This window comes from Erwinia sp. PME.40.26/001, assembly GCF_055556675.1.
This window is the reverse complement of record NZ_JBVHNP010000006.1, coordinates 1-57,671: the sequence shown is the minus strand read 5'-3', so window position 1 is coordinate 57,671 and position 57,671 is coordinate 1. Positions and strand designations below refer to the sequence as shown.

The window sequence follows — 57,671 nt, the reverse complement described above, 5'->3', positions numbered from 1 at the left end:
ACTGCGTTCCGTGATTGCCGAAGACGGCAGCGTGCTGTATCAGAGCTTCCCACAGGCCGAGCGTGCGGTTCCGGCGCAGGCAGCTTATCTGACGCTGTATACCATGCAGCAGGTCGCCGACCACGGCACCGCCCGTGCTCTGGGCGCGAAGTTCCCGAAAGCGCACCTGGCGGGTAAAACCGGGACCACTAACAACCTGGTGGACAGCTGGTTTGCCGGTATTGATGGCAAAGAGGTGGCGATCACCTGGATTGGTCGTGATAACAACCAGCCTACCAAGCTGTACGGTGCCAGCGGTGCGATGCAGCTCTATCGCCGCTATCTGGAGAATCAGGCCCCGATGCCGCTGATGCTCACGCCGCCGGAAGATATCTCGCCAATGAACGTGGACTCAGCTGGTAACTTTGTTTGCGGCAGCGCCAGCAGCAGCTGGCGCAGTCTGCCGGTCTGGACCACCGATGCGAATGCGCTATGCCAGCAGCAGCAACAGCAGGTTCAGCAGCAGCAGCAGATGTTGCAGCAGCAGAATCAGCAAAATCCGCAGACTCAGCAGGGACAGCCAGGCCAGCAAAATGAGCAGAAGGATGCTGACGGTGTGGCCGGTTGGATCAAGGACATGTTCGGCCAGTAAGGGCAGTGCTGAATGAAAAAGCCGGGAAACCGGCTTTTTTTTCGTCTGAATCATGGGGATTTATTAACTATTACAGTTAAAGTTCACGCGTTAAAGCTTTTGATTTTACATGCTAAATTTCCATAAAATTCCAGATGGCACCATAAAATAAGATCCGGCTCTCTTTTTTACCGGCGGCTCTCAGCAAGGATAAGGGCGCTGATTAATTTAAAAGGATCTTAAAAATGAAACACACCATTCTGTTCTCCAGCCTCCTGTTCGGTGGCGTACTGCTGGCTAACACCCCGGCTCAGGCCAAAACTGTCGACGGGTTCACACCGTTTCATTCTGCCGCCGGTGCGGTAAACAGCCAGTATTATCTGCCGCCGCCGCCGGCCAAAAATGATCCCGCCTTTGCGCTTGATAAAGCGGCCTACCAGGCGGGATATGCGATGAAAGGAACGCCGCGATGGCAGCAGGCAACGGAGGATGCGCGGCTGGATGCGGCCAGTATCGCCAAAACCTTTTCCCCCGCGCTGGGCATCACGCTGAGTGAGGCGCAGACTCCCGCCACCTGGACAATGCTAAAGAACCTGCTGCTGATGGGGGGGACCTACGCGCCTGACGGCGCGAAAGAATATTATATGCGCACACGACCTTTTGTCGTTTTCGGTCACCATACCTGCCAGCCCGGTGACGAGGCGGTGCTGCGTAAAAACGGCTCATACCCCTCCGGCCACACCAGCTACGGAACACTGCTGGGACTGGTGCTGGCAGAGGCGAAGCCGGAACGAGCACAGGAACTGGCAAAGCGAGCCTGGGAGTTTGGTCAGAGCCGGGTCATCTGTGGTGCGCACTGGCAGAGTGATGTCAATGCGGGACGCTACGTCGGAGCCGTAGAGTTTGCACGCCTGCAAACCCTGCCTGCCTTTATGACGGCATTAAAAGAAGTAAAACAGGAGCTTAATCGCTAATTTTTTCTGCCAGACCAAAATCCATCCTCTTTTTTGCCGGGAAATGACGTTTCCCGGCAGTCAAAAATTACGCATATTTTAGCGACCAGGCCAATGCCCGTGCGGGTTGTGTAGCCAGTTGTGCGGGGCATTTTTCCTTGCAGAGCAGGCTTTGTTTCGCATATTATCCGGCCGTTATAATAATAATTATCGTTTCGTTTCACATTCAACAATCTTTTTTCAGAGAAATGCTAAATGGCCAATCTGCGCGATTTATCCACTGATTTTAACCACGCGAAAACAGCAAAACGACAGCTGGCGGTGTTTGTCGCCCTGTCTCTTACCAGCGGTACCGCCTTTGCTGCCGCCGAACAGACCCTCAATGTGACGGCCACCGCCGGCAGCGAACCGCAGGAAAGTGCCTGGGGCCCGTCCCCGACGATTGCGGCAAAACACAGCGCCACTGGCACCAAGACCGACACGCCGATCGAGAAAAATCCGCAGTCAGTGTCAGTCATTACCAGTCAGGAAATGCAGACGCATCAGCCTTTATCGGTAAAGGAAGCGCTGGGTTATACCACCGGGGTGATGGTGGGTAACCGCGGTGCGTCGAACGTGATTGATGCCTTATCCATCCGCGGTTTTAGTGAGACAAATACCAATCAGTATCTCAATGGGCTGAAACTACAGGGTGACAATTACTCAGAGTTTGCCGTTGACCCCTATTTCCTGGAGCGCGTTGAACTGATGCGCGGCCCGACATCCGTGCTGTATGGGAAAAGTAATCCCGGCGGCATCGTGTCCATGGTGAGTAAGCGCCCGACCACAGAATCTTTACGTGAAGTTCAGTTCCAGATGGGCACCGACAACCTGTTTTCCACGGGATTTGACTTTGGTGGTGCCCTGGATGATAACGACGAATTCTCTTATCGCCTGACAGGCCTGGCCCGCAGTGCCGATGCGCAGCAGCAGATGAATAAAGAGAAGCGTTATACCATTGCTCCCTCTTTCAGCTGGCAGCCCGATGAGAACACGAACTTTACCTTCCTCAGCTACTTCCAGAATGAACCGGAAACCGGCTATTACGGGTGGTTGCCGCGTGAAGGCACGGTCGTACCGATTACCGACGCCAACGGCAATCAGCACAAGCTGCCAACGGACTTTGATGAAGGCGAAGACAGCAACAAGATTTCGCGAAACACCAAAATGGTCGGCTACAGTTTTGACCATGCCTTTAATGATACCTGGACCGTGCGTCAGAACCTGCGTTACGCCCAGATGCGCACCAACTACCTGAGCATTTATGGCAACGGCCTGAATACCGTCAATAACACCATCGATCGTGGCTATGCGCATTCTCAGGAAAAGCTGAATCAGTTCGCCGTCGATACTCAGGCGCAGGCTACGTTTGCTACGGGGCAGGTGGATCACACGCTGCTGATGGGTGTGGATTATCAGCGTTCACGCAACGATATCGATGCTATTTTTGGCGCAGCCGCGCCGCTGGATGCCTTGACTCCGGTGTACGGCAACGATCAGCCAACCGTGTTGTATAACCCGTATCAGTACCTGAACAAACAGGAACAGACCGGTCTTTACGCGCAGGATCAGATGGAGTGGGACCGCTGGGTGTTAACCCTGGGCGGGCGCTATGACTATCTGACCATGTCAGCATTCGATCGCAACGCCAGTGAGAATAAAACCCACGATCAGGCCTTTACCTGGCGCGGTGGGGTGAACTATGTATTCGATAACGGTATCGCCCCTTATTTCAGCTACAGTGAGTCGTTTATACCTAACAGCGGCACCACTCTGGGTGGAGAGACCTTTACGCCCTCGCGCGCCAAACAGTATGAAGCCGGCGTGAAATATGTGCCGAAAGATCGCCCGATCGTGCTGACCGGGGCGATTTACCAGTTGACCAAAAACAATAACCTGATGGGTGACCCGGCGGCACCGCTGTTCAGCGTGCAGGGCGGGGAAATTCGCTCACGTGGATTCGAGTTTGAAGCTAAAGCTGCGGTGAATGCCAACATTAACATCACGGCGTCCTACAGCTATACCGATGCGGAATACACCGAAGACAACTATCTGCGCGGCAAAACGCCGGTGCAGGTGCCTAAGCATATGGCGTCCCTGTGGGGTGATTACACCTTCAATGAGACGGCACTCTCCGGCCTGACGCTGGGGAGCGGGCTGCGCTATGTGGGTGAAAGCAAGGGGTTGTATCGCCATCAGGACAGCAACGGCGACAAGCAGGACCAAAACTTTGACGTCGCAGGCTATACGCTGGTTGATGCCGCAGTGAAATATGATCTGGGGCGGTTCGGCCTGCCAGGTTCTTCCATCGGCATCAATGTGAATAACCTGTTTGACCGTAATTATGTTGCCAGCTGCTACCGTGAGCATGCCTGCTATTGGGGCGCGGAGCGCCAGATTGTCGGTACGGCGACCTTCCGTTTCTAAATGTCTAACCGGGCGCGGTCCGCCGCGCCCGCCAATCAGAAGATCACCATGCAACAGCACTCCACCGAAACGACCTTCACCCTGGACCGTGTCAGCTTTAGCGTGCCAGGCCGTACCCTGTTACAGCCGCTGTCGCTGGCTTTCCCCGCCGGGAAAGTCTGTGGCCTGATCGGCCATAATGGTTCCGGAAAATCGACCCTGCTGAAAATGCTGGGTCGCCATCATGCGGCATCGGCAGGGCAGGTCTTACTCAACGATCGGCCCGTGGCCAGCTGGCAGAGCAAGGCGTTTGCGCGGGAAGTCGCCTATCTGCCCCAACAGCTGCCTGCGGCGGAAGGCATGACGGTACGTGAGCTGGTGGCGGTGGGGCGCTATCCCTGGCACGGGGCGCTGGGCCGTTTCGGCGTGGACGATCGGGAACGGGTCGAAGAGGCTATCGCCCTGGTCGGGCTGAAACCTTTTGCACAACGTCTGGTGGATAGCCTGTCCGGGGGAGAACGTCAGCGTGCGTGGATCGCCATGCTGGTGGCACAAAACAGCCGCTGCCTGCTGCTTGATGAACCCACCTCCGCGCTGGATATCGCCCATCAGGTAGACGTGCTGGCGCTGATCCAGCGTCTGAGCCGTGAACGCGGCCTGACGGTGATTGCGGTGCTGCACGATATCAATATGGCGGCGCGCTACTGCGACCATCTGGTCGCGCTGCGCGGCGGCGAAATGATTGCCCAGGGAGGGCCGGAGGCGATCATGACCGGGAGCGTGCTGGAACAGATTTATGGTATTCCGATGGGGATTTTGCCGCACCCGCAGGGTGGCGCGCCGGTGAGTTTTGTTTATTAAATATGGGATGTTGTGATGCCGGATATTGTGCGTCGCCGTCTGCTGACGGCACTGGCCTTTTCCCCGCTGCTGGCCCAGTTTCCTCTCAGGGCTCAGGCCTTGGGCGAACAGCGCATTATTGCGCTGGAGTGGCTGCCGCTTGAGCTGCTGATGGCCCTTGGCGTGATCCCTGCAGGGGCCGCCGAACTGACTGGTTATCGGCAGTGGGTGGGCGAGCCTGTTCTGCCCGCATCGGTGGTGGATGTCGGGCTGCGTACCGAACCCAATCTTGAACTGATTACCCAGATGAAACCGACGTTGATCCTCTATTCCCAGGGGTATGGTCCGGATCCGTCACGCTTTATGCGTATAGCACCGGGTCTGGGCTTCACCTTTAACGAGGGGGGAACGGGCAAGCCGCTGACCAGCGCGCGTCATTCGCTGATGGTACTGGCGAAGCACATCGGCCGGGTTCCCCAGGCGGTGGCGCACCTGGCCGATCTGGATGGTCAGATGGCCGGTCTGAAAAATAAACTGGCCCATCGTCCGCCGCGCCCGCTGCTGCTGCTGTCCATTGTTGACCCGCGCCATGTGATTGTTTTCACCGCCAACGGGCTGTTCCAGGAAGTGCTGGATAATCTGGGGCTGGAAAATGCCTGGAAAGCAGAAAGTAGCTTCTGGGGGAGTGTGATCGTGGGTATAGAAAGGCTGGCGGATTTGGGTGATGTCGATGCCATCGGCTTTGAGCACGATAATCAGGCGATTGTTGACCAGGTGACGTCGACGGCGCTCTGGCAATCCCTGCCGTTTGTCCGTAGCGGCCGCTTTAAAGCGATGCCCCGCGTGTGGTTCTACGGTGCCACACTGTCAGCCATGCAGCTGATCGCCAGCCTTGACCATGCACTGGAGGTGAAATGATGCGTCATTCTCGTTTGCCGCTCCTGCTGCCCGCCGCGCTGTTTGCCGCGGCACTGGCCCTGACGCTGGTCAATCTGCAGCAGCGCCTGCCGCATCAGCTCTGGCTGACGGCGCTCCTGACCCCGGATAACAACCGTATTGAACAGATGGTGTTTCACTACAGCCTGATGCCGCGCCTGACGCTGTCACTGCTGGCAGGGGCGGGACTGGGGCTGGTCGGCCTGCTGTTTCAACAGGTGCTGCGCAATCCGCTGGCTGAACCGGCGACCCTGGGCGTGGCCAGCGGGGCCCAGCTGGGGCTGACCGTGGTTACGCTGTGGGGCGTCACGGGTGGAATGGTTACGCAGCAACTGGCAGCCATGACGGGAGCGGTGCTGGTGGGGATCGTGGTCTTTGGCGTTGCCTGGGGTAAACGCATGTCGCCGGTCACGCTGATTCTGGCGGGGCTGGTAGTGTCGCTGTACTGCGGCGCGGCGAACCAGATCTTTGCCATCTTCAATCACGATCAGCTACAGAATATGTTTCTGTGGAGCAGCGGCTCGCTGAATCAGATGGACTGGAGTAACGTGGCGTTCCTCTGGCCGCGTCTGCTCGGCGGACTGTTGCTGACCCTGCTCCTGCTGCGCCCGATGACCCTGATGGGGCTGGACGATGGCGTGGCAAAAAATCTGGGGCTGGCTCTTTCGCTGGCGCGCATCGGCGTGCTGGGCCTGGCGATTTTAATCAGTGCTTCGCTGGTCAATGCAGTCGGCATTATCGGCTTTATCGGCCTGTTTTCGCCGCTGCTGGCGAAGATGCTTGGCTTCCGTCGGTTGATCAGCCGTCTGATACTGGCTCCGGTCATCGGGGCGTTGCTGCTGTGGCTGGCCGATCAGATAGTGCTGTGGCTGACCCCCCATATGGGCGAGATCTCCACCGGGACGGTGACCGCCGTCATCGGTGCGCCGCTGCTGCTGTGGCTGCTGCCACGCCTGCGCACCGGCTCTGTTCCACCGGCGATGGACCAGGGGGATCGGGTGCCTTCCGAGCGGCAGAACCTGCTGTGGTGGGCGGCGATCGGTGGCGGCGTCCTGCTGCTGCTGATGGCGGTGGCGTTAAGCTTTGGCCGCGATGCACACGGCTGGGTGTGGGCCAGCGGTGAACTGTGGCAACAGCTGTTACCGTGGCGCTGGCCGCGGATGGTGGCGGCGATGGCGACCGGAATGATGCTGGGCGTCGCAGGCTGTGTTGTACAGCGGCTGACCGGTAATCCGATGGCCAGCCCCGAAGTGCTGGGGATCAGCTCCGGCGCGGCGTTTGGCGTGGTGGTGATGCTGTTTATCGTGCCGGGCGATGCCTTTGGCTGGCTGCTGCCGGCGGGCAGTCTGGGTGCCGCACTGACGCTGCTGGTGATCTCGGTGGCCGCCGGGCGCGGCGGTTTCTCACCAGAGCGGATGCTGCTGGCAGGGATGGCTCTGAGTACCGCCTTTACTACGCTAATGATGCTGCTGCTGGCCAGCGGCGATCCGCGTATGGCGAACCTGCTGACGTGGATTTCCGGGTCGACCTATAACATTGATGTCCTGCAGGCGAAGCGCACGCTGATCATCATGGGGGTTCTGCTGGCGCTGGTACCGCTGTGTCGCCGCTGGCTGACCATACTCCCGCTGGGAGGGGCGACCGCCCGGGCGGTGGGGATCGCGCTGACGCCCTCGCGACTGACGCTGCTGCTGCTGGCCGCCGTGCTGACTGCGGCCGCAACGCTGACTATCGGCCCACTGAGCTTTGTCGGGTTGATGGCACCGCATATTGCACGAATGCTTGGCTTCCGCCGGGCGTTCCCGCAGCAGGTGATGGCTGCGCTGCTGGGGGGCGGTGTGATGGTGGCGGCAGACTGGTGTGGAAGGATGCTGGCTTTCCCGGATCAGATCCCGGCAGGGCTGCTGGCGACCTTTATCGGTGCGCCGTACTTTATCTATCTGCTACGCAAGGTGTAAAAAAGGGCCGACCGGAAAGGGTCGGCCCTGCTGGCGCATGACGGCAAGGCCGGGCCGGGCAACATTTTTGCCCGGCCGTTATTCCGCTTTACAGCTTTGCAAAGCTGCGGCGTGCGGCATCAATCGTGCGCTGAATATCTTCCGGGCTGTGTGCCAGTGACATGAAGCCCGCTTCAAAGGCCGAGGGTGCCAGATAGACGCCTTCTTCCAGCATCAGATGGAAGAAACGCTTGAAGCGCTCCACGTCGCACTTCGTCACATCCGCATAGCAGGTGACGCTTTCCGCATCGGTAAAGAACAGCCCGAACATGCCGCCAACATGGTTAACCACGAAGGGAATTTTTTCCGCTTTTGCCGCTGCCAGCAGGCCGTCGGCCAGCTGCGTGGTCAGACGCGTCAGCGCCTCGTGCGTGCCCGGGCGGGCCACTTCGGTCAGACAGGCAAAACCGGCCGCCATCGCAATCGGATTGCCGGACAGCGTACCGGCCTGATAGACCGGCCCGGTAGGAGAGAGCGCGTCCATCACTTCGCGGCGGCCACCAAAGGCACCGACCGGCATCCCGCCGCCGATGATTTTACCGAGGCAGGTCAGATCGGGCTTAACGCCATAGTGAGCCTGAGCGCCAGCGAGCGCCACGCGGAAGCCGGTCATGACTTCATCGATAATCAACAGGGCACCAAACTCGTCGCACAGCGCACGCAGGCCTGGCAGGAACGATGGCAGCGGCGGGATGCAGTTCATGTTGCCCGCAACCGGCTCCACGATGATACAGGCGATCTCTTGCGGATACTGCTCAAAGGCGGCGCGTACCGTCGTGAGATCGTTATAGGTGCAGGTGAGGGTGTGCTTCGCAAAATCAGCCGGTACGCCCGGTGAGTTTGGCTGGCCCAGCGTCAGTGCGCCTGACCCCGCCTTGACCAGCAGGCAGTCAGCGTGGCCGTGGTAGCAGCCTTCAAACTTAATAATTTTGTCACGATGGGTGAAGCCGCGAGCAAGGCGGATGGCGCTCATGGTGGCTTCGGTACCGGAGTTGACCATGCGGACCGTATCCATCGTCGGGACCAGTTCGGTCACCAGCGCAGCCATTTTAACTTCCATCTCGGTCGGCGCACCGAAGCTCAGGCCGCGTTCGGCCGCTTCAATGACCGCGTGACGGATGGCGGGATGATTATGGCCCAGCACCATCGGGCCCCAGGAGCCGACATAATCGATGTAGGCTTTGCCGTCCACATCGTACAGCAGGGCTCCGTCAGCACGTTCGATAAACAGCGGCACGCCGCCAACGCCGTTAAAGGCACGTACCGGTGAATTCACGCCACCGGGAATTAACTGCTGCGCCTGAGCGTACAGATTTTCAGACTTACTCATGGAACCGCTCCTGATCATTCATGGAAAAACCCGTCTATTCTAAGGGAACTTGGCGGAGCAGCCAAAGGCTGATGCTGTTTATGACACGATTAGAGAGAATTAAAGCGCGGGTGTTCATGACTGGAACAGGTAATATATTGCCCCATCTTTACCCTGAAATGAACGAACGATGAATCAGCAATCGACTTCTACCGATGAGCTCAACGTGGTGCCTGTGCGTCGCGGTGATTTTCTGCGTCTGCTGCTGCGGCGTGATAAAACCCCACTGACCATTCTGGTCATGGCGGGCATGGTTGGCACGTTGACCGGTCTGGTCGGGGTGGCGTTTGAAAAGGCAGTAAATCGAATCATTTTCCTGCGTACCAGCGGAGTGCTCGCCTTCGAAGGTCAGCCGCTGGTCATGATCGTGCTGGCCTTTTTCGCCTCAGCCCTGCTGGCCGCAGGCGGCTATTACCTGGTACGGCGTTTTGCGCCCGAAGCGGCGGGGTCGGGTATCCCTGAAATTGAAGGTGCGCTGGAGGAGCTGCGTCCGGTGCGCTGGTGGCGGGTGATCCCGGTGAAATTTATCGGCGGCATGGGCACGCTGGGGGCCGGGATGGTGCTCGGGCGGGAGGGACCAACGGTACAGCTGGGGGGGAATATCGGGCGGATGTTGCTCGATATCTTCCGCATGAAAAGTACCGAGGCCCGCCATTCCCTGCTGGCGACCGGTGCGGCGGCGGGTCTGTCAGCGGCCTTTAACGCGCCGCTGGCCGGGATCCTGTTTATTATAGAAGAGATGCGTTTGCAGTTCCGCTACAGCCTGATTTCCATTAAGGCGGTGTTCGTTGGCGTGATTATGTCGAGCATCGTGTTCCGTATTTTTAACGGGGAACATGCAGTTATTGAAATTGGTCGACTCGCCGATGCGCCGGTGAATACGCTGTGGCTCTATCTGCTGCTCGGGATGATATTTGGCGTCGTGGGTGTGACGTTTAATCAGTTTATTTTCCGTATCCAGGATCTGTTTCAGCGTCTGCACGGCGGTCGTTTAAGCAAGGTACTGCTGGTGGGGGCCTTACTGGGGGGCGGATGCGGAGTGCTGGGCCTGCTGTTACCAGCGGCTGCTGGGGGCGGTTCCAGCCTGATCCCGCTGGCGGCAGCGGGCAATTTCTCCATTGGCATGCTGCTGTTTCTGTTTATTGTCCGGCTGGCGACCACGCTACTCTGCTTCTGTTCTGGCGCGCCTGGCGGTATATTTGCCCCGATGCTGGCGCTGGGCACGCTGCTGGGCACGGCATTTGGCCTCTGTGCGGCCGCCCGGCTGCCGGACTATCATCTGCAGGCTGCGACGTTTGCCATCGCCGGTATGGGCGCGCTGTTTGCCGCCTCCGTGCGGGCCCCGCTCACCGGTATCGTTCTGGTGCTGGAGATGACGGACAACTATCAGCTGATCCTGCCGATGATCATTACCTGCCTGGGGGCGACGCTGCTGGCCCAGTTTCTCGGCGGGCAACCCTTGTATTCTTCTCTGCTTGCCCGCACCTTAGCGAAGCAGCAGCAGCGTGAAAATGAAGCCGCTACCGCACAGGGTGGTACAGCCTGAACTTGATTGCTATACCAGTGTGTTAGATAATGACACTAATTATGGTCGAATTGTGACCTGTCAGGCACCGGCCTGTATGTATACTGGAGTGACCTATGAGCGACGATGTAGTCCTGCCCCTGCAATTTACTGAAGCTGCGGCGAGTAAAGTCAAAAACCTGATTTCCGATGAGGACAACCCGGATCTGAAACTGCGCGTTTATATCACCGGTGGTGGTTGTAGCGGGTTTCAGTACGGTTTTACCTTCGACGACAAGATTAACGATGGGGATATGACCATTGAGAAATCAGGTGTTGCACTGGTCGTGGATCCGATGAGCCTGCAATATCTGGTCGGTGGTGCAGTTGATTATACTGAAGGCCTGGAGGGATCGCGCTTTATCGTGACGAACCCGAATGCCAAAACCACCTGTGGCTGTGGCTCCTCATTTAGCATTTAAATGCCCTGCAAAACAAAAATGCTTCCCGCTGCCGGGAAGCATTTTTTTTACCCAAACTACGCCAGGTCTCCGCGTGCGGCTTACGCACGGGTAGCCTGAGGCCGAATGGGTAAATTACCATTCGACGGTCACTAACCTTGCCTCCTGACGCTTTACCCCATCGCGCATGATAACGTCCTGCGTGATTTTTGGCTGTGCATCAGGCTGCGATCCACACGCAACGCCGGGCAGGCGTGAAGCAGAAAGTGTGCTCCCGTCTACGCTGCACTGTGAGTAGATAGTTAATTTCACGCCAATACTGCCGGTGGTTGAGGCAGCAAAGACGTGACCCGTCATCATCAGCCCGAGGGCCAGATAAAGGGTTTTCATGGTGCTATTTCCTGGTATATAAAACAGGGCAAAATACCCTGATAAAAAACGAACGAAAAATCGCCGTTACACTTAGTTAACGGCAGCTACCGCCGGATCTTTACTCACCTTTTGCGGTGATTATGAGTGTGACGGAAGAGGGGCGGTGGCTAATTCGCTGCACAATTTTTGCGCAGCAAGGATCATACGTGGTCCCGCGCGACTTATCCAGTCATCATTAATGACCACGATCGGCACGGTGAGCTGAGGTTGCCAGAACAGTGCAATCTGCCGGGCATCCGCGCTGTCGCCGGGCGCCACCACGGCGGCGGGCTGGCGTAATAAAACCTGTTCACGGCTGACCTGTGGCCAGGGCACCGACGCAGAGGCAAAGATATTTTCCCCTTTGCACAGGCGTAAGACTTCATCCTGCAGGGTATGGCCCGATGCGGTAAACAGGGGCTTAAGGCCAAACTGTAAAAAGACCCGCTTCACCGGCTGTGACTGGTAACGCTGGCGCAGGCGGTCAAACTGCGCCTGCAGCGCTGCCGCCGCCTGCCTGGCCCGCAGCGGGTGTGGGCTGTACGCAGCCAGCTGACGCAGGCTGTCCGTGAGCTGCGCGATGGAGTCCGGTGCCAGCCAGATCACGCGGATGCCCAACGCCTGAAGCTGATCGGCCTGGCGCTGCGGTGTCCCGCCCCGCCACGCGATCACCACATCAGGCTTCAGTCTGAGCAGCTTTTCAACGTTGATCCCCTGCCAGTTAGCCACCTGTTCGATTTGCTGCGCCGCCGGCGGGAAATCGGAGTAAGCGCTGACCCCAACGGGGGTGATGCCGGCAGCAAAGGCCAGTTCAGTGAGGTTGGGGGCCAGGGTGACTACCCGGGGGGCGGCCTGAACAGCGGCGGCACAGGTTAGCCACAGCAGAACCAGCCACCCAAGGCATTTAGCCACGGGCCAGGTGAGTCAGTAAGGTTTCGACCATCAGGGAAGACTGCTGTGCAGCCACCACCAGGAACTCGTCGAAGCTCAGGTGCGACGCCTGATCTGCCACATCGGAGATCGCGCGGACCACCACAAACGGGGTGCCGAACTGGTGGCAAACGTGGCCGATTGCCGTCGCTTCCATCTCAACTGCGATTGCCTGCGGGAAGGTGGTACGAATGCGCGCCAGCGGTGCAGCACCGTTGATAAAAGCATCGCCGCTGACGACCAGGCCGCGCACGGCGTTCAGGTTGAGTTCACCGATGCACTGCTCAGCCGCGGCAATCAGCATTTCATCTGCCTTAAAGGCGGCCGGGCAGCCTGCCATCTGGCCGGGCTCATAGCCGAAGGCGGTTACATCGGCATCGTGATAGCGCACTTCATCGGAGACCACGATATCACCCACTTTCAGCGTTGGAGCAAGCCCCCCGGCAGAACCGGTATTGATCACGACATCGGGTTTGCACAGCTCCAGCAGCAGGGTGGTGCCCAGTGCCGCTGAGACTTTACCAATACCCGATTTCAGCAGGGCAATCTCGACCCCGTTCAGCGTACCCGTGTAAATTTCACAGCCTGCCAGCGTCAGGGTCTGACGGTTTTCAATTTTGTCACGCAGGAGCGTCACTTCCTGTTCCATTGCGCCAATAATGCCTGCTTTCATAGGGATACTCTCTGAATTAGTGGAATTTGCCATTCATTTCAGCGCATAGTCTATCATGGCAGCTCTAGAGAAATAATCCGCTAATCGGTACTGCGATAATCACGGCGTCGTAAACCAGAGGGAATAAGGTATGACCGGGATCGACTTCCGCAAAAAGATTAACTGGCAGCGTCTGTTTCGCCCTTATCAGGGGCCGAAGAATGAACATGAAATCCTGCGTATTTTTGAAAGCGATCGCGGGCGTATCATTAATTCGGCGGCTATCCGCCGCTTGCAGCAAAAAACCCAGGTCTTCCCGCTGGAGCGGAACGCTGCGGTGCGTACCCGGCTGACCCATTCGCTGGAGGTACAGCAGGTGGGGCGCTATATTGCCAAGGAAGTGCTGACACGCCTGCAGGAGATGGGGCAGCTTGAGCTGCTGGGGTTGAAGGAACTGACCGCCCCGTTTGAGAGCATTGTTGAAATGGCCTGCCTGATGCACGACATTGGTAATCCACCGTTTGGCCACTTTGGCGAGTCGGCGATCAATGACTGGTTCCGTCAGCAGCTGGATGCAGACTGGGTGCCGGACGGCGGGCGCGAGGACCGTTGTGTGCCGCCGGTACTGCATCAGCGTGACGACGGGCTTAATGAGCTCCGTGAGAAAGTGCGTCAGGATCTCTCGCATTTTGAAGGGAATGCCCAGGCGATCCGCATGGTCCATACTCTGATGAAGATGAATCTCACCTGGGCACAGGTGGGCTGCATTTTAAAATATACCCGCCCGGCCTGGCATCACGGGCCGGTGCCCGCGAGCCACAGCTATTTAATGAAAAAGCCGGGATATTATCTGGCGGAAGAGGAATATATTACCCGACTGCGTGAGCAATTAGAGCTTGAGCCACACTGCCGCTTCCCTCTGACTTATATTATGGAAGCCGCCGACGATATTTCTTATTGCGTGGCCGACCTGGAAGATGCTGTCGAAAAAAACATCTTCACCGTTGAACAGTTATATCAGCACTTATTTCAGCTCTGGCCAGACCACCAGGCAGACGATCTTTTTGCTACCGTCGTCACCCGCGCGCTGGAAAAATCGCGGAATCCACGGACCACGCTGTGCAGCGAAGATCAGTTCTTTATGTATTTACGCGTGAATACGGTGGCAGAGCTGGTTCCCCACGCGGCAAGCCGCTTTATTGATCATCTTCCTGACGTGTATCACGGAGAATTTAATGAAGCGCTGCTGGAAGACGGCAGCCCCCACAGTCAGTTGCTGGAAGTCTTTAAAAAAGTCGCGTTTCGTCATGTGTTTAATCATCCTGAAGTCGAACAGCTGGAGCTGCAGGGTTATCGCGTGATCAGCGGGCTGCTGGATATCTACCGACCGTTACTGCTGCTCTCTCAGGATGAGTTTAGCGAACTGACCGCACAGGATTATTTAAAAGGCTACCCGATTGAAACCCGCCTTTTCCATAAACTGTCGACACGTTTTCGCCTTGCCTACACGGAGGCGGTAGCGTCAATGGATAAAAACCCACAGGAGAGTGCTATCTGGGAATACTATTATCGCGTACGGCTGTTACAGGATTACATCAGCGGCATGACCGATCAGTATGCCTGGGATGAGTACCGACGCCTGATGGCGGTGGAATAACGGTGATAAGCGCTAAGAATTGTAAAGAAGGACAATATTTTTTTACTATTGCCCCATATTTAAACATGAACTTAGCGTTAAAAAATTAATCTCAATATCACAACGACAACCACAGCAATGGTTACTTCACTGAATTATCTTGAGAATCCGACTAATGAAAAAAACCACGTTAGTATTGAGCGCTCTGGCTTTGAGCCTGGGTCTGGCATTAAACCCGTTAGCTGCCAGCGCTGCGGAAACGGCCTCTTCGTCTGCAACTCAGCCGCTGCCGAGCCTGGCACCGATGCTGGAAACGGTGATGCCATCAGTCGTCAGTATCAATGTTGAAGGCAGCACCACGGTACGCACACCGCGTATGTCCCAGCAGTTCCAGCAGTTCTTTGGCGGCAACTCGCCATTCTGTCAGGAGGGGTCTCCCTTCCTGGGTTCCCCAATGTGCCAGGGCGGCGGTCCTGAAGGCAACGGCAATGGCGGTGCTGACCAGCAGCAAACCTTCCGCGCACTGGGGTCAGGCGTGGTTATCGATGCCGCAAAAGGCTATGTGGTCACCAACAACCACGTAGTGGATAACGCCACCAAAATTCAGGTGCAGTTAAGCGATGGTCGTCATTATGATGCGAAAGTGATTGGTAAAGATCCGCGTTCAGATATTGCGCTCATCCAGTTGAAGGATGCGAAAAATCTGACGGCGATTAAGATTGCCGACTCCGATAATCTGCGCGTCGGTGACTACACGGTAGCGATCGGCAACCCGTATGGCCTGGGTGAAACCGTGACATCAGGTATTGTGTCTGCACTCGGCCGCAGCGGTCTGAATGTGGAAAATTACGAAAACTTTATCCAGACCGATGCCGCTATCAACCGGGGTAACTCCGGGGGCGCACTGGTCAACCTTAAGGGTGAACTTATCGGAATTAACACCGCCATTCTGGCACCGGACGGTGGCAATATCGGCATTGGCTTTGCCATCCCGAGTAATATGGTGAAAAACCTGACGTCTCAGATGGTCGAGTATGGCCAGGTGAAACGCGGTGAGCTGGGGATTATGGGGACCGAGCTGAACTCAGAACTGGCGAAAGCGATGAAAGTCGATGCCCAGCGCGGTGCTTTCGTCAGCCAGGTGTTGCCGAAGTCCTCAGCGGCTCAGGCCGGGATTAAAGCCGGTGATGTCATTGTCTCTATCAATAATAAACCGATCTCCAGCTTTGCAGCCCTTCGCGCAGAGGTTGGTTCGTTGCCGGTCGGCACTAAAATGGAACTGGGCCTGATCCGTGACGGTAAGCCAATGAGCGTCAATGTGGCACTGCAGCAGAGTAGTGCGGATAAAGTCGACTCCGGTACCATCTATAACGGTATCGAAGGTGCAGACCTCAGCAACTACGATGTAAAAGGCAATAAGGGCGTGAAAGTCGACAATGTGAAGCCTGGCTCTGCCGCTGCGCGGATTGGCCTGAAAAAAGATGATGTGATTCTGGGTGTGAATCAGCAGCCGATCGCGAATCTGGGTGAGTTGCGTAAAATCCTCGACACCAAACCATCGGTGCTGGCGCTGAATATTCAGCGTGGTGACGCCAGTATTTACCTGTTGATGCAGTAATGACTAAAAAAGGGCGGACCTGAAAAAACGGTCTGCCCACCGGGCCAGTCGGAAAAAACGGGCCGGACAAAAAAGGGTGACCCAAATAGGGTCACCCTTTTTTTATATCAGCGGGGAAATTAACGACCGTTACGGGTCAGTTTATCCAGATCCGATTCAATTTCAGCGATTTTGTGAGAAACAACGCTTTCCAGATGACGCAGATCATCAAGGATTTTACGTTTCAAATCGACTTCGACCTGGTCGCGCTGGCAAATCTGATCAAGCTCATCAATCACATAGCGCAGATTCGGGCTGATTTCCTGAACTTCTTTGTAACCCTGGCTGGCGTTATCGGCGACTACGGTTTTGCGCTGACGGGGATATTTGAATTTCACGCTTTTAGCAAAAAACTCGCCTTTGTCTTTGCGGAAATAAATTTTCAGGATGTCGTTATTGGCTTCCTGACGCAGGCTGTAACGGTCGATATCTTCAGGTGAAGAGATACCCAACCCTTTAAGATTGTCGTACATAGCATTTTCCTTTTAGGAGACTTTCGATCCAGATGCGATCAGAGTCGTCGCTATCCGTCAAACGGTAAAGGATCGGTTAATTTAAGAACAATGTTTTTCTGGCGCGGATTATACGCCTGGATTGCGCACAATAGCACCACTTGTTTCGCGTAGTGAAAGAGGTAGTAACTGCTGGAGGTGGAAAGATAGCTTTACGGGCCACTGGTGTGGCCCGTACGATGCTTAGTCGATGGTGCGCAGCAGTTCGTTGATGCCGGTTTTGCCCAGGGTTTTAGCATCCACTTTTTTGACGATGACTGCACAGTACAGGCTGTAAGTTCCGTCTTTTGACGGCAGGTTGCCTGATACCACGACGGAGCCCGCAGGAACGCGGCCGTAATGCACTTCACCGGTTTCACGGTCGAAAATTTTGGTGCTCTGGCCGATATAGACGCCCATTGAGATCACCGAGCCCTCTTCGACGATCACGCCTTCTACAATTTCTGAACGCGCACCAATAAAGCAGTTGTCTTCGATGATGGTAGGGTTAGCCTGAAGAGGTTCCAGTACGCCACCGATGCCCACGCCGCCAGACAGGTGTACGTTTTTACCGATCTGTGCACAGGAGCCTACGGTGGCCCAGGTATCAACCATGGAACCTTCATCAACGTAGGCACCGATGTTGACATACGACGGCATCAGTACGGTATTACGTGCGATGAACGCGCCCTGACGAACGGCTGCCGGTGGCACCACGCGGAAGCCTTCTTTTTTGAAGCGCGCATCATCATAATCGGCAAACTTCATCGGAACTTTGTCGTAATAGCGGCTTTCTGCGCCTTCCATCACCTGATTATCGTTGATACGGAATGACAGCAGTACCGCCTTTTTCAGCCACTGGTGAGTGACCCACTCGCCGTTGATCTTCTCGGCCACACGCAGAGCACCGCTATCCAGCAGGGCGATGGTCTGATTGACGGCATCACGCGTTGCGCTGTCGGCGTTCGCCGGGGTAATGTCTGCGCGGCGCTCGAAGGCGGCCTCAATAACACTCTGTAACTGTTGCATAAATCATCTCTTCCTGGTTTTGCCGTGCGCTTTATAACGAAAACGATTCCGCTGCAGCAGATCCCGCGCCGGCACGGTTAAAAAGTCAATCTGGGTCACACTTTATCGTTTGGATTAAGGGCCTCTGTCAACCGTTGTTGTAGGCGTTCGCGCAAATCGGCATCTAATGCACGCCGATCGCCGTTAGCCAGAATAAATAAGTCCTCCACGCGTTCACCGATGGTGCTGATGCGTGCGCCGTGCAGCGACACATTTAAATCCGCAAAGACTTCTCCCACCCGCGCCAGCAAACCGGGCTGATCGAGCGCCACTAATTCCAGATACGTTCGCCTGTCAGTGTGTGTGGGTAAAAAGTTCACCGCCGTATCCACGTTGAAATGCTTCAGGCGGGCGGACTGGCGGCGGGTGCGCGGTGGGTGCCAGCTGGTCTGACAGATCGCCTGTTCCAGCGCCTGGCGGGTCATCTCATGACGATCGGTGGCCAGCGGGCTGCCGTCCGGTTCCAGCACAATAAAGGTGTCCATGGCCATGCCGTCACGACTGGTAAAGATCTGCGCGTCATGCACGCTCAGGTTTCGCCGGTCCAGCTCTCCCGCCACGGCGGCAAACAGATACGGCCGGTCCGGGCTCCAGATAAAGATCTCCGTGCCGCCGCGCGTCGCCTGCGGGCTGACCAGGATTAGCGGCTGTGTCAGGTCATGATTCATCAGGTGACGGGCGTGCCACGCCAGCTGGTTTGGCGTGTGGCGCAGGAAGTAGTCGGCGCGGCAGCGGCCCCAGATGCTGTGCAGGGCTTCCTCATCGATGTTATCCATACGCAGCAGGGCGAGGGCCTGCAGACGATGATGGCGCACACGTTCGCGCAGATCCGGGCTGTTTTCCATGCCGCGGCGCAGCTGTTTTTCCGTGGCGAAGAACAGTTCCCGTAACAGGCTCTGTTTCCAGCTGTTCCACAGCGTTTCATTGGTGGCGCAGATATCGGCTACGGTAAGGCAGACCAGGTAGCGCAGACGATTCTCGTTCTGCATCACTTCGGCAAACTGCTGAATTTCGGTCGGGTCCTGGATGTCGCGGCGCTGGGCGGTCACCGACATCAGCAGATGATGACGCACCAGCCAGGCCACCAGCTGCGTTTCACGCGAATTAAGACCGTGCATCTCAGCAAACTCCAGCGCATCCTGCGCCCCGAGGATGGAGTGATCGCCGCCGCGACCTTTCGCGATATCGTGAAACAGGGCCGCCATCAGCAGTAACTCCAGCTGCGGCAGGCGGGGCCAGAGCTCAACGCACAGCGGATGGCGGGGGCGGGTGCGTTCGTCGGCAAAACTTTCCAGCTTCTGCAATACGCGGATCGTGTGCTCATCCACCGTATAGGCGTGGAACAGGTCGAACTGCATCTGGCCGACGATATTGCTCCACTGCGGCATATAGGCCCACAGCACGCTGTGACGATGCATCGGCACTAAAGCGCGGCTGACGGCACCCGGATGACGCAGAATGGACAGGAACAGCGTCCGCGCCTCTGGAATGGTACACAGCGGCTGCTTCAAATGACGGCGGGCATGGCGCAGGTGGCGCAGGGTGGTGGAATAGATACCGGTAATTTTTGGCGTGCGCACCATGGTATAAAACATGCGCATAATCGATTCCGGCTGCCGCGCGAACAGTGTCTCATCGCGCAGGTCGATCAGCGTACCGCGCAGCTGAAATTCATCATCCAGCGGTCGCGGTTTCTCGTCCGTCGGTAGCGCCAGAATCGCCTCATCGAACAGCTGTAACAGCATCTGATTCAGCTCGCTGACGCGGCGGGTGACGCGGAAGAAATCCTTCATCATTCGCTCGACGGGTTCGTTGCCTTCACCCTGATAATTCAGGCGCTGTGCAACGTTCAGCTGGCGATCGAACAGCAGACGGTTGTCGTAACGGGGCAGGGTGAGGTGCAGGGCGAAGCGAATTCGCCATAGCAGACTCTGGCATTCGTTGAGTTCATTGCGTTCAGCCTCGGTGAGAAAGCCAAAGCCCACCATTTCATCCAGTGAGGTGGCACCAAAGTGACGGCGGGCCACCCATAGCAGGGTGTGGATATCGCGCAGGCCGCCAGGGCTGCTTTTAATATCCGGCTCAAGGTTGTAGCTGGTGCCGTGGTAGCGTTGGTGGCGCTCCTGCTGCTCTTCAATTTTAGCGGCAAAGAAGCGGTCGGAGGGCCAGAAGCCGTCACTGAAGACGTTTTTTTGCAACTCAAGGAACAGGGCCAGGTCGCCGGTCAGCATCCGTGATTCAATCAGGTTAGTGGACACCGTCAGGTCTGAAAGCCCTTCCAGCAGACACTCTTCCAGTGTGCGTACGCTGTGGCCGACTTCGAGCTTCAGGTCCCACATCAGGGTCAGTAATTCGCTGGTACGTCGGGCATCTTCCTCTGACAGCGGTTGGCGGCTGAGGATAAGAACGTCGATGTCTGACAGCGGATGCAGCTCACCCCGACCGTAGCCGCCGACAGCCACCAGGGCAATCCCCTCTTTTTCCGGGAAGCCAAAGAAGCGCCAGAGACGTCTGAGCAGGCGGTCAATAAACAGCGTGCGCGCATCAATCAGGGTTTCTGCATTGTGTCCGGCGTCAAAGGCTGCGGCGAGATGCTGTTGGAAAACATCCAGATGATGCCTGAGCGTGTCGCGATTAAGTTCCGCATCTTCCCAGCGGCGGGGCGCTTTGGTGAGTTTTTTCAGGATGCTGGCTTCCGTCACGTCTTTGTTCATTTCACCGCTCCACCAGGGATCTGCTCGTGAGCCCATAAAAAAAGCCGGCAGTCGCCGGCTTCATATGCTGATTGCGGACCGACCGAATGAAGAAGGTCAGCCCCTGCACATTATTCTGCGACCAGAATCGCCGGAATGGTGTCATCTTTACGCAGGGTCATAATTTCGCAGCCGTTTTCGGTTACCACAATAGTGTGTTCGTACTGTGCGGACAAGCTGCGATCTTTGGTTTTTACCGTCCAGCCATCTTTCATGCTGCGGATGCGGTAATCACCGGCATTGACCATCGGCTCGATGGTGAAAGCCATTCCGGGCTGTAACACTACGCCGCCATCATCGGCATCGTAGTGCAGCACCTGTGGCTCTTCATGGAAGCCTTTGCCGATGCCGTGGCCGCAGTATTCACGTACCACGGAGAAGTCCTGTGCCTCAACAAATTTCTGGATCTCACGGCCCAGGGTGCGCAGACGAATGCCTGGCTTCACCATACGCAGGGCCAGATAGAGACTCTCCTGCGTGACGCGGCACAGGCGCTCACCCTGAATGGTCGGCTTACCGACGATAAACATGGTGGACGTGTCGCCGTGATACTCATCTTTGATCACGGTAACGTCAATATTGACGATATCGCCATCTTTGAGGATTTTGTCATCGCTGGGAATACCGTGACACACCACTTCGTTAACGGAGATACATACCGACTTAGGAAAACCGTGGTAGCCGAGGCTGGCGGAGACGGCATGCTGCTTATTCACGATATGATCGTGGCACAGGCGATCCAGCTCACCCGTGCTGACGCCGGGCTTAACGTGCTCTTCAATCATCTCAAGCACTTCGGCAGCCAGACGGCCAGCCACACGCATTTTTTCGATTTCTTCAGGGGTTTTAATTGAAATAGCCATTCATCAGGTCCGAATTTGTCGTCATGTTCGACAATAATAAAGAAAGTGCTGTAATGGTATCAGCCTGCCCGGATGCTGCCAATGCAGTTTGTGGCGTCAACGGACCGGGAGGGGGGATCCGCTTTCCTGTTCGGACTAAAAAGGTAACAAGTATTGGCTACCCTCGCTGGTTTATGGTATAAAGCGCGCCGACGATTCTCTGTTCGGTGAGTTTCATCGCCAGGCTCAGAAACGCATAAATCTCACTATGTGTAAATAACACACACGTATCGACACCTACGCCGGGGTGCCTTGCTGGTTCGAAAGAGCCGATGGGTCGGTTGTATGGGATACGTGGAGGCTTAACCCCAAACTATATCTATAGAGGTAATCATGGCAACTGTTTCCATGCGCGACATGCTCAAGGCCGGTGTACACTTCGGTCACCAGACCCGTTACTGGAACCCGAAAATGAAGCCATTCATCTTCGGCGCACGTAACAAAGTTCACATCATCAACCTTGAGAAAACTGTACCAATGTTCAACGAAGCTCTGGCTGAGTTGAGCAAGATCTCTTCCCGTAAAGGTAAGATCCTGTTCGTTGGTACCAAGCGCGCTGCAAGCGAAGCGGTAAAAGAGCACGCTCTGAGCTGCGACCAGTTCTTCGTTAATCACCGCTGGTTGGGTGGTATGCTGACTAACTGGAAAACTGTTCGTCAGTCAATCAAACGTCTGAAAGACCTGGAAATCCAGTCTCAGGACGGCACTTTCGACAAACTGACCAAGAAAGAAGCGCTGATGCGCGCTCGTGAACTGGCCAAGCTGGAAAACAGCCTGGGCGGTATCAAAGACATGGGCGGCCTGCCAGACGCACTGTTTGTTGTTGATGCAGATCACGAACACATCGCTATCAAAGAAGCAAACAACCTGGGTATCCCAGTGTTTTCTATCGTTGATACCAACTCTGATCCAGACGGCGTAGACTTCATTATCCCAGGTAATGACGATGCAATCCGTGCTGTTAGCCTGTACCTGACTGCAGTGGCTACCACTGTACGTGAAGGTCGCTCGCAGGACCTGGCTCAGCAGGCAGAAGAAACCTTCGCTGAAGCTGAGTAATAAGGCTTGCTCTTTAGAGAGCCCTTGTACATCAGATGTGAATCTGTAAGGAAGGGGCCTTGATTGGCCCCTTTATTTTTTCGACTTCGCTTTGCTGAATGTCATATTTATCCGCTAGATTTCACGTTGCAGGAAAGAGGGCAACTAAGGGCCGTTCAGACGCTGACATCCGTTAGTGACTGGCGGGACCGAAGACAGCCAGCATCTCTGTGGCCTGGAAGATGAAGGAAAATTCAGCGGGGCAGAATGTTTCTCCCGAGACCTGGCATCTGTAGCGAACGCCATTACTGGCCAGCTGACAGATGCACGCTAACCGAGGATTAGAGAATGGCTGATATTACCGCTGCTCTGGTAAAAGAACTGCGCGAGCGCACTGGCGCTGGCATGATGGATTGTAAAAAAGCACTGACCGAAGCCAACGGCGACATCGAGCTGGCGATCGAGAACATGCGTAAATCTGGCGCGATCAAAGCCGCTAAAAAAGCAGGCAACGTTGCTGCTGATGGCGTGATCAAAACCAAGATCGACGGCAACTACGGTGTGATTCTGGAAGTAAACTGCCAGACTGACTTCGTTGCTAAAGACTCTGGTTTCCAGGCCTTCGCTGACAAAGTGCTGGATGCGGCTGTTGCCGGCAAAATCACTGACGTTGATGTGCTGAAAGCACAGTTCGAAGAAGAGCGCGTTGCACTGGTTGCTAAAATCGGTGAAAACATCAACATTCGTCGCGTGTCTTCTCTGGAAGGTGACGTGCTGGGTTCATACCTGCACGGTGCACGTATCGGTGTTCTGATCGCGGCTAAAAGCGCTGACGAAGAGCTGGTTAAGCAGCTGGCAATGCACGTTGCTGCCAGCAAGCCAGAATTCGTTAAGCCTGAAGATGTGTCTGCTGAAGTGGTAGAGAAAGAGTACCAGGTTCAGCTGGACATCGCCATGCAGTCTGGCAAGCCGAAAGAAATCGCAGAGAAAATGGTTGAAGGCCGTATGAAGAAATTCACCGGCGAAGTTTCTCTGACCGGTCAGCCTTTCGTCATTGACCCAAGCAAAACTGTGGGCCAGCTGCTGAAAGAGAAAAATGCAGACGTGACCAACTTCATCCGCTTTGAAGTGGGCGAAGGTATTGAGAAAGCTGAGACAGATTTCGCGGCAGAAGTCGCGGCGATGTCCAAGCAGTCTTAATCGCTTAAGAAGAACCGCCAGATGGCGGTTCTTTTTTGCCTGTCTTCCGACAGCGCATTTTCAGTCTCATCCCAATAGTATTTGTCTGATGCTTTTAGGATGATACCGCACACAGTTAACACCCCTTTTCGACGATATCTTCCAGGAAAAATACCATGGCGACCAATGCAAAACCCGTATATCAACGTATCCTGCTTAAACTGAGTGGCGAAGCACTGCAAGGTGCTGAAGGCTTCGGTATCGATGCCAGCGTGCTGGATCGTATGGCTCAGGAAGTGAAAGAACTGGTAGAGCTGGGCATTCAGGTAGGTGTGGTCATCGGCGGGGGGAATCTGTTCCGTGGTGCGGGCCTGGCTCAGGCCGGGATGAATCGCGTTGTTGGCGACCATATGGGAATGCTGGCGACGGTGATGAATGGCCTGGCGATGCGTGATGCGCTGCATCGTGCTTATGTCAACGCCCGTCTGATGTCAGCGATTCCATTGAATGGCGTGTGTGATAATTATAGCTGGGCAGAAGCCATTAGCCTGCTGCGCAACAACCGCGTGGTGATTTTCTCCGCCGGTACCGGTAACCCGTTCTTTACCACTGACTCCGCAGCCTGCCTGCGCGGTATCGAAATCGAAGCCGATGTGGTGCTGAAAGCGACCAAAGTTGACGGTGTTTACTCTTCCGATCCGGTGAAGAACCCGGATGCTGTCCTGCACGATCAGTTGACCTATACTGAAGTACTGGATAAAGAACTGAAAGTGATGGACCTGGCCGCCTTTACCCTGGCGCGTGACCATTCACTGCCTATCCGCGTGTTCAATATGAACAAGCCGGGCGCACTGCGCCGCGTGGTGATGGGCGAAAAAGAAGGCACGCTGATTACGCATTAATATCAGTCTGCGGTTAAAAGGGTTAAAATAAGGTATATTCTGCCTGTCAGGATTATCTTTAAATGTATTTGAACGGCTTCTGGCGATGCCAGAGGCTGGTGGATCAAACAGATTCCAAGGGTTCCCACGTGATTAACGACATCAAGAAAGATGCAGAAACGCGCATGGAAAAATGCGTCGAGGCATTCAAAAACCATATCAGCAAAATTCGCACCGGCCGTGCGTCGCCGAGCATTCTCGACGGTATCATGGTGGATTACTACGGTTCAGCGACGCCGCTGCGTCAGTTGGCCAGCGTCACGGTGGAAGATTCCCGTACGCTGAAAATCAACGTTTTTGACCGCTCAATCAGCGCCGCCGTTGAAAAAGCGATTATGTCTTCTGACCTGGGCCTGAACCCTATGTCAGCAGGGACGGATATTCGCGTTCCGCTACCCGCACTGACTGAAGAGCGTCGTAAAGACCTGATCAAAATCGTGCGCGGTGAAGCCGAGCAGGGTCGCGTGTCTGTGCGTAACGTGCGTCGTGATGCAAACGACAAAGTGAAAGCGCTGCTAAAAGATAAAGAGATCAGTGAAGACGACGATCGCCGTTGTCAGGAAGACGTTCAAAAAATGACCGACGTGTTTATCAAGAAAATTGACAGCGCGCTGGCCGAGAAAGAAGCGGAGCTGATGGACTTCTGATCCCATCTTCCTCCCGGTAAACGCCGCACAGATTGCCGTTCGAACGAAGGGCTGGTCTGGCGGCGTTTTGCGTTTGTTAACTCTCCCGGCAACAGGGTATTCTTCTCCTGAGCGGGTTTACGCAGAGCAATCTCATGAAGCAATTGACCATCCTCGGATCGACCGGATCCATCGGCACCAGCACGCTGGGCGTGGTGCGCGCTAACCCCCATCTGTTCGCCATTAAAGCACTGGTTGCCGGGCGTAACGTCGAACTGATGGTTGAGCAGTGTCTGGAATTCCGCCCCGCCTATGCCGCTATGTCCGATGTTCAGTCGGCGGACGCGCTGCGACTTCGTCTGAAAGATCTGCATGTGGACACAGAGGTGCTCAGTGGGGATCAGGCTTCCTGTGACCTTGCCGCGCTGGACGATGTGGATCAGGTGATGGCCGCGATTGTGGGTGCGGCAGGATTATTACCTACCCTGGCGGCAATTCGCGCCGGAAAACAGGTTTTACTGGCCAATAAAGAGTCGCTTGTCACCTGCGGCCGCCTTTTCCTGGAGGCCGTCAGCGCCTCGAAAGCCCAGCTGCTACCTATTGATAGTGAGCACAACGCCATTTTTCAGAGTTTGCCTGCTTCCCTCCAGCAGCAGTTAGGGTACGCTTCTCTCGAAGATAATGGCATTGACAGTATTATCCTCACGGGGTCGGGTGGCCCGTTCCGTGACACGCCGCTGGCAGAATTAGGTCATATGACACCGGATCAGGCGTGTGCACATCCGAACTGGTCGATGGGGAGAAAAATCTCCGTTGATTCGGCCACCATGATGAACAAAGGCCTGGAATATATCGAAGCCCGCTGGCTGTTTAATGCGACTGATAAGCAGATGGAAGTGGTTCTGCATCCTCAGTCTGTCATCCATTCGATGGTGCGCTATCGGGATGGCAGTGTGATTGCCCAGCTTGGATCGCCGGATATGCGTACCCCTATCGCGCACGCAATGGCCTGGCCGCAGCGCGTGACTTCGGGCGCTCAACCGCTTGATTTCACCCGAATGTCGGCCCTGACCTTCGCTGAACCTGACTTCGCGCGCTACCCCTGTCTGAAACTGGCTATTGATGCCAGTATGACGGGGCAGGCGGCGACCACGACGCTGAATGCGGCAAATGAAATCGCCGTTGCGGCGTTTCTCGCATCAGCGATCCGCTTCACCGATATTGCGGCATTAAATGTCGCGGTACTGGAGACGCTGTCTTGTCAGGAGCCTCAGAGTGTTGACGAGGTCATTGCTATCGACCATGAAGCCCGTGCTGCGGCACGCGCCTTATTGCCCCGTTTTGCGGCTGGTCGGGTCAGCGCGATTTAACGCGTCGCCATTTGTGAGCGCTGGGCGGAGGTGGTATAGTCTTGCCCCACCGTTCCGGTATCACGGCGTGATTTAGCAGGTAAACTTGCGCAATCGCACGCGCTTTACGCCGGGCAGGTGAGATATTTCAGAAGCCGTTGCATACCCAACGTCGTTGGTGCTGAAGCAAGGCGGCAGGTGCAGGAACGTTCGGATGCTTAAGCAGTTAAGTGGCCGGGGTGAATGCGGCAGCCCCTGCGGTAGCAGCTTCAAATATGAAGGGTATATTTCTGAATAAGGAAATAGTTACGCATTATGTCGTCCGAAAATAAATTACAAACCGATGACCAGCAGGGGACAGGCCCCCGCCATGTGGCCATCATTATGGATGGCAACGGCCGCTGGGCTAAAAACCAGGGCAAGCTGCGTATTTCTGGTCATAAAGCGGGAGTGAAATCCGTGCGGCGCGCCGTGAGTTTTGCGGTCAGCAATAAACTTGATGCGCTCACGCTTTATGCCTTTAGTAGTGAAAACTGGAATCGTCCTCATCAGGAAGTTCTGGCACTGATGGAATTGTTCGTCTGGGCACTCGACAGCGAAGTGAAAAGTCTGCACAAGCATAATGTCCGGTTGAAAATTATCGGTGATATCAGTCGGTTTAACTCCCGTCTCCAGGAGCGTATTCGCCGTGCTGAGGAACTTACTCAACAAAATAATGGACTAACACTCAACATTGCTGCGAATTATGGCGGACGTTGGGATATTATCCATGGAGTCAGAAAAATAGCAGAACAGGTACAGGAAGGGCTTCTTCGTCCGGACCAGATCGAAGAAGAGACGCTTCACCCCTATCTCTGCCTGAATGAACTGGCACCTGTGGATCTCGTAATAAGGACCGGGGGAGAGCATCGGATTAGTAACTTCCTGCTTTGGCAAGTTGCCTATGCAGAGTTTTGGTTTACCGATACTCTTTGGCCTGATTTTGATGAACAAGTTTTTGAAGGTGCACTGAATGCGTTTGCACAACGAGAGCGTCGGTTTGGCGGCGCAGCACCCGGCGGCGCCTGAGCGCACTGGGGGTAATCTTTGCTGAAGTCTCGCCTGATTACCGCGTTTATATTGATACCTATCGTCATTGCAGCCCTCTTTTTGCTGCCGCCGCTAGGGTTTGCCATCACTATTTTAGCGATCTGTATGCTGGCCGCATGGGAATGGGGTCAGTTTGCAGGCTTTGCTGCGCGCTCTCAGCGCGTCTGGCTGGCTTTGCTGTGCGGCCTGCTGCTGGCCTTTATGCTGTTTACGCTCCCGGCGTACCAGCATTCAGTGCATCTGCCTCAGATTGGCGGTGCCCTTTGGGTATCGCTGGGATGGTGGATAGTGGCGCTGCTGCTGGTTCTCTCCTATCCCGGTTCTGCCACATTCTGGCGTCATTCACGCGTGCTGCGTCTGATCTTTGGCTTGCTGACCATTGTCCCGTTCTTCTGGGGAATGCTGGCTCTGCGTCAGTATCACTATGACGTTGACCACTATGCCGGTGCCTGGTGGCTGTTGTACGTGATGTTCCTCGTCTGGGGAGCCGATTCCGGGGCTTACATGTTTGGTAAGCTGTTTGGCAAGTATAAGCTGGCGCCGAAGGTCTCCCCGGGCAAGACCTGGGAAGGTTTCTTTGGCGGTCTGGTCACCTCGGCGTTAATTTCCTGGCTGTTCAGCGTGTTTGCTCCGTTGCAGGTACCGCTATCGACGCTGCTGATTTGCTCCATTATTGCTGCGCTGGCGTCGGTGCTCGGGGATTTAACCGAAAGCATGTTCAAACGTGAAGCTGGCATTAAAGACAGCGGCAGTCTGATCCCTGGCCACGGCGGCATTCTTGACCGTATTGACAGCCTCACGGCGGCCGTTCCGGTGTTCGCCTGCCTGTTATTGCTGGTCTTTGGGACGCTGTAGGGAAACATTATGTTGAGCATACTCTGGAGTTTTGCTGCCTTTATCGTTGCGCTGGGGATTTTAATCACCGTGCATGAGTTCGGCCATTTCTGGGTCGCCCGCCGCTGCGGCGTGAAAGTCGAGCGCTTCTCCATCGGTTTTGGTAAGGCACTGTGGCGACGCCGTGACAAGCAGGGCACAGAGTATGTTATCGCGCTGATCCCCCTGGGCGGGTACGTCAAGATGCTCGACGAACGCGTCGAAAGCGTGCCGCCTGAACTTCGCCATCAGTCCTTCAATAATAAAACGATCCTGCAACGCGCCGCGATTGTCAGCGCTGGCCCTGTGGCGAATTTCATCTTTGCTATTTTTGCCTACTGGCTGGTGTTTATTATCGGCGTCCCCGGCGTGCGCCCGGTTGTTGGCGAAATAGTGAGCGGTTCGCCCGCCGCTGAAGCTCAAATTACCCCAGGCACGGAACTTAAAGCCGTTGACGGTATCGAAACGCCTGATTGGGATGCTGTGCGAATGGCACTGGTAGCGAAGATTGGCGATCAGCACACCACCTTCACCGTAGCTCCGTTTGGCAGTGATAACACCCGTGATAAGACGGTGAATCTTCAGGGCTGGCAGTTTGAACCCGACAAGCAGGATCCGGTCACATCACTGGGCATCCAGCCCCGGGGTCCTCAGATCGAATCGGTGCTGGCGCAGGTGCAGAAAGATTCAGCAGCAAGTCGAGCGGGTTTGCAAGCCGGCGACAGGATCGTTAAAGTCGATGGTCAGCCTTTGGAGCACTGGCAGAGTTTTGTTGCCACGGTACGCGAGAATCCGGGCAAAAACATACCCATTGAGGTGGAACGGCAGGGCAGCACCGTCGATTTGACGCTGACGCCAGACGTTAATCCACACAACAAGGCAGAAGGGTTTGCGGGCGTGATACCGCGCATTATTCCGCTACCTGAAGAGTACAGAACGGTGCGCCAGTATGGCCCGTTTGCGGCAATCGGTGAGGCCAGCGCGAAAACCTGGCAACTGATGAAGCTGACGGTAAGCATGTTAGGCAAACTGATTGTCGGTGATGTGAAGTTGAACAATCTCAGCGGGCCGATTTCAATCGCCCAGGGTGCTGGGATGTCAGCGGAATATGGTTTGATCTACTACCTGATGTTCCTCGCTCTGATTAGCGTGAATTTAGGGATAATCAACCTGTTCCCACTGCCGGTGTTAGATGGTGGTCATCTGCTGTTCCTGTTGATTGAGAAGATCAAAGGAGGGCAGGTTTCCGAGCGAGTTCAGGACTTCAGTTATCGTATCGGCTCGATTGTGCTGGTGCTGTTAATGGGGCTTGCGCTATTCAATGATTTCTCAAGGCTATAGTTTGCCAGTCGGTAAGCTGTTCGTGAGAACCAGTTAGGAAGAATGCATAAAAACGATGGCGATGAAAAAGTTGCTCATAGCGTCGCTGCTGTTTAGCAGCGTAACCGTATACGGTGCAGACGGATTCGTAGTGAATGATATTCATTTCGAAGGCCTGCAGCGAGTCGCCGTCGGTGCGGCATTGCTCAGTATGCCTGTCCGCGTTGGAGACACTGTCTCTGATGAAGATCTCAGTAACACCATTCGTGCACTGTTTGCGACCGGGAATTTCGAAGATGTTCAGGTCCTGCGCGACGGCAATACGCTGATCGTCCAGGTGAAAGAACGTCCGACGATTGCCAGCATCACTTTCTCCGGTAACAAAGCGGTGAAAGAGGATATGCTGAAGCAGAACCTGGAAGCGTCAGGCGTGCGCGTAGGTGAAGCACTGGATCGCACCACCATCTCCTCGATTGAGAAAGGGCTGGAAGACTTTTACTACAGCGTCGGTAAATACAGCGCCAGTGTGAAAGCGGTGGTTACCCCACTGCCACGCAACCGTGTCGACCTGAAGCTGGTCTTCACCGAGGGCGTGTCCGCTAAGATCCAGCAGATCAACATCGTGGGTAATAAAGCGTACAGCTCTGATGAACTGATCTCGCGCTTCCAGTTGCGTGATGAAGTGCCATGGTGGAACGTGGTGGGCGATCGTAAATACCAGAAGCAGAAACTCGCTGGTGACCTTGAAACCCTGCGCAGCTTCTATCTGGACCGCGGCTACGCCCGATTCAATATTGATTCGACTCAGGTCAGCCTGACGCCGGACAAAAAAGGTATCTACATCACCGTTAACATCAATGAAGGCGATCAGTACAAGCTTTCTGGCGTCGCGGTGAGCGGTAATCTGGCAGGACACTCAGCGGAAATTGAAACCCTGAGTAAAGTCACGCCGGGCGAACTGTATAACGGGTCGAAAGTGACCCGCATTGAAGACGACATCAAGAAGCTGCTGGGCCGTTATGGCTATGCGTATCCGCGCGTGCAGACGCAGCCTGAAATCGATGACGCTAACAAAACCGTTAAACTGCGTATTAATGTCGATGCGGGCAACCGTTTCTACGTGCGTAAAGTCCGCTTCGAAGGGAATGACACTTCGAAGGATTCGGTTCTGCGCCGCGAAATGCGTCAGATGGAAGGGGCATGGCTGGGCAGCGATCTGGTTGAGCAGGGCAAAGAGCGTCTGAATCGTCTGGGTTACTTTGAAACCGTTGATACAGAAACTCAGCGCGTTCCGGGCTCACCCGATCAGGTTGACGTCGTCTACAAGGTGAAAGAACGTAACACCGGTACGCTGAACTTCGGCGTCGGCTACGGCACCGAAAGCGGTGTCAGCTTCCAGGTTGGCGTGACTCAGGATAACTGGCTGGGTACCGGTAACACTGTCGGCATCAGCGGCACCAAGAACGACTACCAGACCTATGCTGAGTTCTCACTGACCGATCCGTACTTTACGGTCGACGGTGTCAGCCTGGGCGGACGCGTCTTCTACAACGACTTTAAAGCGGATGACGCCGACCTGTCAGACTACACCAACAAAAGTTATGGTGTAGACGGCACGCTGGGCTTCCCGGTGAATGAAAACAACACGCTGCGCGTGGGACTGGGCTATGTGCATAACAGCCTGTCTAACATGCAGCCGCAGATCGCCATGTGGCGTTACCTGCGTTCTGTCGGGCAGAATCCGAGCCTTTCCGGTGACGAAGATTACTCGGCAGATGACTTCACCTTTAACTATGGCTGGACGTATAACACCCTCGACCGCGGGTTCTTCCCGACGGCAGGTAACCGTACCAACCTGAACGGTAAAGTGACCATCCCGGGCTCCGATAACGCCTTCTACAAAGCGACGCTGGATACGCAACAGTATCTGCCGCTGAATCAGGATCGTACCTGGGTGCTGTTAGGTCGTGGACGCGTGGGCTATGGTGATGGCCTGAGCGGTAAAGAGATGCCGTTCTATGAGAACTTCTATGCCGGTGGCTCCAGCACCGTTCGTGGCTTCCGTTCCAATAACATTGGTCCTAAAGCCGCCTACCTGAACAACGGTTCTTCTGATTGTTCAGGAAGTGATGTGAATCGTGTCTGTAATTCTGATGATGCTATCGGTGGTAACGCCATGGCCGTGGCCAGTGCAGAGCTGATCACCCCGACGCCGTTCCTGAGTGAGAAGTATGCTAACTCAGTACGTACGTCACTGTTTGTGGATGCGGGTACGGTGTGGGACACCAAATGGGAAAACACGGCAGCCACGCGTGCAGCCGGTATCCCGGACTACAGCGATCCGAGTAACATCCGCATGTCAGCCGGTCTGGCACTGCAGTGGATGTCACCTCTGGGGCCGCTGGTGTTCTCCTACGCCCAGCCGTTCAAAAAGTATGATGGAGATAAGGCCGAACAGTTCCAATTTAACATTGGTAAAACCTGGTAATTCGGACCTGCAGGGAAGCACAGCAAGAGAGTATCGCGCTTACCGCGGTGTCTGAGACAACCAACGTAAGCGCAACCTATGTGTCCGTGACACAAACGTTGATGGTAAGGAGTTTTATAGTGAAAAAGTTGTTGTGTGCCGCAGGTCTGGGTATTGCTCTGGCGGTTTCCGCTGGTGCTCAGGCTGCTGATAAAATTGCAGTGGTGAACGTTTCCAGCATTTTCCAACAGTTACCAGCGCGTGCGACCGTTGCGAAACAACTGGAGAACGAGTTCAAAGGCCGTGCAACTGAGTTGCAGGGTATGGAACGCGATCTGCAAACCAAAATGCAGCGTCTGCAGCGTGACGGCTCTACCATGAAGGCGTCTGAACGTAGCCGCATGGAAAAAGACGTGATGGCTCAGCGTGAAGCGTTCTCAACCAAAGCGCAGGCTTTCGAGCAGGACAATCGCCGTCGTCAGATGGAAGAGCGTAACAAAATCCTGAGCCGCATTCAGGACGCCGTGCAGAAAGTGGCTGATAGCGAAGGTTACGACGTCGTTATTGACCAGAACGCGGTTGCCTATGCTGCTAAATCTAAAGACATCACTGCTGATGTTCTGAAACAGGTTAAATAAGTCATGTCTTCAATTCGACTGGCTGATTTAGCCCAGCAGTTGGATGCAGAATTGCACGGAGATGGCGATATCGCCATCTCCGGCATTGCTTCTATGCAATCCGCCCAACCTGGTCAGATCACGTTTCTATCAAACAGCCGTTACCGCGAGCAGCTCGCAGCCTGTCAGGCTTCAGCCGTGGTGCTCACTGAAGCGGATCTGGAATTTTTCCCTGGCGCAGCGCTGGTGGTTAAAAACCCGTATCTGACCTACGCCCGTATGGCCCAGTTGCTGGACACTACCCCGCAACCGGCTAACCATATCGCTCCTGGCGCGGTGATCGACCCCAGCGCGCAGCTAGGTCAGCACGTTTCGATCGGTGCCAACGCGGTGATCGAATCTGACGTGGTCCTTGGTGACAACGTGGTGATCGGCCCGGGATGTTTTATCGGGAAAAGAACCAAAATTGGTGCCAGAACGCGTCTCTGGGCCAATGTCTCTGTCTACCATGAAATTGAAATCGGTGCTGACTGTCTGATTCAGTCAGGCACGGTGATTGGTTCTGATGGCTTCGGATACGCTAACGATCGCGGTAACTGGGTGAAAATTCCACAGTTGGGTACGGTGATTATTGGCGATCGTGTAGAGATTGGTGCTTGTACCACCATCGATCGCGGTGCTCTTGATAACACCCATATAGGGAATGGTGTTATCATAGATAACCAGTGCCAGATTGCACACAACGTGGTGATTGGCGACAATACCGCGGTGGCCGGTGGTGTTATCATGGCTGGTAGTCTGAAAATTGGTCGCTACTGCATGATTGGTGGTGCCAGCGTGATTAATGGTCATATGGAAATATGTGACAAAGTTACCGTCACAGGGATGGGAATGGTGATGAGGCCAATCACTGAACCTGGAGTATACTCTTCCGGGATTCCGCTACAGCCCAATAAAACCTGGCGCAAAACGGCAGCCCTGGTGATGAACATCGATGAAATAAGCAAGCGCTTAAAAGCCATCGAACGCAAGGTCGGTAAAGACGACTAAGCACGTTAACACCAAGCTGCGCCGCTTTCATAAATAGAATAGGCGGAAGCGTAAGCGTACAGATATAATTTGCGGCCTGCAGACGATTGGATGATCGTTGCGGGCCGTGTCATTGATGCCATCAGAATTTTTAGGACAGGAAGAGTATTTTGACTACTGAAACTCATACTCTGAAGATTGAAGAGATTATTGAACTTTTACCGCACCGTTACCCGTTCTTGCTGGTTGACCGCGTGATTGAGTTTGAAGAAAACAAGTTTCTGCGTGCGGTAAAAAACGTCTCGGTTAACGAACCGTTTTTCCAGGGCCACTTCCCTGGTAAACCGATTTTCCCCGGTGTGCTGATTCTGGAAGCAATGGCACAGGCTACGGGTATTCTGGCGTTTAAAAGCGTTGGGAAACTTGAGCCGGGCGAGCTGTACTACTTTGCCGGCATCGACGATGCGCGCTTCAAGCGTCCGGTTGTGCCTGGCGACCAAATGATCATGGAAGTCACTTTCGAGAAAACCCGCCGTGGTGTGACGCGCTTTAAAGGTGTGGCCACCGTAGACGGTAAAATTGTCTGCGAAGCAACGATGATGTGTGCTCGCAGCCGGGAGGCTTAATTCGTGATTGATAGCACCGCCGTAATTCACCCCAGCTCGATCGTAGAAGAAGGCGCCGTGATTGGCGCTGGTGTCCAGATTGGTCCGTTTTGCACGGTGGGTGCAAACGTTTCGATCGGCGAAGGCACGGTTCTGAAGTCTCACGTAGTGGTCAATGGTCATACCGTTATTGGTAAAGACAACACCATCTACCAGTTTGCTTCAATTGGTGAAGCGAATCAGGATCTGAAATACGCTGGTGAACCGACACGAGTTGAGATCGGCGACCGTAACCGTATCCGTGAAAGCGTCACTATCCATCGTGGTACGGCGCAGTCCGGTGGGTTGACGAAAGTGGGTGATGACAATCTTCTGATGGTCAACGCTCACGTTGCGCACGACTGTGTTGTGGGAAGCCACTGCATTCTGGCGAATAACGCCACCCTGGCCGGTCATGTTACCGTTGACGACCATGCGATTATTGGTGGTATGACGGCGGTGCATCAGTTCTGCATTATCGGTGCTCATGTCATGGTGGGTGGCTGTTCGGGTGTCGCGCAGGATGTTCCTCCTTACGTGATTGCTCAGGGTAACCACGCGACACCGTTTGGTATCAACCTGGTCGGGCTGAAGCGTCGTGGTTTCAGCAAAGATGCGCTCCATGCGATTACCGCGGCGTACAAACTGTTGTACCGCAGTGGGAAAACGCTGGACGAAGTGAAACCGGAGATCGCTGAGATCGCCCAGGCACATCCGGAAGTGCAGCCGTTTTACGACTTCTTTGCCCGTTCTACAAGGGGTCTGATTCGTTAACTCATGCCAAAGCATCCCTTAACGATTGCCCTTGTCGCCGGAGAAACCTCCGGCGATATTCTTGGTGCCGGTCTTATCCGTGCGCTGAAAGAAAAGCATCCTGACGCCCGTTTTGTCGGCGTGGCGGGACCGCTGATGCAGGCCGAAGGCTGTGAAGCCTGGTACGAAATGGAAGAGCTGGCGGTGATGGGCATCGTTGAGGTGCTGGGCCGCTTGCGTCGCCTGTTGCATATCCGCCGTGACCTCACCCGCCGCTTTACTACGCTCAGGCCCGATGTCTTTGTCGGCATTGATGCACCAGATTTTAATATCACCCTTGAAGGTAAGCTGAAACAGCAGGGCATCCGCACGATTCACTACGTCAGCCCCTCCGTCTGGGCATGGCGGCAGAAGCGCGTGTTTAAGATTGGCCGCTCGACGGACCTGGTGCTGGCCTTCCTGCCGTTTGAAAAAGCCTTTTACGATCGTTTCAACGTGCCGTGCCGCTTTATTGGCCATACGATGGCCGATGCCATGCCGATTGAACCGGATAAACAGGCGGCACGGCGTGAGCTCGGTATTGCCCCGGACGCACTGTGTCTGGCGCTGCTCCCTGGCAGCCGCGGGGCCGAAGTAGAAATGCTGAGTGCCGATTTCCTGCGAACAGCGGTATTATTACGGGCTAAATACCCGGCGCTGGAAATTGTCGTGCCGCTGGTTAACCCGCGCCGTCGCGAACAGTTTGAGAAAATTAAAGCCGAAGTGGCTCCTGATTTGATCATGCACCTGCTGGATGGGAAAGGGCGGGCCGCCATGGTGGCCAGCGATGCCGCACTGCTGGCGTCCGGTACCGCCGCGCTGGAGTGTATGCTGGCAAAATGCCCTATGGTGGTTGGCTACCGTATGAAGCCGTTCACCTTCTGGCTGGCGAAGCGCCTGGTCAAAACGGAGTATGTCTCGCTGCCTAACCTGCTGGCGGGACGTGAGCTGGTGAAAGAGCTGCTGCAGGATGAGTGTCAGCCTGACCGGCTGGCCGCCGCGCTGGAGCCGTTGCTGGCTGCAGGTGAAACCCGCGATGCGCTGCTGGCGACCTTTGCTGAACTGCATCATCAGATCCGCTGGAACGCCGATGAGCAGGCTGCTGCGGCTGTACTGGAGCTGTGTCCATGAATGAATTTATCTATCCCAACGCCACGCTAATAGCCGGTGTGGATGAAGTGGGGCGTGGCCCCCTGGTAGGCGCGGTGGTTACGGCAGCGGTGATCCTCGATCCGGCCCGGCCGATTGCCGGCCTTGCCGACTCTAAAAAGCTGTCGGAAAAACGCCGTCTGGCGCTGTTTGATGAGATCATCGAGAAAGCGTTAAGCTGGAGCCTGGGACGCGCTGAACCGGAGGAAATCGACCAGCTTAATATCCTTCATGCCACCATGCTGGCGATGCAGCGTGCCGTGGCAGGACTGCATCTGACGCCGGACTTTGTGCTGATAGATGGCAACCGCTGTCCGGTCCTGGCCATGCCCAGTCAGGCCGTGGTTAAAGGCGATAGCCTGGTGCGTGAGATCAGTGCCGCGTCGATCGTTGCGAAAGTGACGCGCGACCGTGAAATGACCGAGCTGGACCGGCTTTACCCTGAATATGGCTTTGCCCAGCACAAAGGTTACCCGACCGCTCTGCATATGGAAAAACTGGCCCGGTTTGGCGCGACGCCACTGCACCGTCGCAGTTTTGCTCCTGTGCGTAACGCGCTGCTGGATGCCGACGTCAGCGCAACGGTTGTCCGTACGCTGTAATTTTTATCCCTGGTTTTAACGGAATCTCAGATGGCCGAACCTCGTTTTATTCATTTACGCGTTCACAGTGACTACTCCATGATCGATGGGCTAGCGAAAACTGGCCCGTTGGTGAAAAACGCGGCAAAAATGGGGATGCCGGCCATCGGCATCACTGACTTTACGAATCTGTGCGGGCTGGTGAAATTCTACGGCACCGCTCACAGTCAGGGTATCAAGCCCATTATCGGTGCCGATTTCAACGTCAGCAGCGAAGCCATGGGTGATGAGCTGTCTCAAATCACCGTACTGGCCGCCGATAACGAAGGCTATCAAAACCTGACGCTGCTGATTTCCCGCGCTTACCAGCGGGGTTATGGTCCCGCAGGCCCGACAATCGATCGTGACTGGCTGGTGGAACATCAGCAGGGCATCATTCTGCTGTCCGGTGGGCGGCGTGGCGATGTTGGCAAAATGCTGCTGCGCGGTAACACGGCGCAGGTGATCGAGTGTCTGGCCTTTTATCAGCACCATTTTCCCGATCGCTACTACCTTGAGCTGATCCGTACGGGCCGTCAGGATGAAGAGACGTATCTCCACGCGGCGGTAGAGCTGGCGATCGCGCAGGGCGTGCCGGTGGTGGCCACTAACGAAGTCTGTTTCCTGACGGAAACGGAATTTGACGCGCATGAAATTCGCGTCGCTATTCACGACGGCTTTACCCTCGACGATCCCAAACGTCCCCGCAACTACAGCCCGCAGCAGTTCATGCGCAGCGAAGAAGAGATGTGTGAGCTGTTCTCGGACATCCCGGAAGCGCTGGAAAACAGCGTGGAGATTGCCCGCCGCTGTAACGTCACCATCCGTCTGGGGGAGTATTTCCTGCCTCAGTTCCCCACCGGTGAAATGACCACCGAAGATTTTTTGGTGGTGAAATCAAAAGAGGGGCTGGAAGAGCGTCTGGCGTTTCTGTTCCCGGACGAGCAGGTGCGCGCCGAGCGCCGCGGTGAATATGACGAACGCCTGGACATCGAACTGACGGTGATCAACCAGATGGGGTTCCCCGGCTACTTTCTGATCGTGATGGAATTCATCCAGTGGTCGAAGGATAACGATGTCCCGGTGGGCCCGGGACGTGGATCGGGTGCGGGCTCGCTGGTGGCCTATGCGCTGAAAATCACTGACCTCGACCCGCTGGAATTCGATCTGCTGTTTGAACGATTCCTCAACCCTGAACGTGTTTCAATGCCTGACTTTGACGTCGATTTCTGCATGGAAAAACGTGACCTGGTGATTGAGCATGTGGCAGAAATGTATGGCCGTCAGGCCGTATCGCAGATTATTACCTTCGGTACGATGGCTGCTAAAGCGGTGATCCGCGACGTAGGGCGCGTGCTGGGTCATCCTTATGGTTTTGTCGATCGCATCTCTAAACTGGTGCCGCCCGACCCGGGAATGACGCTGGAAAAAGCCTTTGCCGCCGAGCCTCAGTTGCCTGAGATTTATGAGGCAGATGAAGAAGTTAAGGCTTTGATTGATATGGCGCGCATCCTGGAAGGGGTGACGCGTAACGCCGGTAAACACGCCGGAGGCGTGGTCATCGCGCCGACCAAAATTACTGACTTCGCGCCGCTGTACTGCGACGAGAATGGCAACCATCCGGTTACTCAGTTTGATAAGAACGACGTGGAATATGCCGGCCTGGTGAAGTTCGACTTCCTGGGCCTGCGCACCCTGACGATCATTGACTGGGCGCTGGCGATGATTAACGCCCGACGCGAAAAGCAGGGCGAGCCGCCAATCGATATCGCGGCAATTCCGCTTGAAGATAAAAAAAGTTTCGATATGCTGCAACGCTCGGAGACCACTGCGGTTTTCCAGCTTGAATCACGCGGCATGAAAGACCTGATCAAACGCCTGAAGCCAGACTGCTTTGAGGATATGATCGCACTGGTCGCACTGTTCCGCCCCGGCCCGCTGCAGTCCGGCATGGTGGATAACTTCATTGACCGTAAACACGGGCGCGAAGAGATCTCCTACCCGGATATTCAGTGGCAGCATGAGTCACTGAAGCCCGTGCTGGAACCGACCTATGGCATCATCCTTTATCAGGAACAGGTGATGCAGATAGCCCAGGTGCTGGCGGGATACAGCCTCGGCGGTGCCGATATGCTGCGTCGTGCAATGGGTAAAAAGAACCCGGTCGAGATGGCCAAGCAGCGCGGCGGCTTTGAAGACGGCGCGAAATCGCGCGGCATCGACGGTGAGCTGGCAATTAAAATTTTTGACCTGGTGGAGAAGTTCGCTGGTTACGGGTTTAACAAGTCTCACTCCGCCGCCTATGCGCTGGTTTCCTACCAGACACTGTGGCTGAAGGCACACTATCCGGCTGAATTTATGGCGGCGGTCATGACCGCTGATATGGATAATACTGAGAAAGTAGTTGGCCTGGTCGATGAGTGCTGGCGGATGGGACTGAAAGTGCTGCCACCGGATATCAACTCCGGGCAGTATCAGTTCCACGTTAACGATGCGGGTGAAATCGTTTACGGCATTGGCGCGATCAAGGGCGTGGGTGAAGGCCCAATCGAAGCGATTATTGAAGCCCGTAATGAAGGCGGTTACTTCCGCGAACTGTTTGACCTGTGCGCCCGAACAGATACGAAGAAGCTGAATAAGCGGGTGCTGGAAAAGCTGATTATGTCCGGTGCCTTTGATCGCCTGGGCCCGCACCGTGCGGCACTGATGAGTGCGCTACCGGATGCACTGAAAGCGGCCGATCAGCATGCGAAAGCGGAAGCCATCGGTCAGGCCGATATGTTTGGCGTGCTGGCTGAAGCCCCGGAACAGGTGGAGAAGTCCTACTCTGATGTCACTCCCTGGCCGGAACAGATCCAGCTGGATGGCGAAAGGGAAACGTTAGGGCTTTACTTAACGGGTCATCCAATCAACCAGTACCTGAAAGAAATTGAGCGCTATGTCGGTGGACTGCGCCTGAAAGACATGCACCCGACCGAGCGTGGTAAGATGACCACGGCAGCCGGTCTGGTGGTGGCGGCCCGTGTGATGGTAACAAAACGCGGCAACCGTATTGGCATCTGCACGCTGGATGACCGTTCTGGTCGTCTGGAAGTGATGTTGTTTACAGATGCGTTAGATAAGTTCCAGCATATGCTGGAGAAGGACCGTATCCTGATCGTCAGTGGGCAGGTCAGCTTCGATGACTTCAACGGCGGGCTTAAAATGATGGCCCGCGATATGATGGACATTGATGAAGCACGTGAAAAATATGCACGCGGGCTTGCTATCTCGCTGACGGACAGGCAAATTGATGACCAGCTTTTGAACCGTCTCCGTCAATCCCTGGAACCCCATCGTTCGGGGACAATTCCGGTACATCTCTACTATCAGAGAGAGGATGCGCGGGCGAAGTTGCGCTTCGGTGCAACCTGGCGCGTGTCGCCGAGCGATCGTTTGCTGAACGATCTGCGATCGTTGATAGGATCGGAGCAGGTGGAACTGGAGTTTGACTAAAACAGGATTATTATGAGTCTTAATTACCTGGATTTCGAACAGCCAATCGCAGAACTTGAAGCGAAGATTGATTCGCTCAAGTCGGTTGGCCGTCAGGATGAAAAACTGGATATTAATCTGGATGAAGAGATTCAGCGTCTGCGCGATAAAAGCGTTGAGCTGACCCGTAAAATCTTCTCAGATTTAGGTGCCTGGCAGATTGCGCAGCTTGCGCGTCATCCGCTGCGCCCGTATACGCTGGACTATGTTCGCAATGTGTTCACGGACTTTGACGAGCTGGCGGGCGACCGTGCCTATGCCGACGATAAAGCTATCGTCGGTGGCACCGCGCGTCTGGAGGGGCGTCCGGTGATGATTATTGGTCATCAGAAAGGGCGTGAAACCAAAGAGAAAATCCGTCGTAACTTCGGCATGCCTGCGCCTGAAGGCTACCGTAAAGCACTGCGCCTGATGGAGATGGCCGAGCGTTTTAATATGCCGATCATCACCTTTATTGACACCCCGGGTGCTTACCCTGGCGTCGGTGCGGAAGAGCGCGGTCAGTCTGAAGCTATCGCCCGTAACCTGCGTGAGATGTCTGGACTCACCGTGCCGGTCATCTGCACCGTGATCGGTGAAGGGGGATCCGGTGGTGCACTGGCTATCGGCGTTGGCGATAAAGTGAATATGCTGCAGTACAGTACCTACTCGGTGATCTCACCAGAAGGTTGTGCGTCGATTCTGTGGAAAAGCGCCGACAAAGCGCCGCTGGCCGCCGAAGCGATGGGCATCATTGCACCGCGTCTGAAAGAGCTTAAGCTGATTGATACCGTCATCCCGGAACCTCTGGGCGGCGCGCATCGTAATCCGCTGGCAATCGGTGTATCGATGAAGGCCCAGCTGCTGGCCGATCTGGCCGATCTGGATACGCTTTCTAAAGAAGAGCTGCTCGATCGCCGCTATCAGCGTCTGATGAGCTACGGCTACGCCTGATTTTTCACCATTCGTTATCCAAAGGGTCAGACATCGTCTGGCCCTTTTTGTTTTGCGTCCACTATGCTTACACACTGGAGCAAACAGACCAGGAGACCACATTGAATATTATCGCGATCATGGGACCGCATAACGCCTTTTATAAAGATGAACCCATCCGTGAGCTGGACACTACCTTAAAAAGCCAGGGTTTTCAGACCATTTATCCGCACGACGCCAGCGACCTGCTGAAGCTGATTGAACACAACCCGCGCATCTGTGGCGTGGTGTTTGACTGGGATGAACACAGTCTGGAGCTGTGCTGTGAAATTAACCAGTTAAACGAATATCTTCCGCTTTATGCCTTTATTAACACCCACTCAACGATGGACGTCAGCATTAATGAAATGCGCATGACCATCTGGTTCTTCGAATACGCCCTGAACGCAGCGGAAGAGATCGCCCAGCGCATCCGTCATTATACTGACGAATATATCGATACCATCACGCCTCCGCTGACCAAAGCCCTGTTTACCTACGTTAAAGAGGGAAAATATACCTTCTGTACCCCCGGGCATATGGCGGGCACGGCGTTTCAGAAAAGCCCGGTGGGCAGTCTGTTTTACGACTTTTTCGGGGCCAATACCCTGAAGGCCGATATCTCGATATCCGTCACTGAACTGGGATCGTTGCTGGACCATACCGGCCCGCATCTCGAAGCGGAAGAGTATGTCGCACGCACGTTTGGTGCCGAGCAGAGTTATATGGTCACCAACGGTACCTCCACGTCGAATAAGATCGTCGGGATGTATGCCGCCCCGTCGGGCAGTACGATGCTGGTGGATCGTAACTGCCATAAGTCATTAACTCATCTACTGATGATGAGCGATATCATCCCCATCTGGTTAAAACCCACGCGGAACGCACTCGGTATTCTCGGCGGTATCCCGAAGCGCGAATTTACGAAAGAGAGTATTGCGCTGAAGGTGGCACAGACGCCGCGTGCCAGCTGGCCGGTCCATGCGGTGATCACCAACTCCACCTATGACGGGCTGCTGTACAATACCCGTTATATCAAAGAGACACTGGACGTGCCGTCCATTCACTTTGATTCTGCCTGGGTGCCCTATACCAACTTCCACCCTATCTATCAGGGGCTGAGCGGCATGAGCGGGGAGCGAACGCCGGGCAAGGTCATCTATGAAACCCAGTCTACCCATAAATTGCTGGCGGCATTTTCTCAGGCCTCACTGATCCATATTAAAGGGGATTACGACGAACAGACCTTTAATGAAGCCTATATGATGCACACCACCACGTCGCCCAACTATGCCATCGTCGCTTCCATCGAGACGGCGGCGGCGATGCTGCGGGGTAATCCGGGTAAGCGCCTGATTAACCGTTCGGTGGAGCGGGCCCTGCATTTTCGTCGCGAAGTCCAGCGCCTGCGCGAAGAGTCAGAAGGCTGGTTCTTTGACATCTGGCAGCCGGAAGGCGTGGATGAGCCGGAATGCTGGCCGATCCAGCCCGGTGAAGAGGAGTGGCACGGCTTCCGCGATGCGGATGCCGATCATATGTACCTTGATCCGATCAAAGTGACCATCCTGACACCGGGGATGAGTGAGCTGGGCGACATGGCCGAAGAGGGGATACCTGCAGCGCTGGTGGCGAAATTCCTCGATGAGCGCGGTGTGGTGGTGGAGAAAACCGGGCCCTACAACCTGCTGTTCCTGTTCAGCATCGGCATTGATAAAACCAAAGCGATGAGCGTACTGCGCGGTCTGACCGAATTTAAGCGATCCTACGATCTTAATCTGCGGGTCAAAAACATGCTGCCGGATCTGTATGCGGAAGATCCTGACTTCTATCGCAATATGCGTATTCAGGATCTGGCCCAGGGGATCCACACGCTGATCCGTCAGCACGATCTGCCGCGTCTGATGCTGAAGGCGTTTGCCACGCTGCCGGAGATGAAACTGACGCCGCACCAGATGTTCCAGCAGCAGGTAAAGGGCAATATCGAAACGGTGGATATCTCTGCGCTGGTCGGGCGCATCTCCGCCAATATGATCCTGCCGTACCCTCCTGGTGTGCCGGTGGTGATGCCCGGTGAGATGATCACCGAAGAGAGCCGGGCGGTGCTCGATTTTCTGCTGATGCTGTGTGCCATTGGTAAGCATTATCCGGGGTTCGAAACTGATATTCACGGCACCACGCTGACGGACGAAGGCCAGTATCGCGTGCGTGTGCTGAAAAACGACGTCGGAATGTAGCCGGAGATCCAGAATTTTACCCTTGCTGCTCTGATGCCTGACGGGTAGGGTCGTCAGGCATTGATTAATCAGGAGCCGGTATGTCAGCATTACAGTTAAAAAAAATCCATCACGTAGCGATCATCGCCCGCGACTATGCGGTGAGTAAGGCGTTTTACTGCGATATTCTGGGTTTCGGCCTGATGGGAGAGGTGTATCGCGCAGAGCGTGACTCCTGGAAGGGCGATCTGACGCTGAACGGTGAGTATGTGATTGAGCTGTTCTCATTTCCCCAGCCACCGGCGCGTCCTACCCAGCCGGAAGCCTGCGGTTTGCGCCATCTTGCCTTCAGTGTCGATGACGTTGAGGCCGCGAAGCAGTCTCTGGAAGACCAGGGCGTGCGCTGTGAAGCGGTGCGTATCGATCCGCTCACCGGCAAACTTTTTACCTTCTTTAACGATCCGGATGGACTGCCGCTGGAGATATATCAGGATTGATGGGGTTATAATAGCCTCCCCTGTATTCTGGAATGACCATGTCATCGATTGCCCATCTTGAAGCCCAACTGGTTAACGAGCACAGCGTGCTGCTGGCTTACAGCGGCGGGCTGGACTCCAGCGTGCTGTTGCATCAGCTGGTGCTGTTACGACGCCAGCGTCCTGCCTTGCAGCTGCGGGCGGTGCATATCCATCACGGACTCAGCCCGCGTGCGGATGACTGGGTGGCCCACTGCCGGCAACAGTGCCTGCAGTGGCAGGTGCCGCTGGTGGTCTGCCATGTTACGGTCGATACGCGCCACGGCGGGATTGAGGCCGCGGCACGCGGCGCACGCTATCAGGTTTTCAGTCAACAGCTTCAGGCGGGAGAAACGCTGTTAACTGCCCAGCACCAGGATGACCAGAGTGAAACCCTGTTGCTGGCACTGAAGCGGGGTAGCGGTCCGGCGGGTCTGGCCGCCATGCCAGCACATCGCCAGATGGGGCAGCATCGCCACCTGCGGCCGCTGCTGTCGTTCGGTCGCCTGCAGCTGGAAGACTGGGCGCAGGAACACCGCCTGACGTGGATTGAGGATGAAAGTAACGCCGACCCGCGCTATGACCGCAATTTTTTGCGCCTGCAAGTCATGCCGTTACTGAATGCCCGCTGGCCACATTTTTCCCACGCCGTTGCCCGCAGCGCCTCGCTGTGCGGTGAGCAGGAGCAGTTACTGGACGAACTGCTGGCGGAGTCACTGTCATCGCTAATGGATTCCACCGGTACGTTGCCAGTTGCCCCGTTGCTTGAGATGAGTGAGCCCCGGCGCTTTGCGCTGTTGCGGCGCTGGATTGCCTGTCATCAGGGCAGTATGCCGTCGCGTGATGCCCTGCGCCGTCTCTGGCAGGAAGTGGCCTGTAGCCGTGAGGATGCTGAACCGCGCCTCCGGCTGGGCGGGTATGAGGTGCGTCGCTATCGCCACCGCCTTTACTGGCTGCCGCTGATGCCGTCGCTGGCAGCAGTCCGGCTGACATGGACAGATATCTCATGCCCACTCGTTTTGCCGGAAGGTCTTGGGCAGCTGCGGCCGGTCGGCGAGACGGTAACACTGCGCCTTCCGCAGCCGGACGAACCGGTCAGCGTGCGTTTTAAGGCGCAGGGGGCGTTTCATATTGTCGGCCGGGCAGGCAGCCGGCCGTTAAAAAAACTCTGGCATGAACTGGCTGTTCCTCCCTGGGCGCGTGAGCGTACGCCGCTGATTTTTTATGGCGAGCGCCTGATGGCGGCTGCGGGGGTTTTTGTCACCCGCGAGGGTGCCCCGGATAGCCCCGATAACGGCTGGTCAGTGGACTGGTGTCGATAAAACAGGACGAGAGAGTGCAATGAACTACGTCAGAAACATAGCGGCTTTGCTGCTGATCGGTAGTGCGCCTGTGCTGGCAGCGGGCAACAGCAGTGCCGGACAGGAGAAAGCGGGCCGTTGTCTTGCCTGCCACGGCGCGGAAGGAAAAGCTGCAGCCCCAATCTACCCCAATCTTGCCGGGCAGCATCAACCCTATCTGGCGCAGGCGCTACAGGCGTACAAAAGCGGCGGCCGCAGCGGCGGACAGGCAGAGGTGATGAAAGCTTTTGTGGCGGGACTGAGCGATCAGGACATTGAGGATCTGGCGGCGTACTATGCGGGGCTGAAACCCTGAGAGGGAAGGCGGATCGGCGATCCGCCTGGCAGAGGAAGTGACTAGTCTGATTCGCTGACCACCACGGTGCCGAGATCCGGGTGGCTGAAGCTGGCGATATGGTCAAGGCGCAGATGGCGATTTTCCCCGGCAATCTCAATGCTCAGGTACTCAACGTTCTTACGCGACACCATATCTTTGGCTTTGGCCTTGAGCTGCTCACCGTCTTTTAACGCCAGTGTCAGCATCCAGTTATTCTGGCAGGCGAGTTCCAGGTTGTCATAGTCATCGCAGTTGATCGGTCTGTAGGCTTCATCTTTCGTCAACATAGTCGCTCACCAATAAGTTTGCGGCAGCAAAGGCTGCCTTTTCCCTGATGGAAGAGTGTAGCTCAGGATTGCCCGCTACCTCATCAAGTGCTTTCAACACGCACGCGAGTGCGTCAGGCACGTATCCCAGATCGCCACTGCCGATTTCGGCATATTTCCGGCGAACTAATTCACAATACTTTTGCACATGCACCCCCTTCAGAGTTTTCTCTGGCGATTATCCGACTATAGCACAGCCATTTACGGGAAATCAGCCTGTGAGCGGGTGATTTGCTGCATCATCAGGTTACAATAGCGGGCAACTGAGATAAGGATCCTTATGGCACTGAAAGCAACAATTTATAAAGCCACGGTTAACGTCGCAGACATGGACCGTAACGTGTTTATTGACCAGACGCTGACGCTGGCCCGTCACCCTTCGGAAACGGAAGAGCGCATGATGCTGCGCCTGCTGGCCTGGCTGGTTCATGCGCATGAGCGCCTGACCTTCACCCGCGGACTAAGTGCAGAAGACGAACCTGAAATCTGGCAGTTGAACGATCACGGCGGTATTGACGTGTGGATTGACCTCGGCTTGCCGGACGAACGCAGGATCAAGAAAGCCTGTAGCCGTTCTCAGCACGTCTGGTTGTACACCTACAACTGGCGAGCCGCACAGCCGTGGTGGCAGCAACATCAGAGCAAGCTGTCCCAGCATGATAACCTGACGATACGTTATCTGAACGATGAGCAGCTCAGTGCCCTGATTAAGCTGGCTTCACGATCCATGACGCTGCAGGCCACTATTCAGGACGGCACCATCTGGCTGTCCGATGACAGCAGTCATCTGGAAATTCAGTTTGATTCATGGCTGGAGGCAGGAAAAAGGGTATGATTGTATTGTCACGTAGCGTCACTATTCCAGATGCCGAAATCGAAATCACCGCGATCAGAGCGCAGGGTAACGGTGGCCAGAACGTGAATAAAAGCTCGACGGCGATCCATTTGCGTTTTGATATTCGCGCATCCAGCCTGCCACTGTTTTATCAGGAGCGGATGATGGCGGTCAGCCATCATCTGATTACCCCGGAAGGTATCGTGATTATCAAGGCCCAGGAGTATCGCAGCCAGGAGATGAACCGCGAAGCGGCACTCAAACGGTTGGAAAACCTGATTCAGGAGTTAACCGTGGTAGAGAAAACCCGCCGCGCTACGCGTCCGACGATGGCTTCAAAAAAACGCCGGCTGGAAGGTAAAGCCCGTAAAGCCTCAACCAAATCGCTGCGCGGTAAAGTTCGCGGCGACTGAATCGTTATCTATTTATGCAGGAGCGACCATGAAAGCAGTTGTTCTCACATTATTTGCCACTCTGGCTTTGGGAGGGCTGCTGGGCTGCCATAACCGGCAGAACGCACAGCAACCCACGCCGCTGGAGCCCATGCAGCAGAGTTACACCGGCCTGCTACCGTGTGGACCCGCCTGTGAGGACAGCGAGTCCTCGCTGTTTTTGGCCACCGATGGCAGCTATGTCCTGGAGCAGCGTGCAACAGGGGAGCATACCCTGCGCAGCGCGCAGTATGGCCAGTGGGCCCGCACCGCAGATACGCTGACGCTGGTCGCTATTAACGGCGAGAAACTGCGTTTTCGCCCGATTGAGAATGGCCTGGAAGCCATTGCCGGTCGCGGAATGGCGATGAAAAGTTCACACGCATGGCGTCTGACGGCAAATAAAACGGGCACGTAACAATACGCGAATATAATAAAAAAGCCCCTTTAAGGGGCTTTGTAGGAATTAAGTCAAATTAAAAAGGCTTTTACAGAATATATTTATCTCCGCAACAGGAAAAAAGAGAATAAGTCAGGTAAATAATCCTAAAAAGCCGTTAACCTCTTGTTCACTTTGTTGAAATATCGTCTTATACGCCTGTATTACCACCTTATTAACACTCTATAGCTGACGCACGCCAGAGACGGATCTCACGCCATTTCCATTAATGCCGGTAGATCCCTCTTTAGGTATTGCCTGATATAAGCAGCTTTGTCTTCTCACACACAGTTTGCGGGTTAATTATTTTGAACGAATTAATGGCATTGAAAAAAGGATATGCGAAAGTATTCCTCTGGGTTTTAGTGACGCTTTTCCTGATCCCCGCTATTACGCTGGTATTTGCTGAATACGGGACACGTCAGCTCGATCAGGAATATAGTCAGATCTTTATAGATGATGCGCGCAGTCAGAGTCAGGATGTGAATAAACTGACGGAATTCCTGCAACAGAACCCGCCTTCCAGCGTTTGTGGTGTGGTGCCGGACGATCTGCGCGTCTACAAGAATGCGGTCTGTGCAGAAAAGTCAGAACTCTGGCAGTTCTGGATGATGGACAAAGTCGCTTTCTGGACCCTGGTCGGTGGCGTTGTTATTCTGCTGATGATCGTCCTGTTCACCATGCTGGCCTTTAAAAGCCGTCAGGGACAGCTGCAAAGCCTGAAGCTGGCTCGTCCCTTCCTGATGCTGACGAGCGCGCTGGAAGTGCTGGTTCAGGGTGGGATGCTGGTCTGGCTTTCTTTCTGGGGAACGGCTTTCTTTACTCAAACCTATTATCCGAAGCTGGTCATGGCGATGGGGCTGTTGGTGCTGGCCGCGATGTTTTACATGATCAAAGGCATCTTTAAAAAGCTGCCGGCAGAAGACGATGTTGAAGGTGAAGTCGTAACCCGTGACGCGGCACCCGCGCTGTGGTCCCGTATTGATGCGCTGGCTTCCCGGGTAGGGACGGCACCCCCCGACCATATTATTGCGGGTATCGATACTAACTTTTACGTAACTGAAGCACCGTTAAGCGTCAACCAGCAGATGCTGAAGGGCCGCAAGCTCTACGTCAGTATCCCCTTGCTGCGTCAGCTAACCACCTCGCAGGCCGACGGGGTGATGGTGCATGAGCTTACGCACCTGCATGAGGGGGATACCGCATCGGGTGCCTTACTGGGGCCCAAACTGCACCGTTTCGATCAATACATCCATTTGATGCGCAACGATATCTCCACCGTGATGGTTTACTATCCTCTCTGCCTGTATCGCATGCTGTTTGAACTGGCATGGCAGCGTAACAGCCGTGAGCGTGAGTTCATTGCCGACCGCAATGCTGCCACCCTGGTAACCCCCGCCGCGATTGTTGAGTCACTGATTAAGATTTCTGCGTATGCCAGCTACCGCAGCGAAGTTGAGCAAACGCTATTTGATAATAAAACCCTGCATGAAAATGAGTTGGGGATCAGTAAAGCGATTGCCCAGGGCCTGCCACAGCACGTCAGCTCGCCTGACTTTATCGGTATGATGCGTCAGTCAAACGTGCCGCACCCGTTTGATTCACACCCACCGCTGGCGGACCGTATGCACAACGTGGGCTATACCGTTGACGAAACCGGTTATGCTGCCATTGCGGCGGAGTTGCCGGCAGAGAGCTGGGTCGATCTGATGCCAGTGGCAGCGGAAATAGAACAGCAACTGTGGCAGAAATACGAGCGTGATTTCTCGTCGGCACATGAAGAGAGCCTGGCATGGCGCTATCAGCCTGAAGGGGAAGAGGAGACGGCGCTGGTTGTTAAGTACTTCCCGCCGGTCTCGTGGACGCTGAAAGACGGCAGTACGATAGAACTGACTTATCTGGGCATTGTTAAACCGCAGACGGCTGAACTGCTGCCGTGGGATAACATCAAGAATATCAATGTTATCAAACGGTTCACGAAAGAAGTGTTGTATCTGCAACATGTGCAACCCAATGTACAGGGCAAAAAGCGCAGTGAGATCCCACTGCCGGGCCTGAATAAGGAAATAGAAGGGTTTAAAAATGCCCTGGGTTACTACTGGCAGCGGCACCAGACGGTGCGGGCGCTGCAGGAGCAGGCAAACGTCGTTCAACCCTAAAATGAAAAAGCCACCGCATGCGGTGGCTTTTTTTATCAGTGAAACGGTAACCTCAGCCCGTCTTTCCGGCCTGCGTCAGCGGGTTAAACCGCCAGTTCACTCACCAGGAAATCAACGATTTCGTTGGTTTTGATCATGCGCTTCTCACCGCTACGACGCGATTTGTATTCCACTTCTTCGCTGTCGAGGTTGCGGTCGCCGATCACGATGCTGTGCGGCACGCCAATCAGTTCCATATCGGCAAACATCACGCCAGGGCGCTCTTTACGGTCGTCGAGGATAACGTCAATGCCTCTGGCGCGCAGGGTGGCATACAACTCTTCAGCCAGTTCTTTCACGCGGAAAGACTTCTGCATGTTCATCGGCAGAATCGCCACCTGGAAAGGTGCCAGCGCCGGTGACCAGATGATCCCACGCTCGTCATGGTTCTGCTCAATCGCTGCCGCCACGATGCGGGTAATACCAATCCCGTAGCAGCCCATGGTCATAATCTGATTACGGCCATCTTCACCCTGTACGGACGCTTTCATCGCTTCAGAGTACTTGGTGCCGAGCTGGAAGATATGACCGACTTCAATACCGCGCTTGATCAGCAGCGTGCCTTTTCCATCCGGGCTGGCATCGCCTTCAACCACGTTGCGGATATCCGCGACGGGCGGCAGCGGCAGATCGCGCTCCCAGTTAATGCCTTTAAGATGCTGCCCGTCAACATTGGCACCGGCGCTAAAGTCATTCATCGCCGCAACGCTGCGGTCTGCGATGATGGGCATATTCAGCCCGACCGGGCCGAGGGAGCCAGGACCGGCGTTCACCAGCGTGCGGATCTCGTCTTCGGTTGCAAAGGTCAGCGGTGAGGCAACGATATCAAGATGCTCTGCTTTGATTTCGTTCAGCTCGTGATCGCCACGCACCAGCAGGGCAACAAGGCTATGACCGCTCTCTTTGGTTGCGTGTACCATCAGGGTTTTGACGGTTTTTTCAACAGGCAGGCCATATTGTTCGACCAGCTCAGCAATGGTTTTCGCATCGGGCGTTGCGAACTGCTCCATTGGCTGGGTGGCAGCCGCACGGCCCCCGGCCGGTGCGACCGCTTCCGCTTTTTCAATATTAGCGGCGTAGTCAGACTCGGTAGAGAACACCACATCGTCTTCACCGCTCTGTGCCAGAACCTGGAACTCGTGTGAGGCACTGCCGCCGATAGAGCCGGTATCCGCATCAACAGCGCGGAAGTCGAGGCCCATGCGGGTGAAACTCTGGCTGTAGGCGCGATACATCGCCTCATAGGTTTCCTGCAGGGATTCCTGGGTGGTGTGGAACGAGTAGGCATCTTTCATGATGAATTCACGCGAACGCATGACGCCGAAACGCGGGCGCACTTCATCACGGAATTTGGTCTGGATCTGGAACAGATTTATCGGCAACTGCTTGTAAGAGCTGAGTTCGTTACGGATCAGGTCAGTGATCACCTCTTCATGCGTCGGACCCAGAACAAAAGGGCGCTCACCACGGTCAACGAAGCGCAGCAGCTCCGGCCCGTACTGCTCCCAACGGCCACTCTCCTGCCACAAATCTGCCGGCTGAACAACCGGCATAGAGATCTCAATCGCACCGGCGTTGTTCATCTCTTCGCGCACGATGTTTTCAACTTTTTTGAGCACGCGTAAACCGGTTGGCAGCCAGGTATAAAGACCGGATGCCAGTTTACGGATCATGCCAGCGCGCAGCATCAGCTGGTGGCTGATCACTTCGGCATCGGCAGGTGTCTCCTTCAGAGTGGAGAGCAAATATTGAGTAGTACGCATGAGTTACGATTCCATATGAACGGAAAGAGAGCCAAAAAAACGTGGACGCTAGTGTATCAGTGTGACAGGAGAGTCAAAAGGTGCCGGGAGAAATTAACGCGGGTCGATGGCGATAACTTCTGTGCCTGGGTGGATAACACGCCAGCGGACGTTGAAATCCAGCAGCCATGCAGCATATTCACGCTCGGGCTCTTCGCCTTTGCGATAGGCAGGGCGCGGATCCTGGGCGAGAACCTGATGAATAAAACGTTCAAGATGGGGAAAGCGCTGCTGGTGCTGCATCAGCTGCATCCGTGCATGGGGGCTAAAGCTCACCGGCATATCGGCAACAGGGGCCTGCTGGGCAAAACCGGCGCGTGCGTCAGGTAATGCTTCGGCAAACGGCAGGTAGGGTTTGATATCAACGACAGGGGTACCGTCAACCAGGTCAAGGCTGCCCAATTCGAGGATGACCTGCTGTCGCTCATAGCGAATTCCTTTCAGTTCCACCAGAGACATCCCGACCGGGTTAGGGCGGAAGGTTGAACGGGTGGCGAAGACCCCCATACGCGCATTACCGCCTAAACGTGGGGGACGTACCGTTGGACGCCAGCCGCCTTCCATCGTCTGGTGGAAGATAAACAGCAGCCACAGGTGGCTGAAGGCTTCCAGGCCACGTACCGCATCGGGATGATTATAAGGCGCATCGAAATGGAGCTCTCCGCCGCCATCCTGAATTAAGCCAGGCTGGCGGGGAACAGCAAACTTTTCCTTCCACGGGGAATGAATCTTGCCGATTTGCTGGAAGGAAAATGTGGTCACTACTGGGCGACTCTCAGGGCTGAACCCTGGCACAGGGTCTGACGATAGCAGCCCTCAATGCTGGCCGTGATTTCACAATTATTCAGCAGCACAGCATTGGCGTGAAGCGTAGCCGCCTTGGTCTGCAGCTGATGACGCACAATGTTCATGTCAGTAGGAAAATCTGCGGCTCTGGTCTGGCAGGCTGAACCGGTAACCCGGCCTAATGCCAGGAAAGGTTTGCCCGCGAGTTCGTCAGGGTGACTCAGCAGTTTTACTGGGGTGTGAGAGGTCACAACCGACATAGTGCTTTTTGCCTCGGGTTTTGATTGGGATTTTTTTTGATCATTCTGGTCTGCTGTGTGCGCACAACCAGTCAGGGCTAATGATACCAAAATAAAGGCTAATTTACGCATTATACAATTCCTTTGTATAGTGTTATTTGAAGTGGCGAGTTTATCACTATCGGTTTTGTTATAAAATAACTTGTTGAATACAAAGATAAATATAGGGATTATCTTATAGGTTGAGGCGGGCTGTCTTTCACCGATTCGGGGCAGTAGGTGTTCAGGACCAGGGGTCGCAACTGCCCCCGGTACAGAACAAAAGCGGGGGTTACTGGCTGGAGACCTTCAGGGCAGAACCCTGGCATACGGCCTGACGCAGGCAGCCCTGAGCGCCGCTAACAATTTCACATTTATGGACGAGTACTGCATTCGCTTTCATGCCGGAGGCTCGTATCTGCATGCGTTTGCGTGCTGTCGCAAGATTGGGTGGCGAATCCTGTGCGTTGCTCTGACAATCATCACCATACACTTCCCCCAGGTCGCGGAACGGTTTGCTCACCAGATCGGCTGCATCCGTATACAGTTTTACCGGAGCAGGGCGGGCTGCGGGTTTAGAGTGAGATGAGTCGTTTTGCGTTGACTGCGGAAATGGTTTAACGGGCTCATAGGGTTTAGGCAGCAACGAACACCCTGTCAGCGACAGTGCTAACAGACAGAGCGGTAAAACACGCATGGGGAATTCCTCACGTTCGGTAAAAGTGGCGTTATTGAACCAAGCCAGAGCAGAAATAACAAGCGGAGAGCATGCACTAAAGCACGTATGATAATGAGACGATGAGAATGCGGGTGGCAGGCACCACCCGCAGTTGCAACTTACCAGCCTTTGACTGCGCCACCGTTGAACACTTTGTTCGCGGCGTCATTCACTTCATCAGACTGATAGGCCTGGACGAATTTCTTCACGTTTTCCGCGTCTTTGTTATCTTCACGGGCGACGATCAGGTTCACGTAAGGGGAGTCTTTGTCTTCCACGAAAATACCGTCTTTTGCCGGTGTCAGGTTAATCTGACTGGCATAGGTGGTGTTGATGACGGCCAGCGCGATCTGCTGATCGTCCAGAGAACGTGGCAGCTGTGGCGCTTCCAGCTCGACCAGCTTCAGGTTTTTCGGGTTCTCAACCACATCCAGCGAGGTTGGCAGCAGGCCAACGCCGTCTTTTAGTTTGATCAGACCCACTTTCTGCAGCAGCAGCAGAGAACGGCCCAGGTTGGTAGGATCGTTAGGGATTGCGACCTGGGCACCGTTCTGCAGTTCATCCAGCGATTTGATTTTCTTAGAGTAACCGGCAATCGGATAGACAAACGTGCTGCCGACAGACACCAGCTTGTAGCCACGGTCTTTGATCTGCTGATCGAGATAAGGTTTGTGCTGGAAGGCATTTGCATCAATGTCGCCTTTGCTCAACGCTTCGTTAGGCAGTACATAATCGTTGAAGGTCACCAGCTCAACGTCCAGACCATATTTATCTTTAGCGACTTTTGCTGCCACCTCGGCAACCTGCTGTTCGCTCCCGACGATCACACCCACTTTAATGTGGTTTGGATCTTTCTCTTTCTGGTCACAGCCAGCCAGTGCCAGGGTACCGATAAGCGCGCCGACAGCGGCAAGCGTTTTAACATTAAAAGACATATCCCTTCCTTAAATAGAGAGAAATTACTGTTGTGTTTACTTGTGACTGACCGCACGAACGATGCGATCGCCGCAGAACTGAATCAAATACACCAAAACAACCAGCAGGATTAATACCGTGTTCATCACCGTCGCGTTATAACCGATATAACCATACTGATAGCCAATCTGACCCAGACCGCCTGCACCGACAGCACCACCCATTGCAGAATAGCCGACCAGGGTAATCAGAGTAATAGTAGCGGCATTCACCAGACCAGGGAGTGCTTCCGGTAACAGAACCTTGCGGATGATCTGTAGTGGGGTAGCCCCCATGGCGCGTGATGCCTCAATTAAACCGGTGGGCAGTTCAAGCAGGGCGTTCTCTACCATGCGCGCAATAAAAGGTGCAGCACCCACGGTAAGCGGAACAATCGCTGCCTGCAGGCCGATCGAGGTGCCGACAATAATGCGGGTGAAGGGGATCATCCAGACCAGCAGGATAATGAACGGGATAGAACGGAAGATGTTGACCGCCGCTGACAGCACGCGGTAAAGCTTTGCGTTCGCCACGATCTGCCCCGGGCGGGTAACATACAGAAGAACGCCGACCGGCAGGCCAAGCACAAAACCGAAAAAGCCGGAGACAAAGGTCATCATCAGGGTTTCCCAGATGCCGCGGCCCATTAACCACATCATCGCCTCAGACATAACCTAATACCTCTATCTTTACATGGTGTTCTTGCAGGAAGGCGATGGCAGCCTGGGTGTCGGCTGTGTCACCGTGGATCTCAGCCAGCATAATGCCGAACTTCACGCCTCCGGCGTAATCCATCTGCGCACTGATAATATTGTTATTCACATTGAAGCGGCGGGCTGACTCAGACAACAGCGGCGCATCGACCGACTGACCGGTAAACTCCAGACGCAATAAAGGAACGGTCGTAGGACTGGCTTCCGGCGTCAGACGCTTGAGGTAATCTTCTGGAATGTCCAGATGCAGCGTTGACTGGATAAACTGCTGTGCCAGCGGCGTCTTCGGATGAGAGAAAACTTCGCTCACCGTATCCTGCTCGATCAACTGTCCGTTGCTGATCACTGCAACACAGTCACAGATACGTTTTACGACATCCATCTCATGGGTGATCAGCAGAATGGTGATCCCCAGACGGCGGTTAATATCCTTCAGCAGCTCCAGGATGGAGCGGGTAGTGGCCGGATCCAGCGCGCTGGTGGCTTCATCGCACAGCAGCACTTTCGGGTTACTGGCCAGCGCACGGGCGATTGCCACACGCTGTTTCTGCCCGCCGGAAAGGTTGGCAGGCCATGAATCATGCTTGTCAGCCAGGCCGACCAGATCCAGCAGTTCAGTAACGCGATGTTTGATCTCGGCTTTCGACAGGTTACCCAGCTCCAGCGGGAGCGCCACATTACCGGCAACGGTGCGCGAGTTCAGCAGATTAAAGTGCTGGAAAATCATGCCAATCTGGCGGCGCGCCAGGGTGAGCTGCCCTTCCGACAGCGTAGTGAGATCCTGGTTATCAACCAGCACGCTGCCGGACGTAGGGCGCTCCAGTAAATTGACGCAGCGGATCAGGGTGCTTTTACCCGCACCGGAAGCGCCGATCACGCCATAAATTTGTCCGGCAGGCACATGCAGACTGACATCGGACAGGGCGGTAATGCTGCGTGACCCTTGCTGGAATACTTTGGTGATATTTGAAAGTTTAATCATTGATTTATTTATTATCGTGATGGGAGTTATCCGTGGCGTTCAATAAAAACGGTATCCCTGATTACCGGGACTGAATGGATGGTAGGGCATCCAGACGTCTAAATCAATCGAAGTCATTCAAACGGGCATTCTCTCTTTTAGCGCAATGATGCGATACACTACGGCAAATTTTGAAGCAGGAGTTCCTACGTGACTGAGAAAGTCCCCGCAATTTTCCTCGATCGTGATGGCACTATTAATGTGGATCACGGTTACGTTTTTGAAAGTGACAACTTTGAGTTTATCGACGGCGTGATTGATGCCTTGCGTGAACTGAAGGAAATGGGCTTCGCGCTGGTCCTGGTGACTAACCAGTCTGGTATTGCGCGCGGCATGTTCACCGAAGATCAGTTTATGCACCTTACCGAGTGGATGGACTGGTCACTGGCTGACCGTGAAGTGGACCTGGACGGCATCTACTTCTGTCCGCACCACCCGGATGCAATAGTAGAAGCGTTCCGACAGTCTTGTGACTGCCGCAAACCCCAGCCGGGTATGCTCCTGACGGCCCAACAGGATCTGAACATTGATATGGCCGCTTCATATATGGTTGGCGATAAGATTGAGGATATGCAGGCTGCTTTTGCTGCCGGGGTCGGAAAAAAGGTGCTGGTCCGCAGCGGTAAACCGGTGACGACTGAAGGTGAGCAAGCGGCGGATTGGGTACTGGACAGCCTGAAAGCGCTGCCAGCACGGATTAAACAGGGCTAAAAAACAGCGTTTCGCACGAACTTTAAGCAGGCAGTGAAAAAGTCGATATTACTGCTTGCGTTCCCGGGTCGCCTGTCTATAATGCGCAACCACTGAGACGGCACAACGGCTTACAGGCCAGCGGCTCAGGAGGTTCAGGAAGTCTCTGAACCGCCGGAAAAACTTCTCAAAAAGAAGTTGACTCCGAAGGAGGAAAGCGTAATATACGCCACCTCGCGACA

The 57,671-nt window shown here is 55.0% G+C and carries 53 protein-coding genes (1 of these 53 running past the window's edge); 36 read left to right on the top strand and 17 right to left on the bottom strand.

Translation table 11 applies throughout. The features are described 5' to 3' along the window. From mrcB to fhuB, 6 genes are all read left to right on the top strand, one after another. Positions 1-631: the 3' end of a bifunctional glycosyl transferase/transpeptidase gene (gene mrcB, locus ACZ3HG_RS16760; protein ID WP_191934100.1), read on the top strand. It extends 1,910 nt beyond the left edge of the window; 631 of the gene's 2,541 nt are visible here — the last part of the coding sequence; its start codon lies beyond the left edge, outside the window; it ends in the stop codon at positions 629-631. 224 nt (positions 632-855) lie between these two features. After that, positions 856-1,584 (top strand): acid phosphatase, encoded by a 729-nt coding sequence (locus tag ACZ3HG_RS16755; protein ID WP_465333479.1) that lies wholly within the window; start codon positions 856-858, stop codon positions 1,582-1,584. A 234-nt stretch (positions 1,585-1,818) separates the two neighbouring features. Continuing rightward, positions 1,819-4,029 carry a ferrichrome porin FhuA gene (fhuA, locus tag ACZ3HG_RS16750; RefSeq protein WP_465333477.1) on the top strand — a complete coding sequence of 737 codons (2,211 nt, stop codon included), beginning with the start codon at positions 1,819-1,821 and terminating at the stop codon, positions 4,027-4,029. Between the two features lie 48 nt (positions 4,030-4,077). After that, positions 4,078-4,869, top strand: a complete 792-nt coding sequence (gene fhuC / locus ACZ3HG_RS16745; RefSeq protein WP_191934097.1) for a Fe3+-hydroxamate ABC transporter ATP-binding protein FhuC — start codon at positions 4,078-4,080, stop codon at positions 4,867-4,869. A 15-nt stretch (positions 4,870-4,884) separates the two neighbouring features. Further along, complete coding sequence (fhuD, locus tag ACZ3HG_RS16740; protein WP_191934096.1) at positions 4,885-5,766, top strand: Fe(3+)-hydroxamate ABC transporter substrate-binding protein FhuD; 882 nt, start codon at positions 4,885-4,887, stop codon at positions 5,764-5,766. Further along, positions 5,766-7,742 (top strand): Fe(3+)-hydroxamate ABC transporter permease FhuB, encoded by a 1,977-nt coding sequence (gene fhuB / locus ACZ3HG_RS16735; protein ID WP_191934368.1) that lies wholly within the window; start codon positions 5,766-5,768, stop codon positions 7,740-7,742. Before fhuD ends, fhuB begins: the two co-directional genes overlap by 1 nt. A gap of 88 nt (positions 7,743-7,830) precedes the next feature. Here fhuB and hemL read toward each other — a convergent pair whose 3' ends face one another. Continuing rightward, positions 7,831-9,111, bottom strand: coding sequence for a glutamate-1-semialdehyde 2,1-aminomutase (hemL, locus tag ACZ3HG_RS16730; protein ID WP_465333475.1), 1,281 nt, complete (start codon positions 9,109-9,111; stop codon positions 7,831-7,833). A gap of 169 nt (positions 9,112-9,280) precedes the next feature. Here hemL and clcA point away from each other — a divergent pair, with 169 nt between their 5' ends. Continuing rightward, complete coding sequence (gene clcA, locus ACZ3HG_RS16725; RefSeq protein WP_465333473.1) at positions 9,281-10,696, top strand: H(+)/Cl(-) exchange transporter ClcA; 1,416 nt, start codon at positions 9,281-9,283, stop codon at positions 10,694-10,696. 95 nt (positions 10,697-10,791) lie between these two features. Then, positions 10,792-11,136 (top strand): iron-sulfur cluster insertion protein ErpA, encoded by a 345-nt coding sequence (erpA, locus tag ACZ3HG_RS16720; protein ID WP_191934093.1) that lies wholly within the window; start codon positions 10,792-10,794, stop codon positions 11,134-11,136. Between the two features lie 114 nt (positions 11,137-11,250). Here the strand turns inward: erpA and ACZ3HG_RS16715 are convergent, their stop codons facing one another. The 3 genes from ACZ3HG_RS16715 to mtnN all read right to left on the bottom strand — a co-directional run bounded on the left by ACZ3HG_RS16715 (position 11,251) and on the right by mtnN (position 13,129). Then, positions 11,251-11,505 (bottom strand): hypothetical protein, encoded by a 255-nt coding sequence (locus ACZ3HG_RS16715; RefSeq protein WP_191934092.1) that lies wholly within the window; start codon positions 11,503-11,505, stop codon positions 11,251-11,253. Positions 11,506-11,625: 120 nt separating this feature from the next. Next, a complete protein-coding gene (gene btuF / locus ACZ3HG_RS16710) occupies positions 11,626-12,438 on the bottom strand; it encodes a vitamin B12 ABC transporter substrate-binding protein BtuF (protein ID WP_465333471.1) in 813 nt (270 codons plus the stop codon). Next, positions 12,431-13,129, bottom strand: coding sequence for a 5'-methylthioadenosine/S-adenosylhomocysteine nucleosidase (mtnN, locus tag ACZ3HG_RS16705; RefSeq protein WP_465333469.1), 699 nt, complete (start codon positions 13,127-13,129; stop codon positions 12,431-12,433). The genes btuF and mtnN overlap by 8 nt, the downstream gene beginning before the upstream one ends. Before the next feature lie 130 nt (positions 13,130-13,259). Between mtnN and dgt the strand changes: the two genes are divergently transcribed. Further along, positions 13,260-14,765 (top strand): dGTPase, encoded by a 1,506-nt coding sequence (gene dgt, locus ACZ3HG_RS16700; RefSeq protein ID WP_465333467.1) that lies wholly within the window; start codon positions 13,260-13,262, stop codon positions 14,763-14,765. A gap of 154 nt (positions 14,766-14,919) precedes the next feature. Next, positions 14,920-16,362 (top strand): serine endoprotease DegP, encoded by a 1,443-nt coding sequence (degP, locus tag ACZ3HG_RS16695; protein ID WP_191934088.1) that lies wholly within the window; start codon positions 14,920-14,922, stop codon positions 16,360-16,362. Between the two features lie 119 nt (positions 16,363-16,481). Here degP and ACZ3HG_RS16690 read toward each other — a convergent pair whose 3' ends face one another. The 4 genes from ACZ3HG_RS16690 to map all read right to left on the bottom strand — a co-directional run bounded on the left by ACZ3HG_RS16690 (position 16,482) and on the right by map (position 21,576). Next, positions 16,482-16,874: a DUF3461 family protein gene (locus tag ACZ3HG_RS16690; protein ID WP_062747126.1), complete on the bottom strand. Its 393-nt coding sequence runs from the start codon at positions 16,872-16,874 to the stop codon at positions 16,482-16,484. 222 nt (positions 16,875-17,096) lie between these two features. Beyond that, positions 17,097-17,921 (bottom strand): 2,3,4,5-tetrahydropyridine-2,6-dicarboxylate N-succinyltransferase, encoded by an 825-nt coding sequence (gene dapD, locus ACZ3HG_RS16685; protein ID WP_062747124.1) that lies wholly within the window; start codon positions 17,919-17,921, stop codon positions 17,097-17,099. Between the two features lie 95 nt (positions 17,922-18,016). Then, positions 18,017-20,674, bottom strand: a complete 2,658-nt coding sequence (gene glnD / locus ACZ3HG_RS16680) for a bifunctional uridylyltransferase/uridylyl-removing protein GlnD (protein WP_465333606.1) — start codon at positions 20,672-20,674, stop codon at positions 18,017-18,019. A gap of 110 nt (positions 20,675-20,784) precedes the next feature. Further along, a complete protein-coding gene (gene map, locus ACZ3HG_RS16675; protein WP_191934087.1) occupies positions 20,785-21,576 on the bottom strand; it encodes a type I methionyl aminopeptidase in 792 nt (263 codons plus the stop codon). A 372-nt stretch (positions 21,577-21,948) separates the two neighbouring features. Here map and rpsB point away from each other — a divergent pair, with 372 nt between their 5' ends. From rpsB to ACZ3HG_RS16570, 21 genes are all read left to right on the top strand, one after another. Continuing rightward, a complete protein-coding gene (gene rpsB / locus ACZ3HG_RS16670; RefSeq protein ID WP_062747118.1) occupies positions 21,949-22,674 on the top strand; it encodes a 30S ribosomal protein S2 in 726 nt (241 codons plus the stop codon). A 327-nt stretch (positions 22,675-23,001) separates the two neighbouring features. Continuing rightward, positions 23,002-23,853, top strand: coding sequence for a translation elongation factor Ts (gene tsf, locus ACZ3HG_RS16665; protein WP_062747115.1), 852 nt, complete (start codon positions 23,002-23,004; stop codon positions 23,851-23,853). A gap of 155 nt (positions 23,854-24,008) precedes the next feature. Continuing rightward, entirely contained in the window at positions 24,009-24,734 is a 726-nt protein-coding gene (gene pyrH, locus ACZ3HG_RS16660) for a UMP kinase (RefSeq protein ID WP_062747112.1), read from the top strand. 128 nt (positions 24,735-24,862) lie between these two features. Continuing rightward, positions 24,863-25,420: a ribosome recycling factor gene (frr, locus tag ACZ3HG_RS16655; protein WP_191934086.1), complete on the top strand. Its 558-nt coding sequence runs from the start codon at positions 24,863-24,865 to the stop codon at positions 25,418-25,420. 134 nt (positions 25,421-25,554) lie between these two features. Next, positions 25,555-26,769, top strand: coding sequence for a 1-deoxy-D-xylulose-5-phosphate reductoisomerase (gene ispC / locus ACZ3HG_RS16650; protein ID WP_191934085.1), 1,215 nt, complete (start codon positions 25,555-25,557; stop codon positions 26,767-26,769). A 294-nt stretch (positions 26,770-27,063) separates the two neighbouring features. Next, positions 27,064-27,816, top strand: a complete 753-nt coding sequence (ispU, locus tag ACZ3HG_RS16645; RefSeq protein WP_062747107.1) for a (2E,6E)-farnesyl-diphosphate-specific ditrans,polycis-undecaprenyl-diphosphate synthase — start codon at positions 27,064-27,066, stop codon at positions 27,814-27,816. Between the two features lie 18 nt (positions 27,817-27,834). Continuing rightward, positions 27,835-28,692, top strand: a complete 858-nt coding sequence (gene cdsA / locus ACZ3HG_RS16640; protein ID WP_465333463.1) for a phosphatidate cytidylyltransferase — start codon at positions 27,835-27,837, stop codon at positions 28,690-28,692. Between the two features lie 9 nt (positions 28,693-28,701). After that, a complete protein-coding gene (gene rseP, locus ACZ3HG_RS16635; protein WP_191934083.1) occupies positions 28,702-30,051 on the top strand; it encodes a sigma E protease regulator RseP in 1,350 nt (449 codons plus the stop codon). Between the two features lie 55 nt (positions 30,052-30,106). Continuing rightward, positions 30,107-32,518, top strand: a complete 2,412-nt coding sequence (gene bamA / locus ACZ3HG_RS16630) for an outer membrane protein assembly factor BamA (RefSeq protein ID WP_191934082.1) — start codon at positions 30,107-30,109, stop codon at positions 32,516-32,518. Between the two features lie 119 nt (positions 32,519-32,637). Further along, positions 32,638-33,135 (top strand): molecular chaperone Skp, encoded by a 498-nt coding sequence (skp, locus tag ACZ3HG_RS16625; RefSeq protein ID WP_062747096.1) that lies wholly within the window; start codon positions 32,638-32,640, stop codon positions 33,133-33,135. A gap of 3 nt (positions 33,136-33,138) precedes the next feature. Next, positions 33,139-34,164 (top strand): UDP-3-O-(3-hydroxymyristoyl)glucosamine N-acyltransferase, encoded by a 1,026-nt coding sequence (lpxD, locus tag ACZ3HG_RS16620; RefSeq protein ID WP_465333461.1) that lies wholly within the window; start codon positions 33,139-33,141, stop codon positions 34,162-34,164. A gap of 149 nt (positions 34,165-34,313) precedes the next feature. Then, complete coding sequence (gene fabZ, locus ACZ3HG_RS16615; RefSeq protein ID WP_062747091.1) at positions 34,314-34,769, top strand: 3-hydroxyacyl-ACP dehydratase FabZ; 456 nt, start codon at positions 34,314-34,316, stop codon at positions 34,767-34,769. A gap of 3 nt (positions 34,770-34,772) precedes the next feature. Next, a complete protein-coding gene (lpxA, locus tag ACZ3HG_RS16610) occupies positions 34,773-35,561 on the top strand; it encodes an acyl-ACP--UDP-N-acetylglucosamine O-acyltransferase (protein WP_191934080.1) in 789 nt (262 codons plus the stop codon). A gap of 3 nt (positions 35,562-35,564) precedes the next feature. Further along, on the top strand, positions 35,565-36,710 hold the full coding sequence (lpxB, locus tag ACZ3HG_RS16605; protein WP_191936180.1) for a lipid-A-disaccharide synthase: 1,146 nt from the start codon (positions 35,565-35,567) through the stop codon (positions 36,708-36,710). Further along, a complete protein-coding gene (gene rnhB / locus ACZ3HG_RS16600) occupies positions 36,707-37,330 on the top strand; it encodes a ribonuclease HII (protein WP_465333459.1) in 624 nt (207 codons plus the stop codon). Before lpxB ends, rnhB begins: the two co-directional genes overlap by 4 nt. 30 nt (positions 37,331-37,360) lie before the next feature. Further along, positions 37,361-40,843: a DNA polymerase III subunit alpha gene (dnaE, locus tag ACZ3HG_RS16595; RefSeq protein ID WP_465333457.1), complete on the top strand. Its 3,483-nt coding sequence runs from the start codon at positions 37,361-37,363 to the stop codon at positions 40,841-40,843. Positions 40,844-40,855: 12 nt separating this feature from the next. After that, the gene (accA, locus tag ACZ3HG_RS16590) at positions 40,856-41,815 is read left to right on the top strand and encodes an acetyl-CoA carboxylase carboxyl transferase subunit alpha (protein ID WP_465333455.1); all 960 of its coding nucleotides are present in this window, start codon (positions 40,856-40,858) and stop codon (positions 41,813-41,815) included. Positions 41,816-41,916: 101 nt separating this feature from the next. After that, positions 41,917-44,067 carry a lysine decarboxylase LdcC gene (locus tag ACZ3HG_RS16585; protein ID WP_191934075.1) on the top strand — a complete coding sequence of 717 codons (2,151 nt, stop codon included), beginning with the start codon at positions 41,917-41,919 and terminating at the stop codon, positions 44,065-44,067. Positions 44,068-44,147: 80 nt separating this feature from the next. Next, positions 44,148-44,543 carry a VOC family protein gene (locus ACZ3HG_RS16580; protein ID WP_191934074.1) on the top strand — a complete coding sequence of 132 codons (396 nt, stop codon included), beginning with the start codon at positions 44,148-44,150 and terminating at the stop codon, positions 44,541-44,543. Between the two features lie 38 nt (positions 44,544-44,581). After that, the gene (gene tilS / locus ACZ3HG_RS16575) at positions 44,582-45,883 is read left to right on the top strand and encodes a tRNA lysidine(34) synthetase TilS (RefSeq protein WP_465333453.1); all 1,302 of its coding nucleotides are present in this window, start codon (positions 44,582-44,584) and stop codon (positions 45,881-45,883) included. A 19-nt stretch (positions 45,884-45,902) separates the two neighbouring features. Then, entirely contained in the window at positions 45,903-46,217 is a 315-nt protein-coding gene (locus ACZ3HG_RS16570) for a c-type cytochrome (RefSeq protein ID WP_191934072.1), read from the top strand. Positions 46,218-46,258: 41 nt separating this feature from the next. Here ACZ3HG_RS16570 and rof read toward each other — a convergent pair whose 3' ends face one another. Then, positions 46,259-46,525 (bottom strand): Rho-binding antiterminator, encoded by a 267-nt coding sequence (gene rof / locus ACZ3HG_RS16565; RefSeq protein ID WP_191934071.1) that lies wholly within the window; start codon positions 46,523-46,525, stop codon positions 46,259-46,261. After that, positions 46,509-46,712 (bottom strand): YaeP family protein, encoded by a 204-nt coding sequence (locus ACZ3HG_RS16560; RefSeq protein WP_062747067.1) that lies wholly within the window; start codon positions 46,710-46,712, stop codon positions 46,509-46,511. Before ACZ3HG_RS16560 ends, rof begins: the two co-directional genes overlap by 17 nt. A gap of 132 nt (positions 46,713-46,844) precedes the next feature. On the opposite strand from ACZ3HG_RS16560, the gene ACZ3HG_RS16555 reads away from it, so the two are divergent. The 4 genes from ACZ3HG_RS16555 to ACZ3HG_RS16540 all read left to right on the top strand — a co-directional run bounded on the left by ACZ3HG_RS16555 (position 46,845) and on the right by ACZ3HG_RS16540 (position 50,428). Next, positions 46,845-47,399 (top strand): YaeQ family protein, encoded by a 555-nt coding sequence (locus tag ACZ3HG_RS16555; RefSeq protein WP_191934070.1) that lies wholly within the window; start codon positions 46,845-46,847, stop codon positions 47,397-47,399. Then, positions 47,396-47,812, top strand: coding sequence for an alternative ribosome rescue aminoacyl-tRNA hydrolase ArfB (arfB, locus tag ACZ3HG_RS16550; RefSeq protein ID WP_191934069.1), 417 nt, complete (start codon positions 47,396-47,398; stop codon positions 47,810-47,812). The genes ACZ3HG_RS16555 and arfB overlap by 4 nt, the downstream gene beginning before the upstream one ends. Positions 47,813-47,840: 28 nt before the next feature. Continuing rightward, the gene (locus ACZ3HG_RS16545; RefSeq protein ID WP_191934068.1) at positions 47,841-48,248 is read left to right on the top strand and encodes a copper resistance protein NlpE N-terminal domain-containing protein; all 408 of its coding nucleotides are present in this window, start codon (positions 47,841-47,843) and stop codon (positions 48,246-48,248) included. 341 nt (positions 48,249-48,589) lie between these two features. Continuing rightward, positions 48,590-50,428 (top strand): M48 family metallopeptidase, encoded by a 1,839-nt coding sequence (locus ACZ3HG_RS16540; protein ID WP_465333449.1) that lies wholly within the window; start codon positions 48,590-48,592, stop codon positions 50,426-50,428. Positions 50,429-50,511: 83 nt separating this feature from the next. Here the strand turns inward: ACZ3HG_RS16540 and proS are convergent, their stop codons facing one another. From proS to metN, 7 genes are all read right to left on the bottom strand, one after another. Next, the gene (gene proS, locus ACZ3HG_RS16535) at positions 50,512-52,230 is read right to left on the bottom strand and encodes a proline--tRNA ligase (RefSeq protein ID WP_465333447.1); all 1,719 of its coding nucleotides are present in this window, start codon (positions 52,228-52,230) and stop codon (positions 50,512-50,514) included. Positions 52,231-52,323: 93 nt separating this feature from the next. Further along, positions 52,324-53,031, bottom strand: coding sequence for a tRNA (N6-threonylcarbamoyladenosine(37)-N6)-methyltransferase TrmO (gene tsaA, locus ACZ3HG_RS16530; RefSeq protein ID WP_191934066.1), 708 nt, complete (start codon positions 53,029-53,031; stop codon positions 52,324-52,326). Beyond that, positions 53,031-53,426 (bottom strand): Rcs stress response system protein RcsF, encoded by a 396-nt coding sequence (gene rcsF, locus ACZ3HG_RS16525; RefSeq protein ID WP_191936186.1) that lies wholly within the window; start codon positions 53,424-53,426, stop codon positions 53,031-53,033. Before rcsF (ACZ3HG_RS16525) ends, tsaA begins: the two co-directional genes overlap by 1 nt. Before the next feature lie 199 nt (positions 53,427-53,625). After that, positions 53,626-54,030: an Rcs stress response system protein RcsF gene (gene rcsF, locus ACZ3HG_RS16520; RefSeq protein WP_191934064.1), complete on the bottom strand. Its 405-nt coding sequence runs from the start codon at positions 54,028-54,030 to the stop codon at positions 53,626-53,628. Between the two features lie 140 nt (positions 54,031-54,170). Next, positions 54,171-54,986 (bottom strand): MetQ/NlpA family lipoprotein, encoded by an 816-nt coding sequence (locus tag ACZ3HG_RS16515; protein WP_062747048.1) that lies wholly within the window; start codon positions 54,984-54,986, stop codon positions 54,171-54,173. Positions 54,987-55,022: 36 nt separating this feature from the next. Then, entirely contained in the window at positions 55,023-55,676 is a 654-nt protein-coding gene (locus ACZ3HG_RS16510) for a methionine ABC transporter permease MetI (protein WP_062747046.1), read from the bottom strand. After that, positions 55,669-56,700, bottom strand: coding sequence for a methionine ABC transporter ATP-binding protein MetN (gene metN / locus ACZ3HG_RS16505; protein WP_465333444.1), 1,032 nt, complete (start codon positions 56,698-56,700; stop codon positions 55,669-55,671). The genes ACZ3HG_RS16510 and metN overlap by 8 nt, the downstream gene beginning before the upstream one ends. 189 nt (positions 56,701-56,889) lie before the next feature. Between metN and gmhB the strand changes: the two genes are divergently transcribed. After that, a complete protein-coding gene (gmhB, locus tag ACZ3HG_RS16500; RefSeq protein WP_465333442.1) occupies positions 56,890-57,450 on the top strand; it encodes a D-glycero-beta-D-manno-heptose 1,7-bisphosphate 7-phosphatase in 561 nt (186 codons plus the stop codon). The last annotated feature ends 221 nt before the right edge of the window (positions 57,451-57,671 follow it).

What these genes read in the sequence shown, in the direction of transcription:
- ACZ3HG_RS16755 (WP_465333479.1), top strand. Translation starts at nt 856, where the DNA reads ATGAAACACACCATTCTGTTCTCCAGCCTCCTGTTCGGTGGCGTACTG.
- fhuA (WP_465333477.1), top strand. Translation starts at nt 1,819, where the DNA reads ATGGCCAATCTGCGCGATTTATCCACTGATTTTAACCACGCGAAAACA.
- fhuC (WP_191934097.1), top strand. Translation starts at nt 4,078, where the DNA reads ATGCAACAGCACTCCACCGAAACGACCTTCACCCTGGACCGTGTCAGC.
- fhuD (WP_191934096.1), top strand. Translation starts at nt 4,885, where the DNA reads ATGCCGGATATTGTGCGTCGCCGTCTGCTGACGGCACTGGCCTTTTCC.
- fhuB (WP_191934368.1), top strand. Translation starts at nt 5,766, where the DNA reads ATGCGTCATTCTCGTTTGCCGCTCCTGCTGCCCGCCGCGCTGTTTGCC.
- hemL (WP_465333475.1), bottom strand. Translation starts at nt 9,111, where the DNA reads ATGAGTAAGTCTGAAAATCTGTACGCTCAGGCGCAGCAGTTAATTCCC.
- clcA (WP_465333473.1), top strand. Translation starts at nt 9,281, where the DNA reads ATGAATCAGCAATCGACTTCTACCGATGAGCTCAACGTGGTGCCTGTG.
- erpA (WP_191934093.1), top strand. Translation starts at nt 10,792, where the DNA reads ATGAGCGACGATGTAGTCCTGCCCCTGCAATTTACTGAAGCTGCGGCG.
- ACZ3HG_RS16715 (WP_191934092.1), bottom strand. Translation starts at nt 11,505, where the DNA reads ATGAAAACCCTTTATCTGGCCCTCGGGCTGATGATGACGGGTCACGTC.
- mtnN (WP_465333469.1), bottom strand. Translation starts at nt 13,129, where the DNA reads ATGAAAGCAGGCATTATTGGCGCAATGGAACAGGAAGTGACGCTCCTG.
- dgt (WP_465333467.1), top strand. Translation starts at nt 13,260, where the DNA reads ATGACCGGGATCGACTTCCGCAAAAAGATTAACTGGCAGCGTCTGTTT.
- degP (WP_191934088.1), top strand. Translation starts at nt 14,920, where the DNA reads ATGAAAAAAACCACGTTAGTATTGAGCGCTCTGGCTTTGAGCCTGGGT.
- ACZ3HG_RS16690 (WP_062747126.1), bottom strand. Translation starts at nt 16,874, where the DNA reads ATGTACGACAATCTTAAAGGGTTGGGTATCTCTTCACCTGAAGATATC.
- dapD (WP_062747124.1), bottom strand. Translation starts at nt 17,921, where the DNA reads ATGCAACAGTTACAGAGTGTTATTGAGGCCGCCTTCGAGCGCCGCGCA.
- glnD (WP_465333606.1), bottom strand. Translation starts at nt 20,674, where the DNA reads ATGAACAAAGACGTGACGGAAGCCAGCATCCTGAAAAAACTCACCAAA.
- map (WP_191934087.1), bottom strand. Translation starts at nt 21,576, where the DNA reads ATGGCTATTTCAATTAAAACCCCTGAAGAAATCGAAAAAATGCGTGTG.
- rpsB (WP_062747118.1), top strand. Translation starts at nt 21,949, where the DNA reads ATGGCAACTGTTTCCATGCGCGACATGCTCAAGGCCGGTGTACACTTC.
- tsf (WP_062747115.1), top strand. Translation starts at nt 23,002, where the DNA reads ATGGCTGATATTACCGCTGCTCTGGTAAAAGAACTGCGCGAGCGCACT.
- pyrH (WP_062747112.1), top strand. Translation starts at nt 24,009, where the DNA reads ATGGCGACCAATGCAAAACCCGTATATCAACGTATCCTGCTTAAACTG.
- ispC (WP_191934085.1), top strand. Translation starts at nt 25,555, where the DNA reads ATGAAGCAATTGACCATCCTCGGATCGACCGGATCCATCGGCACCAGC.
- ispU (WP_062747107.1), top strand. Translation starts at nt 27,064, where the DNA reads ATGTCGTCCGAAAATAAATTACAAACCGATGACCAGCAGGGGACAGGC.
- rseP (WP_191934083.1), top strand. Translation starts at nt 28,702, where the DNA reads ATGTTGAGCATACTCTGGAGTTTTGCTGCCTTTATCGTTGCGCTGGGG.
- bamA (WP_191934082.1), top strand. Translation starts at nt 30,107, where the DNA reads ATGGCGATGAAAAAGTTGCTCATAGCGTCGCTGCTGTTTAGCAGCGTA.
- lpxD (WP_465333461.1), top strand. Translation starts at nt 33,139, where the DNA reads ATGTCTTCAATTCGACTGGCTGATTTAGCCCAGCAGTTGGATGCAGAA.
- lpxB (WP_191936180.1), top strand. Translation starts at nt 35,565, where the DNA reads ATGCCAAAGCATCCCTTAACGATTGCCCTTGTCGCCGGAGAAACCTCC.
- rnhB (WP_465333459.1), top strand. Translation starts at nt 36,707, where the DNA reads ATGAATGAATTTATCTATCCCAACGCCACGCTAATAGCCGGTGTGGAT.
- dnaE (WP_465333457.1), top strand. Translation starts at nt 37,361, where the DNA reads ATGGCCGAACCTCGTTTTATTCATTTACGCGTTCACAGTGACTACTCC.
- accA (WP_465333455.1), top strand. Translation starts at nt 40,856, where the DNA reads ATGAGTCTTAATTACCTGGATTTCGAACAGCCAATCGCAGAACTTGAA.
- ACZ3HG_RS16580 (WP_191934074.1), top strand. Translation starts at nt 44,148, where the DNA reads ATGTCAGCATTACAGTTAAAAAAAATCCATCACGTAGCGATCATCGCC.
- tilS (WP_465333453.1), top strand. Translation starts at nt 44,582, where the DNA reads ATGTCATCGATTGCCCATCTTGAAGCCCAACTGGTTAACGAGCACAGC.
- ACZ3HG_RS16570 (WP_191934072.1), top strand. Translation starts at nt 45,903, where the DNA reads ATGAACTACGTCAGAAACATAGCGGCTTTGCTGCTGATCGGTAGTGCG.
- rof (WP_191934071.1), bottom strand. Translation starts at nt 46,525, where the DNA reads ATGTTGACGAAAGATGAAGCCTACAGACCGATCAACTGCGATGACTAT.
- ACZ3HG_RS16555 (WP_191934070.1), top strand. Translation starts at nt 46,845, where the DNA reads ATGGCACTGAAAGCAACAATTTATAAAGCCACGGTTAACGTCGCAGAC.
- arfB (WP_191934069.1), top strand. Translation starts at nt 47,396, where the DNA reads ATGATTGTATTGTCACGTAGCGTCACTATTCCAGATGCCGAAATCGAA.
- ACZ3HG_RS16545 (WP_191934068.1), top strand. Translation starts at nt 47,841, where the DNA reads ATGAAAGCAGTTGTTCTCACATTATTTGCCACTCTGGCTTTGGGAGGG.
- ACZ3HG_RS16540 (WP_465333449.1), top strand. Translation starts at nt 48,590, where the DNA reads ATGGCATTGAAAAAAGGATATGCGAAAGTATTCCTCTGGGTTTTAGTG.
- proS (WP_465333447.1), bottom strand. Translation starts at nt 52,230, where the DNA reads ATGCGTACTACTCAATATTTGCTCTCCACTCTGAAGGAGACACCTGCC.
- rcsF (WP_191936186.1), bottom strand. Translation starts at nt 53,426, where the DNA reads ATGCGTAAATTAGCCTTTATTTTGGTATCATTAGCCCTGACTGGTTGT.
- rcsF (WP_191934064.1), bottom strand. Translation starts at nt 54,030, where the DNA reads ATGCGTGTTTTACCGCTCTGTCTGTTAGCACTGTCGCTGACAGGGTGT.
- ACZ3HG_RS16515 (WP_062747048.1), bottom strand. Translation starts at nt 54,986, where the DNA reads ATGTCTTTTAATGTTAAAACGCTTGCCGCTGTCGGCGCGCTTATCGGT.
- ACZ3HG_RS16510 (WP_062747046.1), bottom strand. Translation starts at nt 55,676, where the DNA reads ATGTCTGAGGCGATGATGTGGTTAATGGGCCGCGGCATCTGGGAAACC.
- metN (WP_465333444.1), bottom strand. Translation starts at nt 56,700, where the DNA reads ATGATTAAACTTTCAAATATCACCAAAGTATTCCAGCAAGGGTCACGC.